This window comes from Nostoc sp. (assembly GCF_036917155.1).
In the GTDB taxonomy this organism is placed as follows: domain Bacteria; phylum Cyanobacteriota; class Cyanobacteriia; order Cyanobacteriales; family Nostocaceae; genus Nostoc.
Map to the genome: position 1 here is coordinate 57,672 of NZ_JBALDZ010000024.1, position 46,790 is coordinate 104,461.

40 protein-coding genes (1 of these 40 only partly in view) are annotated in these 46,790 nt (G+C 43.4%); 15 read left to right on the forward strand and 25 right to left on the reverse strand.

Features of this window, described 5'->3' with window-relative positions; genetic code table 11:
- From V7K67_RS03585 to V7K67_RS03600, 4 genes are all read left to right on the forward strand, one after another.
- A protein-coding gene (locus tag V7K67_RS03585; protein ID WP_335165275.1) for a pentapeptide repeat-containing protein crosses the window boundary here: on the forward strand, positions 1–1,423 show its 3' portion. The gene continues 347 nt to the left of window position 1, outside the view; the window shows 1,423 of its 1,770 coding nt (coding positions 348–1,770); its start codon lies off the left edge, out of view; the stop codon is at positions 1,421–1,423.
- Positions 1,424–1,732: 309 nt separating this feature from the next.
- Complete coding sequence (locus tag V7K67_RS03590) at positions 1,733–2,803, forward strand: LOG family protein (RefSeq protein WP_334730439.1); 1,071 nt, start codon at positions 1,733–1,735, stop codon at positions 2,801–2,803.
- A gap of 868 nt (positions 2,804–3,671) precedes the next feature.
- A complete protein-coding gene (locus V7K67_RS03595; protein WP_334709120.1) occupies positions 3,672–4,994 on the forward strand; it encodes a D-alanyl-D-alanine carboxypeptidase in 1,323 nt (440 codons plus the stop codon).
- Positions 4,995–5,071: 77 nt separating this feature from the next.
- A complete protein-coding gene (locus tag V7K67_RS03600) occupies positions 5,072–6,286 on the forward strand; it encodes an HhoA/HhoB/HtrA family serine endopeptidase (protein ID WP_335165278.1) in 1,215 nt (404 codons plus the stop codon).
- Positions 6,287–6,720: 434 nt separating this feature from the next.
- Here V7K67_RS03600 and V7K67_RS03605 read toward each other — a convergent pair whose 3' ends face one another.
- The 6 genes from V7K67_RS03605 to V7K67_RS03630 form a co-directional block, all read right to left on the reverse strand.
- Positions 6,721–7,623, reverse strand: coding sequence for an MBL fold metallo-hydrolase (locus V7K67_RS03605; RefSeq protein ID WP_335165280.1), 903 nt, complete (start codon positions 7,621–7,623; stop codon positions 6,721–6,723).
- A gap of 12 nt (positions 7,624–7,635) precedes the next feature.
- The gene (panD, locus tag V7K67_RS03610) at positions 7,636–8,019 is read right to left on the reverse strand and encodes an aspartate 1-decarboxylase (RefSeq protein WP_334730441.1); all 384 of its coding nucleotides are present in this window, start codon (positions 8,017–8,019) and stop codon (positions 7,636–7,638) included.
- Positions 8,020–8,251: 232 nt separating this feature from the next.
- A complete protein-coding gene (locus V7K67_RS03615; protein ID WP_334709124.1) occupies positions 8,252–8,764 on the reverse strand; it encodes an inorganic diphosphatase in 513 nt (170 codons plus the stop codon).
- 628 nt (positions 8,765–9,392) lie between these two features.
- Positions 9,393–9,581 carry a hypothetical protein gene (locus tag V7K67_RS03620; protein WP_334709125.1) on the reverse strand — a complete coding sequence of 63 codons (189 nt, stop codon included), beginning with the start codon at positions 9,579–9,581 and terminating at the stop codon, positions 9,393–9,395.
- A 1,018-nt stretch (positions 9,582–10,599) separates the two neighbouring features.
- Positions 10,600–11,571 carry a DUF362 domain-containing protein gene (locus tag V7K67_RS03625; protein WP_334730442.1) on the reverse strand — a complete coding sequence of 324 codons (972 nt, stop codon included), beginning with the start codon at positions 11,569–11,571 and terminating at the stop codon, positions 10,600–10,602.
- A gap of 88 nt (positions 11,572–11,659) precedes the next feature.
- Positions 11,660–13,081, reverse strand: a complete 1,422-nt coding sequence (locus V7K67_RS03630) for an aspartate ammonia-lyase (RefSeq protein WP_334730443.1) — start codon at positions 13,079–13,081, stop codon at positions 11,660–11,662.
- 62 nt (positions 13,082–13,143) lie between these two features.
- On the opposite strand from V7K67_RS03630, the gene V7K67_RS03635 reads away from it, so the two are divergent.
- Positions 13,144–13,332 carry a hypothetical protein gene (locus V7K67_RS03635; RefSeq protein ID WP_335165283.1) on the forward strand — a complete coding sequence of 63 codons (189 nt, stop codon included), beginning with the start codon at positions 13,144–13,146 and terminating at the stop codon, positions 13,330–13,332.
- Positions 13,333–13,587: 255 nt separating this feature from the next.
- On the forward strand, positions 13,588–14,109 hold the full coding sequence (pgsA, locus tag V7K67_RS03640) for a CDP-diacylglycerol--glycerol-3-phosphate 3-phosphatidyltransferase (RefSeq protein ID WP_334730445.1): 522 nt from the start codon (positions 13,588–13,590) through the stop codon (positions 14,107–14,109).
- Between the two features lie 357 nt (positions 14,110–14,466).
- Here pgsA and V7K67_RS03645 read toward each other — a convergent pair whose 3' ends face one another.
- From V7K67_RS03645 to V7K67_RS03680, 8 genes are all read right to left on the reverse strand, one after another.
- Complete coding sequence (locus tag V7K67_RS03645) at positions 14,467–17,601, reverse strand: efflux RND transporter permease subunit (protein ID WP_334730594.1); 3,135 nt, start codon at positions 17,599–17,601, stop codon at positions 14,467–14,469.
- 85 nt (positions 17,602–17,686) lie between these two features.
- A complete protein-coding gene (locus tag V7K67_RS03650; RefSeq protein ID WP_335165286.1) occupies positions 17,687–18,667 on the reverse strand; it encodes a HEAT repeat domain-containing protein in 981 nt (326 codons plus the stop codon).
- A gap of 238 nt (positions 18,668–18,905) precedes the next feature.
- Entirely contained in the window at positions 18,906–22,028 is a 3,123-nt protein-coding gene (locus V7K67_RS03655; protein ID WP_334730592.1) for an efflux RND transporter permease subunit, read from the reverse strand.
- Positions 22,025–23,614, reverse strand: a complete 1,590-nt coding sequence (locus V7K67_RS03660; protein ID WP_334730591.1) for an efflux RND transporter periplasmic adaptor subunit — start codon at positions 23,612–23,614, stop codon at positions 22,025–22,027. The genes V7K67_RS03655 and V7K67_RS03660 overlap by 4 nt, the downstream gene beginning before the upstream one ends.
- A gap of 617 nt (positions 23,615–24,231) precedes the next feature.
- Complete coding sequence (locus tag V7K67_RS03665; protein WP_334730590.1) at positions 24,232–25,212, reverse strand: RNA polymerase sigma factor, RpoD/SigA family; 981 nt, start codon at positions 25,210–25,212, stop codon at positions 24,232–24,234.
- A gap of 20 nt (positions 25,213–25,232) precedes the next feature.
- Positions 25,233–26,141 carry a hypothetical protein gene (locus V7K67_RS03670; protein ID WP_334730589.1) on the reverse strand — a complete coding sequence of 303 codons (909 nt, stop codon included), beginning with the start codon at positions 26,139–26,141 and terminating at the stop codon, positions 25,233–25,235.
- 321 nt (positions 26,142–26,462) lie between these two features.
- A complete protein-coding gene (locus V7K67_RS03675; protein WP_334730588.1) occupies positions 26,463–27,743 on the reverse strand; it encodes a S41 family peptidase in 1,281 nt (426 codons plus the stop codon).
- A 161-nt stretch (positions 27,744–27,904) separates the two neighbouring features.
- The gene (locus V7K67_RS03680) at positions 27,905–28,288 is read right to left on the reverse strand and encodes a hypothetical protein (RefSeq protein WP_334730587.1); all 384 of its coding nucleotides are present in this window, start codon (positions 28,286–28,288) and stop codon (positions 27,905–27,907) included.
- A 499-nt stretch (positions 28,289–28,787) separates the two neighbouring features.
- On the opposite strand from V7K67_RS03680, the gene V7K67_RS03685 reads away from it, so the two are divergent.
- Both V7K67_RS03685 and V7K67_RS03690 read left to right on the forward strand, forming a co-directional pair.
- Entirely contained in the window at positions 28,788–30,005 is a 1,218-nt protein-coding gene (locus tag V7K67_RS03685; RefSeq protein WP_334709142.1) for a sensor histidine kinase, read from the forward strand.
- A 55-nt stretch (positions 30,006–30,060) separates the two neighbouring features.
- Positions 30,061–30,714 carry a response regulator transcription factor gene (locus V7K67_RS03690; protein ID WP_334709143.1) on the forward strand — a complete coding sequence of 218 codons (654 nt, stop codon included), beginning with the start codon at positions 30,061–30,063 and terminating at the stop codon, positions 30,712–30,714.
- A 71-nt stretch (positions 30,715–30,785) separates the two neighbouring features.
- Here the strand turns inward: V7K67_RS03690 and V7K67_RS03695 are convergent, their stop codons facing one another.
- The gene (locus V7K67_RS03695) at positions 30,786–32,207 is read right to left on the reverse strand and encodes an amidohydrolase (protein ID WP_335165290.1); all 1,422 of its coding nucleotides are present in this window, start codon (positions 32,205–32,207) and stop codon (positions 30,786–30,788) included.
- An 80-nt stretch (positions 32,208–32,287) separates the two neighbouring features.
- On the opposite strand from V7K67_RS03695, the gene V7K67_RS03700 reads away from it, so the two are divergent.
- From V7K67_RS03700 to V7K67_RS03710, 3 genes are all read left to right on the forward strand, one after another.
- Entirely contained in the window at positions 32,288–33,067 is a 780-nt protein-coding gene (locus V7K67_RS03700) for a cysteine hydrolase family protein (protein WP_334730585.1), read from the forward strand.
- A 435-nt stretch (positions 33,068–33,502) separates the two neighbouring features.
- The gene (locus tag V7K67_RS03705; protein ID WP_334730584.1) at positions 33,503–33,958 is read left to right on the forward strand and encodes a cupin domain-containing protein; all 456 of its coding nucleotides are present in this window, start codon (positions 33,503–33,505) and stop codon (positions 33,956–33,958) included.
- A 117-nt stretch (positions 33,959–34,075) separates the two neighbouring features.
- Complete coding sequence (locus V7K67_RS03710; RefSeq protein WP_334730583.1) at positions 34,076–34,426, forward strand: DUF1877 family protein; 351 nt, start codon at positions 34,076–34,078, stop codon at positions 34,424–34,426.
- A gap of 297 nt (positions 34,427–34,723) precedes the next feature.
- Here V7K67_RS03710 and V7K67_RS03715 read toward each other — a convergent pair whose 3' ends face one another.
- The 5 genes from V7K67_RS03715 to V7K67_RS03735 form a co-directional block, all read right to left on the reverse strand.
- Complete coding sequence (locus tag V7K67_RS03715; RefSeq protein ID WP_335165292.1) at positions 34,724–35,827, reverse strand: 2-aminoethylphosphonate aminotransferase; 1,104 nt, start codon at positions 35,825–35,827, stop codon at positions 34,724–34,726.
- 8 nt (positions 35,828–35,835) lie between these two features.
- Positions 35,836–37,041: a phosphonopyruvate decarboxylase gene (gene aepY / locus V7K67_RS03720; RefSeq protein WP_334730581.1), complete on the reverse strand. Its 1,206-nt coding sequence runs from the start codon at positions 37,039–37,041 to the stop codon at positions 35,836–35,838.
- 342 nt (positions 37,042–37,383) lie between these two features.
- Positions 37,384–38,058, reverse strand: coding sequence for an FCD domain-containing protein (locus V7K67_RS03725; protein ID WP_334730580.1), 675 nt, complete (start codon positions 38,056–38,058; stop codon positions 37,384–37,386).
- Between the two features lie 215 nt (positions 38,059–38,273).
- Positions 38,274–39,929, reverse strand: a complete 1,656-nt coding sequence (aepX, locus tag V7K67_RS03730; protein ID WP_334730579.1) for a phosphoenolpyruvate mutase — start codon at positions 39,927–39,929, stop codon at positions 38,274–38,276.
- Positions 39,930–40,350: 421 nt separating this feature from the next.
- On the reverse strand, positions 40,351–41,106 hold the full coding sequence (locus V7K67_RS03735) for a phosphocholine cytidylyltransferase family protein (RefSeq protein WP_334730578.1): 756 nt from the start codon (positions 41,104–41,106) through the stop codon (positions 40,351–40,353).
- A gap of 107 nt (positions 41,107–41,213) precedes the next feature.
- On the opposite strand from V7K67_RS03735, the gene V7K67_RS03740 reads away from it, so the two are divergent.
- The gene (locus tag V7K67_RS03740; protein ID WP_334730577.1) at positions 41,214–41,558 is read left to right on the forward strand and encodes a hypothetical protein; all 345 of its coding nucleotides are present in this window, start codon (positions 41,214–41,216) and stop codon (positions 41,556–41,558) included.
- Positions 41,559–41,568: 10 nt separating this feature from the next.
- On the opposite strand, the gene V7K67_RS03745 is transcribed toward V7K67_RS03740, so the two are convergent.
- The 4 genes from V7K67_RS03745 to purE form a co-directional block, all read right to left on the reverse strand.
- On the reverse strand, positions 41,569–42,291 hold the full coding sequence (locus V7K67_RS03745) for a 2OG-Fe(II) oxygenase (RefSeq protein WP_335165296.1): 723 nt from the start codon (positions 42,289–42,291) through the stop codon (positions 41,569–41,571).
- A gap of 355 nt (positions 42,292–42,646) precedes the next feature.
- The gene (locus V7K67_RS03750) at positions 42,647–43,426 is read right to left on the reverse strand and encodes a class II glutamine amidotransferase (protein WP_334709152.1); all 780 of its coding nucleotides are present in this window, start codon (positions 43,424–43,426) and stop codon (positions 42,647–42,649) included.
- Between the two features lie 161 nt (positions 43,427–43,587).
- Complete coding sequence (locus V7K67_RS03755) at positions 43,588–43,887, reverse strand: putative quinol monooxygenase (protein ID WP_334709153.1); 300 nt, start codon at positions 43,885–43,887, stop codon at positions 43,588–43,590.
- Between the two features lie 89 nt (positions 43,888–43,976).
- Positions 43,977–44,495, reverse strand: coding sequence for a 5-(carboxyamino)imidazole ribonucleotide mutase (gene purE / locus V7K67_RS03760; protein ID WP_334730574.1), 519 nt, complete (start codon positions 44,493–44,495; stop codon positions 43,977–43,979).
- 152 nt (positions 44,496–44,647) lie between these two features.
- Here purE and nagA point away from each other — a divergent pair, with 152 nt between their 5' ends.
- Positions 44,648–45,811 carry an N-acetylglucosamine-6-phosphate deacetylase gene (gene nagA / locus V7K67_RS03765; RefSeq protein ID WP_334730595.1) on the forward strand — a complete coding sequence of 388 codons (1,164 nt, stop codon included), beginning with the start codon at positions 44,648–44,650 and terminating at the stop codon, positions 45,809–45,811.
- A 212-nt stretch (positions 45,812–46,023) separates the two neighbouring features.
- On the opposite strand, the gene V7K67_RS03770 is transcribed toward nagA, so the two are convergent.
- Positions 46,024–46,164 (reverse strand): hypothetical protein, encoded by a 141-nt coding sequence (locus tag V7K67_RS03770; RefSeq protein WP_334730573.1) that lies wholly within the window; start codon positions 46,162–46,164, stop codon positions 46,024–46,026.
- Between the two features lie 35 nt (positions 46,165–46,199).
- Between V7K67_RS03770 and vap15 the strand changes: the two genes are divergently transcribed.
- Both vap15 and V7K67_RS03780 read left to right on the forward strand, forming a co-directional pair.
- Positions 46,200–46,448 carry a type II toxin-antitoxin system VapB15 family antitoxin gene (gene vap15 / locus V7K67_RS03775; protein ID WP_334730572.1) on the forward strand — a complete coding sequence of 83 codons (249 nt, stop codon included), beginning with the start codon at positions 46,200–46,202 and terminating at the stop codon, positions 46,446–46,448.
- Positions 46,414–46,701: a putative toxin-antitoxin system toxin component, PIN family gene (locus tag V7K67_RS03780; RefSeq protein WP_335165299.1), complete on the forward strand. Its 288-nt coding sequence runs from the start codon at positions 46,414–46,416 to the stop codon at positions 46,699–46,701. Before vap15 ends, V7K67_RS03780 begins: the two co-directional genes overlap by 35 nt.
- Positions 46,702–46,790 lie beyond the last annotated feature (89 nt).

Below are 46,790 nucleotides of genomic sequence, written 5' to 3' on the forward strand. Positions count from 1 at the left end.
CTTGAAACCAGAAATAGTCAGCCAACTAATGGAATTGATTGTGACTGGTAAAAAAATTCACCTAGAACTACTTTTCTGGCGGCTAGAAGATTTTTATCGTCGCTGGTGTCAGGGAGAATTTATCGATGGGATAGCAGATGATAACCTGCCTCAGAAAACAAAGTTAAAGTTGGCAGCACAAAATATTGCGATCGGGTTGAGACAGGTAGACATATATACAGGGCTGAACGTACTGATTTTACTGTTAGAGTTACACCGCTACGCCCAAGGGCGAGATGAACTCAAACAAAAAATCACCTTCTATCCATCAGATCAACCAGACACAGACAATTTTTTCACATCCCAACTACTGCGGATTATCAACTATAGCGATGCGCTGGAAATTGGCAACTTTAGCAGTATAGTCGGGCAATTCCTCAAAGGCGGCAACTTTCGGAGTGCTTACCTGGGTGATGCTAACCTCACCGGGGCAGACTTTAGCGGTGCTGATCTTAGCCTTGCTTATCTCGGCGATGCCAACTTAACTGGCGTCAACCTTAGTGGTGCCAACCTTAGCGGTGCTAACCTTGGTGATGCCAACCTCAGCGGTGCCAACCTCAGCGGTGCTAACCTTAGTGGTGCCGACCTCAGCAGCACAAACCTTAGCGGTGCTAATCTTAGCTATGCCAATCTTAGCCGCGCCGACCTCAACCGCGCCGACCTCAGCAGTACCAACCTTAGCCGCGCCGACCTCAACCGCGCCGACCTCAGTCGCGCCGACATTAGCAGCAGCAACCTCAGCCATGCTGACTTAAGTAACGCCATCCTTTTTGGTGCGAATCTGAGTGAAGCTAACCTTAGCAGCGTCAACCTTAGCCATGCCGACCTTTGCCGCGCCGACCTCAGTGGTGCTGACTTGAGTCATGCCATCCTCAACGGTACTAACCTCAGCGACACAATTCTTTTCAGTACCAACCTGAGTGATGCCATCCTTATTGCCGCAGACCTCAGCTACGCCAAACTTAACGGTGCCAAACTTAACAATGCCAGACTTAACGGTGCCATGTTCTTAGGTGCCGACCTCAGCGGTGTAGACCTCAGTCGGGTAATTCTCAACGAAGCCGACCTCAGCGGCGTGATTCTCAACGACGCCGACCTCAGTGGTGCTGACCTCACCGACGCCATCCTGTTCGGTACAGACCTCAGCTATGCCAACCTTAAGAGTGCTAACCTCAGCGGCAGTAACCTCAGTGGTGCTATTCTCAATGGTGCGGATCTGAGCTATAGCAATCTCAGCTATGCCATTCTGGGTGGTGCAGACCTCAGCGACGCCAATCTAGAAGAAATGATCTGGGGTAAAAAACAGCAGTGGGAAGGTGTGCGGGGATTAGAGACAGCAGTTAATGTACCAGAGGCGTTAAAAGAAGAACTGGGGCTGAATTGAGACAAGGGGAAAGGTAAAAGACAAGCTTTATGCGATCGCCTTTTCTCTTCCTCCGTGTCCTCTGCGCCTCTGCGGTTCGTTATTCTTCCCACACCCAAATTTTACACTAGACTCTAAATAACCAGTAATTACAAGAGTTCCAGCGAATGAACAAGCGTTTATCGCAAACCAGGCAGAAGTTTGAGTAATCAGTAATACTATCTCAAAGCCAGTTCTGAGTTTGCTAACTCTATATCAGAGGGCGATCGCCTGCTTGCTAGAGTGTGAGTAGTTCACGTAAAATATAGTGCCATTGTTGCAGCAGTTCTCATGACCTCATCTGCGTCGTTTGACACATTAGAGTCTTTACAGGCGGATATCGCTGAATTGATCGCTCGTTTACCGACATTAAAAAATCGGCAATTTATTCAGCAAGCACTTGCTACTATTATTCGTCTTGCTGATACCGAAATTGAGCGTCTCGATTGGAAAATCTTGTCGGCTGCTTTAGCAGATATGGAGCGCGGTTTCCAGCTTTTTTATGATTATCGACACGTTCGCAAAGTCACCATCTTCGGTTCTGCTCGTCTAGCGCCAGATACACCAGAGTACCAAATGGCCCTTGAGTTTGCTCGTGCCATTTCGCAATTAGGATTTATGGTCATGACTGGCGGTGGTGGTGGAATCATGCAAGCGGGTCATGAAGGGGCTGGGCGAGAAAATTCCTTTGGATTAAACATTCAGCTACCCTTTGAACAGGAAGCAAACCCATTTATAGAGGGTGATCCCAAGCTAATTAACTTCAAATATTTCTTTACCCGCAAGCTGTTTCTTCTCAAAGAAAGTGATGCTGTGGCCTTGTTTCCGGGAGGCTTTGGCACTCAAGATGAAGCTTTTGAATGTATGACATTAAGCCAAAATGGTAAATTTGGCCCAGTACCTCTAGTTTTAATTGACCATCCTGGTGGTGATTACTGGCGCTCTTGGAGTGAATATATTGATCAGCAATTAGTACAAAATGGTCTGATCAGCCCTGAAGACCCCAGCCTTTACACGGTGACAGACAACCTGGATGTGGCTTGCAACGCTATCACCCATTTTTACCAGGTTTATCACTCCTCTCGATATGTAGGCGATAAGTTAGTCATCCGCTTGAAGACAGATATATCAGACGCACTTGTAGAGCGACTCAATGCTGATTTTAGCAACATTATTATTCAAGGACGGATTGAAAAAAGTCAGGCGTTACCTCAAGAAGCCCAAGATGAAACTGTTGGACTACCCCGCCTGATTTTGTATTTCAATCAACGCGACTTAGGGCGCTTGTATCAGATGATTGCCACAATTAATCAGATGGGTACTCCTTCACCAGAGGATGCAGCGCATCCAGAAAGGAAGTAAGTAGTGAACTACCCTGCCGTAAGACGGACATAGCTCTCCCAATTCATCGGGAATAGCCTCTCTTGTCTTCGTAGTACTAGAAAGTCTGACATTCCCTCCTCTTGTCAGGAGTCCTGATTCCCAAGACCCAAATCTTTCTCTTGCGACACTTACCTATCAGCTTGGTTTTCGCTTACGGCATTGGTGGTCAAGACATTTAATATCCTACCAGAAAAACAAGTAGGATTCGTCATCCATCTGATATTTGTTTTTGCTGTGCAAAAACAAATATCAGATGCAATCCTCACTTCGTGACGCTTTGCGAACATCCCCCGCTCCCTATCCCCACTTGTCCCGGATTTCTCACCAGATTTATCAAACTGAAGTGCAGAGGTCGTAGGGGCGGGTTAAGCGAGACATTCATGAATGATGGATCATATCTGTTAACCCGCCCCTACTGAAGAGTGAGAAATGCGGGTTGTGCGTGTACGTTGAGGGTGGGGACTTCCGCAATGCGTTAAAAAATGCAAGAGAGAGAATTTTGAATCACCGAAACAGTGCTGAGTGCTGAGTAACTCGGCTTAGAGTAAAAAAAGTAATAATCGCACTCAGCACAAAAGGTCTGTACCGCAAAGCGGAACCCGCAGGCTAGCCCCAGCATGACGGTATGGAAAAACAAATGCATATTTATTTCGAGTGGAGAGTGCAACAAGAAATAATGCGTCCTGACTTCAATCCCCTAGATTTATCTATGGGGTTACTCAGCACTCCTGAACCTACTTACAGATGAGAAAAACACCAGTTATTATGACTCAATACTGATTGTCTTAAAAAAACTTGTATATTAGCACAGTAAACAACGTTTCAAATCCTGAAAGAGGAATAAAAGATGCTGGAATTATTGGGTTCAGGTTTGGTGTCGCTTTGGCTGGAAATGGCTGGGGTACAAATCAAGCCTCTAGATGCCTTAGATGCTTTGACTTGGCAAAGTAGCCCTGGCTTAGTTCTTGCCCCTGATCCAAATCCAGCGGGAGCAACTACGGTGCAGGAATATCTGAAAAAGCTCATCACATCAAAAGTGGTAGCGCAAAATCTGGCTGAGAGTCAGGGAATTTGGATGCAGTCGGGGCCGATGCTGATGGCAAATCACCAAGGTACGACTCCTCTACCGGCTGCTTCTTTAACCAAAATTGCCACTTCTTTAGTTGCTTTGAAAACTTGGGGGCCAGATTACCAATTTGATACTTTGGTAAGCGTCACTGGCCCAGTGGTAAATGGGGTTGTCCAGGGCGATTTGGTCGTTGCTGGCCGTGGCGATCCTTTGTTTGTTTGGGAAGAAGCGATCGCTCTTGGTAATACTCTCAATCAAATGGGCATCAAGCAGGTTAAGGGAAATTTGATCATTAGTGGCAGTTTTGCTATGAATTTCCAACGTCAGCCGATGCTGGCGGGTATGATGCTCAAGCAAACGCTAAATCGTGCGACTTGGGGCCGCCCCGCCATGTACACATACTCAATCATGCCCAAGGGAACGCCCAAGCCTCAAGTTGTAATTGCGGGTACGGTGAAAGTTGAGGCGCAACCAAATCCTCAACAAACTCTATTACTGCGTCATCGCTCATTGCCCTTGAAACAACTGCTCAAGGAAATGAATGTTTACAGTAACAACGATATGGCAGAGATGCTGGCAGAGTCAGTGGGAGGAGCGGCTGTAGTACAATCAACTGCTGCTAGCCTTGCGAGAGTGCCACAAGCGGAAATTCAGTTAATCAATGGTTCTGGACTAGGCCCGCAAAATCGCATTTCCCCCAGGGCTGTTTGTGCCATGCTGATGGCTATTCAAATTGAAGCATCTGCCCATCAACTGAATCTGGCTGACTTGTTCGCCATGTCTGGATTTGATCATCGGGGGACAGTACACTCCAGACACCTTCCCCTTGCTACTGTGATCAAAACTGGTACTCTCCGGGATGTGAGCGCTTTGGCGGGAGTGATGCCCACACGCGATCGCGGTTTGGTTTGGTTTGCGATTATCAACCGTGGGACAAATGTCTGGGGTTTCCGTACTGGACAAGATCAACTACTGCAAAGTGTTGTCAAACAATTACAACTACCTCTAGGCGTTCCTGCTGCCATCACTCCCCACTCAGCTATCAACTCTTTACCCCAGCTAGGTGCAACCAGTCGCAATGAAATCTTGTTCAAAAGTTAGTTGATCTTGGTAAAAATAACTGTATATAGATTTGTCACGACTAAGCAACAATTAGGCTTATAGGTTAGGTTGTGATTATGCGATTTCCCCAAATATCTCGGTCTCTACGTCAACTCAGTACTTATCTGTTTGCGATCGCGCTAGGAGTTCTGCTAACCGTTAGCACTTTGCAGGTATTACCCTCCCAAGCCGAGCCAGCACCCACGGTAACTGCTCTTGATACTTCAAACCTCATTGCTCAACGGCAATCACCAGCTAGTGCTGCCATCGGTAGTACTAGCTTTGTGACAGCAGCAGTGAATCGTGTTGGTTCAGCAGTTGTCCGTATTGATACTGAACGGACAATTACTCGTCGCGCTGATCCATTTTTTGAAGACCCCTTTTTCCGTCGGTTTTTTGGTGACAGCTTGCCTCAACAGATGCCTTCTGAACAGTTACGCGGTTTAGGCTCAGGTTTCATTATTGACAAGAGCGGGTTAGTTCTGACTAATGCTCATGTAGTCGATAAAGCTGATAAAGTAACAGTCCGACTCAAAGATGGCCGCACCTTTGAAGGGAAAGTTCAAGGTATTGATGAAGTCACTGATTTGGCAGTAGTCAAGATTAACGCTGGTAACGATTTACCAGTCGCGCCCTTGGGTTCTTCTAATAATGTACAAGTAGGAGACTGGGCGATCGCAGTTGGTAATCCTTTGGGATTTGATAACACTGTTACCTTGGGAATTATCAGTACCCTCAAACGTTCTAGCGCCCAAGTCGGCATTAGTGACAAACGCTTAGACTTTATTCAGACAGACGCCGCTATCAACCCTGGTAACTCTGGTGGGCCCCTATTAAATGGTCAAGGTGAAGTAATTGGCATTAACACAGCCATTCGCCCTGATGCAATGGGTATTGGGTTTGCCATTCCTATTGATAAAGCCAAAGCGATCGCCGCGCAACTACAACGTGATGGCAAAGTTGCTCACCCCTATCTAGGTGTCCAAATGCTAACTTTGACACCCGATCTTGCCAAGCAAAATAACACTGATCCCAACTCTCCGATTCAGATACCAGAAATTAATGGTGTTTTTGTCATGCGAGTTGTCCCCAATTCTCCAGCGGCATCTGCGGGTATCCGGCGCGGGGATGTAATTCTGCAAGTTGATGGTAAAGCTATTACCAGTGCTGAACAATTGCAGAATGTTGTGGAAGACAGTCGCCTTGGTCAAATATTACAGGTGAAAGTGCAACGAGGTAATCAGACACAGCAGATATCAGTCCGCACAGCTGAGTTACAAAATGCTTCTTAGTTAAAAGGGCGGTTAGAAACCGCGTCTACACAAACAAAACCCACCTCCGTGGGTTTCAAACTCTTAATTTTTCTTAGTCTGCAGAGGCGGACAATGCCAGTGTAGCCGCGTACTCCTGCACAGAAGCAAGCTACACGCAGTGTGCCGCAGGCAATTCCATTCGCTTAAGGCTGGGGCAAATACGTCTGCTTCCATTTGTTGAAGAGTGTCTTCAATGCGTTGCTGGAGTTCAGCATTTCGCTTCACAAACCTACGAAATGCTCGTTTGAATTTTGGGGTCAAAACCAGCAGTCTCATTCCTCTAGTACCGCAAGGCGGAAGTCAAAAGTCAAAAGTCAAAAGTCAAAAGAATTGTATTCCAAGCTCTTGCGCCATTTGAAATGGTATGTTTATTTACACCGTGCTGTACTAGTTAGTTTAAGTGCCAATAGAAATCACTCACCAACAGGTAATACTAGACCTTCATGGGCTATTATGGCTTGAGGAAAAGCAGATTTAATATCGACTTGAACCTGGTCAAGAAAATCATCATGGTCATCTGGGTGATGATGAGAAATGGCTAGCTGTTTAACGCCACCATTCAGAGCTGCATTCACCGCAGCTTGCCAAAGTAAATCAGCAGAGTCATGGTTGTGAGATGTCGGCGGAGCGTAAGTAGCATTGGCAATCAGCAAATCAACGCCTTTAATAAACTCTAAAATCCGCTCTCGCTCCACTTGATCGGCATTCTGGTGCAAATCCGTGATGTAAGCAACATTATACTCTTGCCAAGTAACTCGGTAGCCAACTGACCGCTGAGTTTGATTAATTAATGCAGTTGTAATAGTGATATCATCTAACTTCACATCACTTTCTGGAGTCAAATTGTAAAACTGCAATTCCGACTGCATTACCTGTAAAGGGTAAGGAAAATGTGGCTGGAGCATCTGATCGTACAGACATTGTTTGATAGAGGCTCCATTTGAGGCAGCTGTGCCGTAAATGTGGAAGCAATTTTCTCCAATAAATGCAGGCGCAAAAAAGGGAAACCCTTGAATTCGGTTTGATTGGCAGTTGGTAAAAAATAAATGGGCTTCTAATGGCTGTTGTAGTTCTTGCCAAGTTTTACCCAGTATCCGTAAGCCAGTACCACCATCAAAAATCAAGCGTTTTCCAGCTACCTGCATTTCTACACAAGCAGTATTACCACCATAACGGTTGGTATCGCTAGTTGGGGTGGGAATTAAACCTCTTACACCCCAGAATTGCACGAGAAATTCACCTGCTGGACTACTTGACAGACTAGTAGACTTTTCAGGTATGTAGCTTTGGGAACCCGACAACTCAAAATTTGACATTTTTCTTGAAATTTAGACCTTACTGAGCAGGTCATCGTAGCGCCGCACTTCCAACAACCTGTTTTTTTCGTCCACAATGACTACCGTAGGAGAGTAACTTTTTGCCTCTTCTGGAGTGAACTGCCCGTAAGTCATTATAATCAAGCGATCGCCAATAATGCCTAGACGTGCCGCACCCCCATTTAACTCAATTACTCCTGAATGGGCTGGAGCCGGGATCGCATAGGTAATAAAGCGCTGACCGTTGGCACTATTAACTACTTGCACCTGTTCATAAGGTAAGATACCAGCTTTTTCTAAAAGGATTTCATCGATGCTGATGCTACCCACATAGTTGATATTCGCCCCTGTGAGGGTGCAGTTATGAATTTTTGCCAAAAGGAGAGTACGCTGCATTCTGGTTTGGGGTTGGTGGCAGATTTTCAAATCCGTAACAAGGGAAAGTTAGCAAAGTGAGGAGTGAACACTGAGAAGTTAGGAGTGAGGAGTGAACAGTGAGAAGTTAGGAGTAAGGAGTTAGGAATAAAAATTCATAACTCTTAACTCCTAACTCCTAACTCCTAACTCTTAACTCCTAACTCCTCACTCCTCACTCCTAACTCTTAACTCTTAACTCCTAACTCCTCTATTATCCTCTATAAGCTTTGATGGATTTTTCTACTAAAGCTGCAACCTTGTCCACATCTTGCCAACCGAGAATTTCAGTCACCTTTTTTTCCAAATTTTTATAACTACGGAAAAATTCGGCAATTTCATCTAAGCGGTGTGGTGCTATGTCTTTCAGGGATCTTACTTGAGCGTAGCGCGGATCTTTGTCAGGAACACAAAGGATTTTTTCATCGCGATCGCCACCGTCAATCATCTCCAAAAAGCCAATCGGTCGTGCGGCAATAACACAGCCTGGAAAGGTCGGCTCGTCAATTATGACTATACCATCGAGGGGATCGCCATCATCAGCCAAAGTATTGGGTACAAAGCCGTAGTCATAAGGATATTGTACCGAGGAAGAAAGTACTCGGTCTAGAGCAAAAGCTTCTAGTTCCTTATCATATTCGTATTTATTTTTACTTCCGCCAGCAATTTCAATCAGAACGTTGATTAGACCAGGTTTCGGTTGGGCAGGAATACGAGATAAATCCACAAAAAACTCCTCTGATAACAGTGAATCATGGGGGCACTCAGTCAGTTTCGCTCCCCGTGTAGAATTTTAGGGCAATATGGATCTCTTCCCAAGGTATTCATTTCAGAGGATAGGGAACTGGGGATTGGGGAAGAAACTTTGGGAGCATCTCGTTTTGGCGGATCGCCCGCTACGCGAACAGACTAGAAGTCTGGGGCTATACAAACTAAACCCGCCTTCGCGGGTTTCAGAGAGTCCGCGTTCGCGTAGCGTTCCGTTGGCGCAGCCTAAGAAGAGAAGGAAAGGCGGACGAAAGTTTGTGTAGCCGCGATTTCTAATCGCCCGGTGTTTCTTCTCCCGAAACTTTAAGCTGTAACCTATTCCCTTGAATTAGCCAAAAAATGGAAAAAGCGTTGTGAAGTTTCCTCGCAACGCTTTTTCCAAGAAGGTATTATGGGTATCCTCCGCCTTTGATTACTGTTAGAGGTATTTTGGCCTCTATTGTGTCAAGACTTCTGAAATCTGGAGTTACACAATACAGATTCAGCTTATTTCTGACGAACTACATTCACATCTACAGAGGTTGTCTCAAAATCAGTTTTCTCCTTTTTGTAGCTTTCCTACCGGTGAAATGCTACAGGGAGCTTTATCAATCTTTCCTTCCTTGTAGGTTTTGGATCAGGGGTTGCTGGTTATTTTGAACATTAGTTGAAGAATAGTGGGCGATGACAAATACGGGTAGGGTAAGAGTCAACAGAGCGATCGCAGTTCCCACAATGTCTGCCAAACGTTGGGAATATGTGTCGGCAGAATTGGCAGACTGGCTATTTGAATTCATACAAAATTGAAGTTATTCGTAACACTGTGTAGGTCTACTCTCTGAGTGAGAGTCTTGATGCTATTTTAGCTATTTTTAAACTGTAAAATGTGTAGCATTCTACAACCTAAACCAGTTTTAAAGCTGTCATAATAGCGTTTTTATACATGAAATTATTAATACCAAGTTACAAGTCAACAAATCATGTTTTATTTTGTGATGAATATTTTCAGATGTTTACCTGTATGGTGTAACGGTTCGCATACGCAAAACTAACTTTAACAGCATCATAAACTACATTTTTTCGCTGCTTAAAGATTAATTAGCAAAATGTATTTGTCCGATACTTCATGAGTATAACATCTCTGTAAAGGCTTTGATAAGGTCATTTTACTGGAATTACTAATTTGTGATACAGGACACAAAACCGCAAAAGCACTGATAAATATTCAGTATCCTCGATTGTTATATGGTAGTTATACATAACAATATTTAATACTAGAGAAGAAATAGGGAGGAAGATTTTTGTAACCAATCATGACTACCGAATAAATACAGATACATCAACTGTGTTGTGCAGCATGGATTAAGTGATAATACTAAACAAATATTTCAGAATTTAAATTTTCAAATCTATGTAATATCACAGCAATTTTGTCAATCTATACATAGGTAGAGTAAAAAAATATTTTAGAAAGTGGCATAGAGGGTTATCCCCAGACTTTGCTCATATTTGAACAAAATATCCAATTCTAATTTCCAGATCCTAAATCTGTATAACTTTTTGGATAAATCAAAATCTAATACGAGAAACTGTGTAACAAATTAATCAGCTAAAAAAACCGCCACTAACTATGATAAAGCGGTCTGGTTAAGCAATCGGAGGGTAATTACAGATTACTTTGCTAATAAATGAAATTGCTGTAACGAAGTTTGCATTAGATTGGGGATTGGGCATTGGGGATTGGGCATGGGGCATTGGGCATGGTTATTCTCCTTGTCTCCCCCATCTCCCCCATCTCCCTCATCTCCCCACTCCCTACTCCCTTCCATAAACACTCATTGGTTCCTTGATAAATCGGGTGTAAAGATGCTTAAACGTAGATTTAATGACGCGGGGCATACCAAAATCAATGGGCATTAAATTGTCTGGTAGTCGCCAATCTTCTATTTTTAATAAGTCAGGATTTAAATGCGGAAACTCTATGGCAGACAGTTCTGGACAAACTCCTAGCCTTTGGGAAGCTGCAACTGTGGGTACTTGTTCAGGAGGAACATTGAGGATTTCTACCATTGCCCGATCTAAGGCAAATATATCTGATGCGGCTGCTAAAATACCTAGTTGGCGAGGTTCACCGTTGCTGGGGCCATTACCTTCATGACCGATGATGCCATCTAATATGGTTAAGTTGGGGTTAATTGCCCTGGCAGTTTCTACTAACATTTCACCAAATCTATTCGCGTCTTTTCCAGCTTCCATGTGCCACCAAGCTTTCATTTTGCCAGGGACACAACCAAATAAGTTTTTTACACCCAGGGTTAATGTCAGCTGCGTATGTGATTTCACTTTCGGTAGGTTAATCACTACGTCTGCTTCCATTGCTTCTTTAGACAGCCGCAGATGGTTAAAATTGTCACTAATGGTTTGGTAACGCTGACCGTGAAAATCGATAATGGGAAGATTCAGTTCTTCTAAAATAGGCAGATAGCCGTTTGCTACTGCTACGCCCTTGGCACTGCCAAAAGCAGGACTATCGCCCAAAAATGGCTTACCGCCAACCTCAATTACCATCTGGGCAACTTCGTAAACTAGTTCGGCACGGGTGATACACTCTTTACCAGGACGCGACCCTGTAAGTAGATTTGGTTTGAGTAAAACGCGATCGCCTTTTTTCACAAACGCTGCCATTCCTCCCAAAGGTTCCAGCAGTGTAACTAAGGATTCTCGTAAAGCTTCTCGTTCGTAAGATGTAGCCCGAATGAGACTGACAGATGGTTTTTGAGTCTGCATAGTATAGATGGGGGAGATGAGGGAGATGAGGGAGATGGGGGAGATGGGGGAGACAAGGAGAATAACCATGCCCAATTCCCCATAAATATTATTCTGTTCTGAGTGGTAAGATACCACTCATTTGTTCTAGATTTAACACTGTGGCTAAGTCTGCTTCACTCATCAATCCTCGTTCTAGGACAATCTGCCGCAGGGATTTACCAGTTTCTAAAGATTCTTTGGCGACAGCTGCGGCATTTAAATAACCGATGTGGGTATTGAGTGCGGTTACTAAAGCTAAACTACCTTCGGCATAAGCTAAACAACGTTCCTGGTTGGCAGTAATTCCCTCAATGCCTCGTTCGGTGAGTGCGGCGATGGTATTACCCAAAATTTCGATACTGTGAATTAGGTTATAGGCAATCAGTGGCATCATCACATTTAATTCTAATTGTCCGGCTTGTGCAGCTAAAGCGATCGCACTGTCATAACCCATCACCTGAAAACATACCATTGATGTCATCTCTGCCATGACTGGGTTATATTTCCCTGGCATAATCGAGGAACCGGGTTGTACCGGAGGGAGTTGAATTTCTTTCAAACCAGTTTTTGGTCCCGAATCCATCAGCCGCAAGTCGTGAGATATTTTGACTAAATCCTGCGCTAAGTTGCGTAACCCACCGGAAACGTTCACAAATGGCGCCATACTTTGCATAGCTGCCATCAGATGGGGTGCAGGTTCTAAAGGAGTATCAATCAATTCTGAGAGAACTTCTACCACATGGGCGCGATACAGAGGATGAGTATTTAAACCCGTTCCGGCTGCACTACCTCCTAAACCCAGCACCATCAAATCTCCAGAGGCGGTGTAAATCCGGTTTTGATGTTCTGTAAGGATTTGCGCCCAAGCCCGAAAATTTTCACCCAAACGCACGGGTACTGCGTCTTGTAAGTGGGTTCTGCCAGATTTGACGATATTTTGAAATTCTACAGCTTTATTTTCTAAAGATGCGATCGCACCATCTATTGCTGGGTGTAATGTCTTAGATAATGCCAATAATCCACCAATGCGAATTGCCGTAGGGATCACATCATTGGTAGACTGTCCATAATTAACATGGTCATTAGGACTAACACGTTTATAATTGCCCTTTTCTTCACCAAGAATTTCTAAGGCGCGATTTGCCAAAACTTCGTTGACATTCATGTGGTGGGATGTTCCAGCACCAGCCTGATAAACATCTACGACAAATTGATCCCGAAACTTCCCAGCTAAGATTTCATCAGTTGCTTGGACAATCGCCTGACTAATATCTTGGGGAATGCAATTCAGTTCACCATTGACAATTGCTGTAGCTTTTTTAATTATCAATCCCGCATCTACGTAAGTAGGTAAAGGCTTGATGCCGCTAATGGGGAAGTTTTCGATAGCCCGCAGCGTTTGAATACCGTAATAAACGCTACTAGCAATTTTGCGATCGCCCATAGAATCGCGTTCGATGCGAAATTCGGAGTCTGTGTATTGAGTCATAGTATTCTTTTAAAAGAGCTTCAGAAAACAGATTTTCCCACGCTTAGGGAGAAAGTGGGGAGATGAGGGAGATGAGGGAGATGAGGGAGATGAGGGAGATGAGGGAGATGAAGGAGATGAGGGAGATGAGGGAGATGAGGGAGATGAGGGAGATGAAGGAGATGAGGGAGATGAGGGAGATGAGGGAGATGAAGGAGATGAAGGAGATGAGGGAGATGAGCAGGGCTGATTCATTCCACAAAAAGCTTTAAAAATCAACGGTTATAGCGATTAAAAATTGGTTATTTTGTTACCAGCGTGCCGACAGAATGAACTATTGTACTGATATTTAAGTGCTTAAATGTTCATCTCATAGTCACCCTTACTTACGATTTTCTCGCTAATCATCTTGACAAATACTGTTTGAAATGGAATGAATCAGCCCTGAGGGAGATTAGGGAGAAAAATTACTTGTTTTCCTTGTCTTCCTCATCCCCCTCATCCCCCTCATCCCCCTCATCCCCTCTATGACTCTACCCAACTGGATTACCTTCTCGCGTCTTCTGGGTGTACCATTTCTGCTTTATGGCTTGTATAACCCCACAACACAAGCTAGGTGGATATGTTTGGCGATTTTTATCATTGCGGCGTTAACTGATTGGTTAGACGGCTATTTAGCGCGCAAACTCAACCAAATTAGTGAGTTGGGTAAATTTCTTGATCCCTTAGTGGATAAATTTCTGGTACTTGCACCGTTGCTGGTTTTTATTGAATTAGAAAAAGTGCCAGCTTGGGGAGTGTTTTTGATTTTAGCGCGGGAATTAGCGATCGCTGGTTGGCGGGTGAATCAAACGACAATTACCGGGGCGAATATTTGGGGTAAACTCAAAACTGTTAGTCAAATAGTGGCGATCGCACTTTTGATCGCCCCCCTACCTGAAGTCTGGCAAACTCCCTCCCTAACTGCCTTTTGGATTTCTGTAGGCTTAACATTAATCTCTGGGGGTATTTATCTTTTGCCCCAAAAAGCCAGCACCGAACAAGAATGAAACCACAATATATTCTAATTAAGTGGTCGATGGTAGGTCAGAATTATTGAATACTCTTTCGTTCAAAATTCATAAAACCTCGCGGGATGCGGGAAACTCAGCGGCTTTAGCCCTGAGAGGTAAGCGGCACGAGCGACTTTAGTCGCCGTGGTATTTTTTTAGCTTGAGTAGCCATAACCATCTTTTTTGTGGATAGTTTTACAGGCTTTATAACTAATTCCTTGAACTAGGAACTAGCTACGCATTCCGGGGTGTCGTGACTCAAAAAACGTAGTCAAGTTTTGACTTAGACTGGTCAACACAGCTTGCTTGATTTCTCTTGCAAGCTCAGTGGCTTTAGCCCTGAGTTATTGACTCTTAATTCTGGTTTCTGACTCCTGAATTCTTTTTCGAGAAAAAGCGGTAAAACTTCGGTTGACCAAGCTTTTTCCGCAATGCCTCCATGTAAATGTAAAACACTGGAGTCAAATAGAGAGTCAATATCTGAGAGAACAGCAATCCACCAACGATCGCAATCCCTAAAGGACGACGCGCTTCGGAACCAACTCCCGTCCCCAAAGCAATGGGAAGTGTGCCAATCAAAGCTGCCATCGTCGTCATCATAATTGGGCGGAAGCGAGTCAAGCAAGCGGCATAGATGGCATCATAGGAATTTTTACCTTCCTTTCGCTGGGCTTCAATGGCAAAGTCCACCAGCATAATGCCGTTTTTCTTGACGATACCCACTAGCAGAATGATGCCGATGAAAGAGTAAAGATTTAAATCAACCTGGAAAATCAGCAGCGTCAGTAATGCGCCAAAACCCGCCGAAGGTAGACCAGAAAGAATGGTGATTGGGTGAATGAAATCCTCATAGAGGATACCGAGAATCAGATAGATGACTAAAATAGACACCAACAACAGCGTCCCTAAATCATTGAAGGACTGTTGGAAGGTCTGGGCTGAACCCTGAAAGCTGGGGGTAATTGTTGAGGGTAACACCTCACTAGCTGCTTCCTTGATGGCATCTGTAGCCTGACTGAGAGACGTTCCTGGGAGAGTGTCAAAAGAGATAGTCGAAGACGGGAGTTGACCAACGTGAGCGACGGTGAGGGGACCGACATTTTGGGTAATATTAGCGATCGCACTCAGGGGTACTTGTTTACCAGTACTCGATTGCACATAGAGCATCGATAGGGCACTGGGATCTCGCTGAAACTCCGGTTTCACTTCTAAGATTACATAAAATTGGTCATTTGGAGTATAGATAGTAGAAACCTGGCTGGAACCATAGGCAGCACTGAGGGTTTGTTCAACTTGTTGGGCGGTAATCCCAAGAGTTGCGGCTTTGTTGTGGTCAACTTCGACTTCGATTTGGGGAGTGCTGAGTTGTAAATCGCTGTCAACATCCCGGAGTCCTGGTAGGGTTTTGACTTTATCTAGAAGTTTAGGAACGTATTGGCGCAAGTCTTGTAAATTCAAGCTCTGCAAGGTGAACTGATAAGTAGAATTAGTCTGTTGACCACCGATGGGAATAGCTGGCGGAGAGCGGAGGAATGTCTTAATCCCAATTGTACGTCTCAATTTGGGGGTTAGCTCTTGAATGATTTCGTCAGCACTGAGTTGACGTTGATCGCGTGGCTTGAGCCGAATGGTAATTCGCCCACCGTTGACTGAACCGTTCGGGCCACTTGCACCCACAATGGAGTCAACTGCTTCAATATTGGGATCTTTACGAATAATCTCAACAACCGTTTGCTGGTGACGCAGCATATCATCAAAAGAAATATCTTGCGCGGCTTTCGTGTTCCCCATCAATTGTCCGGTGTCTTCCGTGGGGATAAATCCTTTGGGAACGATGACGAACAAATAGGCGGTCATTATTAGCAGAATCCCAGAACCAATGAGTGTCATCAAGCGGTATTTTAAGATGGGCTTGAGCGTCCAATCATATCCCCGCAGTAGTAAATCAAATCCCCCTTCTAAAAATTGATAGAGCCGATTTGGTCTTTGCTGATGGGGTGAACTTAAGAAACGACTGCACAACATGGGGGTGAGACTGAGGGAAACAAAACCCGAAACCAAAATTGCCACAGCGATGGTAACAGCAAATTCATGAAATAATTTACCGATGATTCCACTCATAAACATGATGGGGATGAACACCGCCACCAAGGAGAGGGTCATTGACAAAATTGTGAAACTGATTTCCTTTGATCCCTTCAATGCTGCCTCTAGGGGAGAATCGCCCATTTCCCGATAACGGACGACATTTTCCAACACCACGATCGCATCATCCACGACAAAGCCCACGGAGAGGGTCAAGGCCATGAGTGAGATGTTGTCTAGGGAGAAGCCCGACAGATACATCACCGCAAAAGTACCAATGATGGCTACAGGTAGCGCCAAACTGGGAATCAGCGTTGCCGTGATGTCACGCAAGAATAAGAAAATCACCAAGACAACTAGACAAATCGAGAGAACCAAGGTAAATTTTACATCGTTGACAGAGGCTCGAATGGTTTGGGAGCGATCGTACATAATCCCCATTTCAATAGATTTGGGAACTTGTTCGCGGAGTGTAGGTAAAAGTTTCTGGATAGCATCAACGATATTTACAGTGTTAGCACCTGGTTGCGGCTGCACAGCGAGAACAACAGAATGGCGGTTTGTCACCTTGTCATCGTTATACAAATTCGAGACTTTGTTGTTTTGTTCACTGTCAATCACGTCCCCCAAATCCTTGAGCCGCACAGGCGCACCATTGGCGTAAGTTACAATTAGCTGGCGATAGCCGGCAGCATCGGTAAGTTGACCGTTCGCCTGAATCGTATAATTTTTGAAAGTATCAGAGAGACTGCCGGTTGCTAAATCAACATTTCCCTGTTGAATGGCAGTTTTAACCTGACTTAGACCAATTCCCCTTGATGCCAACTCTCGCGGGTCAAGTTGGACGCGGACTGCATATTGCTGTTGACCATAGACCTGTACCTGAGCAACACCATCAATCATCGAGATGGGCTGACCAACTGTTACCTCTGCATATTCATCTACTGTCGAGATTGGCTGTGTCTCAGAATACATATAGAGGTAGAGAACCGGTGAGACAGATGGGTTGACTTTGCGGTAGGTGGGCGGGTGAGGCATTCCGGCGGGCAGTTGTCCGGCTGCGGCTGAGATGGCTGCCTGTACATCTTTGGCGGCATCTTCCACTCTCCGGCTAAAGTCAAATTGTAGGGAGATGCTGGTGCTGCCTGTGGAACTGGTGGAATTAAATGAATTGAGTCCGGCAATTTCGGTAAACTGTCTTTCTAGAGGTGCAGCGACCGAAGATGCCATTGTTTCCGGGGTGGCACCAGGGAGACTAGCGGAGACAGATATAAAAGGATATTCAACGTTAGGCAACGCACTAATGGGTAATAGTAGATAACTCATCAAACCGAAGATGAGGATACCCATCATTACCAAAGTGGTCATGACTGGACGACGGATGAAGAGTTCTGAAAGGTTCATGGGTTTTGTTCTCCCAGAAATGTGGTAGCGATCGCTAAATATAATTTCAATGTGAATTTGATCAATCTGTAATAGTGCAATAACTCTATCTTTGATTTTTAAACATATCTAACGCCTCCTTCACCGCTTCTTTAACAACTGGATCTGGATCTTCTAAAAGCTGCGATACAAACTCCACAGCCTCAAATGCTTTGATTTTTCCTAAAGCAAAGGCCGACCGACTCCGAACCCATTTGCTAGGGTGTTGAAGTCCTTGAATTAAGGCATCTACTGCTCGGAGTTCTTCGAGTACTAATACTACAGAAAAGCCGGAATCATATTTTTCGTCTTGCAGCAGATTCAGAAGAGTATTAACTACTTTATTTTTCAGATTATTTGGGGGAATTTCTATTCCATAGCTATTGCTCATATATAGGTCATTATGAAGTAGTTGTACGGTTTGCCAAGAGGAATCTTCAGGAAATATCTTCAGAAATCTTTCGAGAGCTAAGTCTGTAATTCCTGAGTTGTATTTTCGATATGCAGCAGCATACTTTTTCTCATCTTTCTCTATGTAACCTTTGCAATCGATGAACAATCCCCCAGCCTCATAAGATTCCGCTAGAGTCAACATCATGGCTGTTAAATTGGTGTATCGCAGTGAAATTTCTACAATTTCGGAGATATTAATTACAGGAGAAGTTGTTTGTTCATCATCCGTTGCGACAACTGCTAAAAACTCGACATCTGACATACAGACTGGCAAGACAGGTTTACCCGCATACTTATACATCAGGGCTATTTCTTCATGTTCCTCTTCCCAAGTTTGAGCTTCTGACACTGCTGAATCTAAACTTAGAAGAAACATAGGATAAAATATCCAATCATCTGCACAGCCATCCATTGGGTATCCATTTGACCATTCATAAATTTCCCGAACTTCTTTGGATACTTTAAAAGATAGGGTACTCAACACATTATCTATTTCTAATGGACTTAAACCTGATGCCAATGATGCAATCTTTGCTGGATGATTTTCTTTAAACCAGTAATGAATTCGGGTTAATGCATCTTTAATATCTGACATAAGTGTTTAATTCATAATTGAGAAAATCAGATTTAGTCTTGGTTTTCAGATGGAATGGCACTAAGAAAAGCTCGAAAGCTTGTGTAGCCTCGTTCCCAGCCTCCAGGCTGGGAATACATTCCCAGGGGCTGCTGCCTCTGATCAAGAAAGAGGAGGTGGCAGTCCCCCCAGGCTGGGAACCAGTTAGGGCAAGGGCTGTGTCTTAACTTAGTGCCATTCGTTTTCAGATGATTGAACATTACGATCGCCCGCCTGAAAATGAAAATACCCGCCGGAACTTAACTTGACTGAGCTTTTTCCGCCATGATTCCATATATATATAGAACACGGGTGTTAAATACAGGGTCAATATCTGAGAAAACACCAGCCCACCTACAACTGCAATCCCTAGAGGACGGCGGGATTCGGAGCCAGCCCCAAATCCGATCGCAATCGGCAAGGTTCCCATTAATGCTGCCATTGTCGTCATCATAATTGGGCGGAAACGCACCAAACAGGCTTGATAAATCGCCTCAGACGGTTTTTTCCCTTCTTCTCGCTGGGCAACAATAGCAAAGTCCACCATCATAATCCCGTTTTTCTTGACGATGCCCACCAAGAGAATTATGCCGATAAAGGAGTAAACATTGAGTTCCACATGGAATATTATCAGCGTTAACAATGCCCCAAAACCTGCTGACGGCAAACCAGAAAGAATCGTAATTGGGTGAATAAAATCCTCATAGAGAACACCCAAAATCAGATAAATTACGAGGATAGCGATCGCTAACAATAAACCCAAACTTGGCAGTGAACTTTGAAATACCTGACTTGCACCCTGAAAGCTGGTGCTAATGCTGGCAGGAATCACCTGATTAATCACTTTTTCAATCTCTTCGTTGGCATTTCCCAAGGCCACACCAGGAGCGAGGTTAAAGGAAATGGTAGCAGCGTTCATCCGACCGTTATGATTGACCATTAACGGGCTGACTCCCTGAGACAGTTTGGCGAATGTCTTGAGAGGAACTGCAACTCCTGTACTGGAGTTAATGTATAATGTCAACAAAGCATTGATATCCTGCTGAAACTGGGGTGCTAATTCCAAAATCACCTGATACTCATTGGTTGCTGCATAGATTGTTGATACTTGATAAGAACCGTAGGCACTTCTCAGGGTATTTTCGATTTGTTGGGCGGTGATACCATAAGTTGACGCTTTATCGCGGTCAATGTCAATTTTAATTTGGGAAGCAAACTGTAAATCGCTGTTAACATCCTGGAGTTCTGTCATCTCCTTCATCTTGGCAACAAGTTGGGGAACATATTCCTGCAAGGGTTTGACATCAGAACTCTGGAGTGCTACCTGATAAAGTCCTGTGCTTTGTTGAGCGCCAATGGGAATCGCTGGGGGATTTTGTAAGAATACTTGGATACCTGGAACAGTGGCGAGTTTGGTTCGCAAATTTTGCACGATTTCGTCAGCCCCAAGTTGGCGTTGCGATCGCGGTTTTAACCGAATAAACAAACTTCCAGAATTGGCTGCAACTGCTGCCCCACCGCCACTCGCACTCGCTCCCGCCCCAATATTGGAGTTGACTGCATCCACATTTGGGTCTTGACGGATCAGGTTAGCAACTGTCTGCTGATGCTGGACAAGATTATCAAAGGATGCATCCTGGGCTGCTTGGGTAATGCCTGTAATTTGCCCGGTATCTTCGCTAGGAATAAAGCCTTTGGGAACTATCATCAACAGCCCAACAGTCACCGCCAATAGAAAGACAGATAAAATCATCGTGGTGCGGTGATATTTTAAGACTTTTTTGAGACTCCAATCGTACACACCAAGGAAGCGATCAAAGACATATTCGGAAGCTTGATATAACCGACTTTGATTAGCATGATTTACAGGACGCAGAAAACGGCTGCACAACATGGGAGTCAGAGTCAAAGACACAAAACCAGAGACGAGAATTGCCACTGCGATCGTCACAGCAAATTCATGAAATAATCGTCCCAGTACTTCACTCATGAACAACATGGGAATGAAGACTGCAACTAAGGAAAGGGTCATCGATAGGATGGTAAAACCAATTTCTCTCGACCCATTCAACGCTGCTTCTACCGGACGTTCCCCCATTTCGATATGACGGACGATATTTTCTAGCATAACGATCGCATCATCCACGACGAAGCCCACCGAAAGGGTCAATGCCATCAACGATAGGTTATCTAGTGAGTAGTGCAGCAAATACATCACCGCAAAGGTGCCAATCAGCGAAACGGGTAACGCCAAACTGGGAATCACCGTGGCTGAGAGATTCCGCAAAAATATAAAAATTACTAAGATAACTAGAGCGATCGTCAGAATCAACGTAAATCTGACATCATCTACTGAATCTCGAATTGACTGAGATGCATCATAGAGAATCCCGATTTCCACGGATGCTGGAATCTGGTCTCGCAATTTCGGGAGTAATTTCTTAATTGTATCTACGACTTGTACTGTATTGGTTCCGGGTTGTCTTTGAATGGTGAGAATAATGGCGCGGGTATTGTTGTACCAACTTGCTACTTTGTTATTTTCTACACTGTCAATAATCCGACCGAGTTGATAAAGATAGATGGGCGCACCATCTTTATAAGACACAATCAGCTGACGATAAGCAGCCGCATCTTGGAGTTGCCCGTTAGTTTGGACTGTAAAATTCTTGTGATTTCCCGAAAGACTACCAGTAGGTAAATCGACGTTACCCTCTTGAATCGCTGTCGCCACCTGATCTAGCCCAATTTGCCGCGTTGCCAATTCCTGCGGATCAAGTTGAATTCGAGCCGCATACTTTTGGGAACCGTAGACAGCTACCTGTGCTACCCCATTGATTGTAGATAGTTTTTGCGCCAGATAAGTCTCGGCATAATTGTCTACTTGGGAAAGGGGCAGTGTGGGAGAGTCTAGGTAAAGGTAGAGAATCGGTTGATCTGCGGGGTTAACCTTACTGTAGGTAGGAGGATTGGGTAAATCCGTCGCAATTTGCCCCGATGCTCCTGATATCGCGGCTTGCACATCCTGCGCCGCATCATCAATGTTCCGACTCAGGTTAAATTGTAGGGTAATTTGAGTCTGTCCCAGAGTACTAGTTGAGTTGAGCGAATCGAGTCCCGCAATACTGGAAAATTGCTTCTCTAGGGGACGCGCAACCGATGCTGCCATCGTTTCGGGGCTAGCTCCCGGTCGGGAAGCACTGACCTGAATTGTGGGATAATCCACACTTGGTAAATCGCTGATTGGCAGTAAGCGATAACTCATGAAACCGAAGATCAAAATCGCTGCCATCACCAGAGTCGTCATGATCGGGCGACGGATAAATGGTTCTGAGAGGTTCATGAATCACCTCCGCCAGACTTCGGCGCATTATTTCTTCTTGATTTCGAGGAATTTCCATCGGCATTTGAGTTATTGCCGGCTGTTTTGATGCGGATTTTGTTACCCGAAACGAGATTCGCTTGACCATCGGTGACAATTTTATCGCCGGGTTGCGGCCCTTTCTGAATCACATCTAGTCCATCAATGGTGCTGCTAACTGTAACTGGCACATTTTCTACTGTCATGTCGGGCTTAACTACAAAAACAAACTGTCCATCGGGGCCATTCTGCACGGCTTGGGAGGGAACAACTGTTGCATTCGGTTCTTCGGTCAGCGTTAGCGTTGCGTTCACAAATTGACCAGGAAACAAGTTTCCTTGAGCGTTGTCAAATTGGCCAATCAGTTGAATTGTTCCCGTGGTGTTATCAACCGTATTATTGACAGATGTCAAAACACCTGGTGTAGAATGACTTTGATTGGGGAATGTCACATCTACCTTCAGCTTGCCATTCCGCATATACTTTTGCACTTGGGGTAGATTTGTTTCAGGAATGGAAAAAGCAACTTCAATCGGGCGAATTTGGGTGATGGTGACAAGTGGAGTCGTGCTGCTAGTCGTACCAGCTGTACTGTTGGTTTGCAGGGCATTACCCTGAGTCAGCGAAGCACTGCTGTTAGCTTGCACCACATTACCCTGAGTCACCGAAACATTCCCAGCACGACCATCAATTGGCGCATAGATTTTGGAGTAAGACAATTGCACTTTGGCATTGTCTAATGCTCCTTGGTCGGAACGAACAACAGCTTGAGCATTAGCGATCGCAGCTTGATCGCCCTTGACAACTGCACCAGCATTAGTCAACGCCACTTGATCGCTTTTCAAAACAGCCTGAACATTAGCGACCGCTTCTCGATCTGCTTGTAAGGTTGCTTGAGCTGTACGGATGTTTTCAACATATTGCTGTGCTGTATCCAAGCTGATCGCGCCCTTTTTGTACAATGCACCATAGCGATCGCTCTGTCCCTGAGCAAAATTTACTTGTGCTTCATCCTTAATCACAGTCGCCTGGGCTTGTCGCACGGAGGCTTGGTCTTTGATTAAGGTGGCCCTAGCTTGGTCTACCTGACCCAAATCTCTAGCTAATGCAGCTCTTGCTTGTTCTACCGAGGCTTGGTCTTTGGCGACAGTTCCTTCAGCTTGCTGGATTGCAGCAGTTTGCGATCGGTCATCTATGGTAAACAAAAGTTGTCCCTTTTTCACATCTTGACCTTTCTTGAAATAAACTCCAATAATCCGGCCAGTGGCTTCGGGCGTAATCGATACCGTAGACCCCGATTGCACATTACCGATCGCCTGCAATTGTATCGGAACCGTTTTTTGTGTCACCATTGCCACAGTTACAGGTGTCACTTGCTGCTTATTACGACCAGATTTTTCAGTTTTCTCTGTCTTGGCTGCACCCGCATGGATACCCAAAATAACTAGCCCACCCAGCAATATCACCCCTAAAATTACCCAAGTAATCTTTTTCTTTTTTGGCGATCGTGGTAGCTCCGGTTCTATACTGTTATCAGTCAAACTCTGGTTAGAAATTTCATGGTTCATCAGAACCTCCAATGCATTTTAGTTTATTAAAAACAGTGAACCCATTTACGAAAAAGATAAGGTTCAAAGCCGTACTTCGTCCCGCTACGCGCTTTCGCCCGCAAGTGGCGCGATAGCTCCCTTGCTCCCTAGCTTCCTTGGTTGAAGCCCCACCCGCAAGTGGCGTGGTTTTTCTCCTCTGCTCCTCTGCTCCTCTGCTTTTTCACACCTCAACTCCCGCTGTTCCCAGTTTTATTTGAGGCGGCACATCTGAAGAATTAGTCTTTTCCGGTTTGCTCGATGTGCCTTGTAAAAAGCTGATTTTGCCGAGTTGAAATTAAACCAATAGTATTGTTCAATACCTTTTAAAGAATCATAATCGAAATATTTAATCATTTTAAATCCTTTGATATTGAATTGTATGTATTTTGTGTTTATTTATCGAGGAAGGCAGGAGGAAAACTGCTATCTCTCAAATACCTCGACCGAATATGTCTTGGGTTTAAGACCCCACCAAATTTTCAATTTGGTAGCTCTCCCAATAGGAGAGATCTGTAGCTTGCTTCTCGTCGGGTATCTATCCCCAACAGAGGTAAAACCTCCCGCCTCTGTCCCCTGCCCCCTGCCCCCTGCCCTCTTCAACACTTGTTTAGCTGCCTATATAGAAGTTGTAGAGCTTGTTTTTCTATTTGTCTAACTCGTTCCCGACTAATACCCAGACGTTGACCAATTTCTTCTAAAGAAAGTTCGTTTCCATCTGTCAAGCCAAAGTGCAAGTTTAAGATGTCTTGTTGTTGTTTAGACAAATTTGACAATAAGTTTTCCACTTCCTGATTGAGAAATTGTTCAGTAGTATAGCCATTTTCAGAATATCTGTAGTCTTCTATCAAGTCTTCTAATTTTACATCTCTGTCTGACCCAACTCGAATATCTAGAGAGATAGTTTGACGAGCCAAAAGGAGAAATTCTCGAATCTGACTAGGCTTTAAAGAAAGTGCATTAGCAATTTCTGTACTGGTGGGAACGCGACCCAGTTTTTGAGATAACTCTCGCTGAACACGCTTAATTTTATTTAACTTTTCATTGATGTGAATAGGTAATCTAATCGCCCGTCCTTGCTGGGCGATCGCTCTGGTGATTCCTTGACGAATCCACCAGTAAACGTAGGTTGAAAATCTATATCCCAAAGCCGGATTGAATTTCTCAACCCCTCTCTCCAAACCCAAAGTACCTTCTTGAATTAAGTCCAATAGCTCTAAGTTCCGTCTTTGATATTGCTTGGCAATTGACACCACAAGCCGGAGATTAGACGCGATCATTTTCTCCTTAGCTTTTTTCCCTTTATTTAGCTGATGAAGTAGTTCCTGTTCACTTAACTGCATCTGGTTAGCCCATTCTGCCAGTGTCGGTGTACGCTTTAATTCAATAGTCAGTTTTTCTGATTCAGCAAGTATTTTCATCATCAGCTGAACTTGTTGAGCAAAAAGAATTTCTTGCTCCTGGGTCAACAAAGGTATCCGTCCAATTTCTTGAAGATAAGCACGTACTGTATCAGGTGGAGATTGAGATGCTTTGCTTGTGTTACTAGATTTGGTGTCTGATAATGTTAAGTTACTCATAGTGAGTGAGCCTCTGCCTATTAATTAGGGTATTTTTTATTCGGGAAAAAGCGCAGATAATGACTCGATGAGCCATAGAGGTTTTTATAAAAAAACCAGGTATCAAGTACTAGCTCCAAAAGAGCAATCAATACCCAAATTGCTAGAGAAACAATTACAGGTAGGCTGAGATCGGGAAACTCCCTTTGTAAATCGATAATGCCAAATAACAGCAAAAAAAGGAGTGAAACTCCTAGAAGAAATGACAACTTGACGATCGCGAGAATGAAACGGCTCATCTCCAGAATGCGATTGTAAAGTCTGGAAAATCTCTCCAGTATTTCTTCCATGTTATTGATGACAAGTGAAATTTGTTGTCGGTGCAGATGGGTAGCTAAGGAATATTTTTGCTGCACCTGCATCAATTCATGTTCATTCTTGAAATTATCTAAAAGCTTGTCCCAAGGTAGCACTTGGGAGCTAGTTGCCCAAATGGGGAAATCCTTTAAATGCAAGGGAACTAAATAGTTAATCAGTGCTATCAGAGTTTCATCAAAATTACTGAGTTCAGAAGGAAGAGACTGAGTTAGACGAATGAGTTGGTCAATCTGAATCTGAAGTGTATAGTAGTCTTCATATCTCCTTTGAGCGATCAACTGACTAGTAAAGGTGAGGAAAACAATTAACACCCCCAATAAAGCAGCTAGGGATTGAGATACGGCAGAAAAGAATTCAATCGCTACCTGTTTCGGTACTGTCAGCCAGGGGGCATTTTCCCGCATAGAAAAAACTAGAGTGGCAACAAATACAAGCCCGACGATCGCTAGCTGATGACCAGTAATAGTAGCTATGACCGTCCGTACTAAAGGAGTGTTACTGAGTTGAACCAGGATTTTCAGACCTGGTACTGGTTCACAAATTTGAAGTCGTTGGGCTTTGTGGGTTGACATGATCGAAAGATACAGTTCCTGACGAAATAATTCGTAATGACGCTCCGGCGTTACTAACGCTGCGCTAACGTAATTCGTAATTAATTGAGGGTACAGAGCAAATCAATTTATTGATGAAATAATATGCCTGGGTCAATAATTACGAATTACGGGTTACGAATTATCATGACTTATTGACGATATAGTAATCCGCTTTGATTGCTGAAATTATCTGCGTAGGAAGGGAACAGGGAACGGGGAAGAAGGAATAAAAGTGTACTAAGTTTTTTCAAAAATCAAATAGGAGTCCGATCGTAGATGTTGTCAAAAGTATCTGTATACTTATTTTCCACTCTGCAAACTCACATGATTGGCCCCCGACTGAATTAATTTGCTCAGGTCAGCAACGGCGCTAGCATACTGAGGATCGGCTAATGTCCCCAAGGTTTGGTTTTGTAGTAATGCTTTCTGTTGCGCCTCGGTTAACTCTACGGTAATATCTGGGGCAATGCCGATATGATTGATATCTCGACCTTTTGGTGTGTAGTATTTCGCGATCGTTAATTTCAGCCCCGAGCCATCTTCCAGTGGCTCTACGGCTTGAACTAAACCTTTCCCGAAGGTGCGAGTCCCGACTAACGTGGCGCGATGATCATCTTGCAACGCTCCCGATAGAATTTCACTGGCACTAGCAGATCCCTTATCGACCAGTATCACTAAGGGTTTGTTGGTGAGAGGATGTCCCGATGCATTGTAGCTCTCTTTAACTTGATCTCGATTTACCAAAGACACGATCGCCCCTTGCTTCAACCACATACTGGCAATTTGCAAACTTGCATCCAGCAGTCCACCCGGATCAGAACGCAGATCCAAAACGTAGCCCTGCACCTGTTGTTTTTCTAATGCTTCAATTGCTCGATGCATCTCTGCGGGGGCAGTTTCGGTAAACTCTGGTAAACGAATGTAACCAATCTTACCTGCTGGTGTTGTTTGGGTGTTGTAAGTTACAGGATAGATGGCAATATTGGCGCGGGTAAGGTTGAAAGTTTGCGATTGGCTACCCCGTTGAATTGTAAGTACTACCTTAGTTCCCACTGGGCCGAGAATTCGCTTTACGGCATCCTCAATTTTCATCCCCTGAGTTATTTGACCATTAATCTGGACAATTATATCGTCTGGCAAAATGCCCGCTTTAAAAGCAGGCGTTCCGGCGATCGGGGCGATAACGGTTAAAGCTTTCGTTTTTTCATTCTGTGCCAGTTCCAGCCCTACACCACTGAGGTTGCCAGAAATGTCGTTATTTAGGGCTTGAAATTCCTGGGGATCGAAAAACTCGGTGTAGCGATCGCCTAATTTCGCCACCATTTCTTGAATCGCCCCATAAGCCTGTTGATTAGAACTATAGGAACGGCTAAGATACTGCTGTCGAATTGCTTTCCAATCTTGATGGTTAAAGCTGACATCAACATAATTTTTATCTAGAATCTGCCACACCTCCTCTACAAGTTTTTGAGGGCTAGTTTGGGCTTTACCGAAAGCTTTAGAACCGTAGAAACTAGTTCCTACAAATATTGCTGCTATAACAGCTAGCTCTATCTTGACGAGCAATTTTTGTGTAAACATATTTTAACTCTTGAAAAAGAATACAGAATACAGAATCCAGAATTCAGAATGCAATCAATGAAGGGTTGAATATCTTCAGTCGCAGATAATGGCTTCTGTCAGCGTAGCGGGGTCTAGCCAATTCTGACGACTGAATCCTGAATTCTGTTTTGTTCAAACTATTAGGAATTATCTTCAGATTTACCTTTCCGGTGGGGATAGGCAGTCTTAAAAATATCCTGAATTTTAGTCTTTTGTTCAGCCGTTAGATTCAGGCTCAACACTGCTTTACGCATTTTTTCACCTTGTTGTAATTTCGTTGACAATTCCTTTACCTGATCTGGGGTCAGAACTGCCTCAATTTGCTTACGAATTTCTTCACGCTTTTGAGCGCGTTCTGGCGTATTCGATGCTGGAGAGTTTGTCGTAGAAGTATCAGATACTTTTGTGCCAGAGTCATTTCCTTGAGACACATCTGGAGATTTAGAATTGCTGCAACCTGTCATTCCTCCAATGAGGATAGTTGCAAGTAGCAGGGTTGGTAAAATTATCTGTTTTTTAATCATTTACTTCTCTTGTTTTTGTTGTATGTAATACGACTGTTCTGACTCAATTTCGATTTATGACTGTTTAGAAGATGTTTGAGAAGTTGCTACTTTACTCACACCAGCTAATCTTAAAAGCTGCGATGGGTTTGCACATGAGCTAGAATTCCTAACCTGACCAGTAAAAAAGTACTCAAGTGATTGTGACTTTTTTCCTAATTTAGAAATAATTAATCAGTCGGAACGGCTCTAGCAATGCCAGAGATAGATTCGTTATATAGAAAGAAGAGTCTCATTATCCACCTGGCAATTCAGATCGTGTGGAAAATTTCAGCTATTTCAGACTCGTGTGTACACCGTAGCCTAAAAGGAGAGAAATCTAGAGAGAGGTTTTTCAGATATCGTGAAAAGTCAGCATCATCCACAGCGCCGAGATATCAGACTTATTCAACTATTTACCTCTAAAATTGTGAAAATACCTATGGTTTTATCACAAAGACCATTAAGTTGGAATAGTTCTATGGTTAGCTTGACCTACCCATCGTTTCGTTTATTGCTTTACCTAGAGTGGCTGTTATTGGCTACGGCAGTGTTCATGGAAGTTCTGCTGCCGTTTGAGTTGTCTTGGTCGTTGCTGCTAAGAGTTATGGCGATCGCCATCTTCAGCTTGATGGGCTTGAGACTACCAATGGTGAAGCTGGAAACAAAATTACTTTATACAGCCCTGGAATTAGGTTTAATTTGGCTACCAGCGACTCAACATAGCTTATCTCCTCGCTGCGTTTTGCTGCTGTGTCTGGTACTGGTAATGCGGAGTTGTCTGATATTTAAGCGATCGGGACAGTTGGTTGTCTTGGGTTTATCTTTGCTCTCTCATGGAACACTGCTTTTATCAAGACCCGTTGTACCTGAGAATTTTATGCGAGATAAAATGATCGCCATGTCTTGGGATTGGCGATTAAGTAATATATTATTATTTAGCTTAACGTTAGTATTCGCTTTATTGTTAATCAATGCCCTACTTGCAGAGCGCCAAAGTCGAGAGCAATTAGAAATTGCCCATCAGCAATTAGAGATCATCAATCAACAACTGTGCCAGTATGCACTAAGAATTGAAGATCAGGCAACCTTGCAAGAACGCAACCGCATTGCCCGCGAAATTCATGATGGGTTAGGACATACTCTCGCCGCCCAAACCATTCAAATTAATAACACTCTGTTGTTTTGGCAATCAAATAATGATAAAGCATTGACATTTCTCAAACAGGCGAAAGAACTGGGGGCTGAGGCGCTGCTAGAAATTCGGCGATCGCTTTCTGTCTTACGTTCAAATCCTTTGCAAGGGCAATCTCTCAAATCAGCCATTGAAAAGCTGCTGACAGATTTTCAGCAAACCACAGGTATTGAACCTTCCTGTAAAATTGATCTACCACACATTTTACCAACAGAAGTAAATACCGCCCTATATCGGATTGTGCAAGAATCGCTGACAAATATTTGTAAACACGCTCAGGCGACAAGTGTCACTGTTAAACTACTGGCTCACGCGGGGATGATTCATCTGTCAATCGAAGATAATGGAAAAGGGTTTAACCCCACTCAAAATACAACCGGGTTTGGACTACAAGGGATGCGAGAACGGTCGGTTGCACTGGGCGGACAGTTAAATCTCTATAGTCAATTAGGAACAGGTTGCTGTATTTCTGTTTCTCTGCCACTATCAAAGCTTTTGTTATAGGGCTTTTCAAGTAATTGAATTACCTACTCCCCACTCCCTACTCCCAATCTCAGTTATGATTCAGATTTTATTAGTTGACGATCAGCATCTTATTCGCCAGGGACTTAAGAGTATGCTTGAGTCGAATGCAGAGATGCAGGTAATCGGTGAGGCGGAGAATGGGCAACGGGCACTGGAACAGATTGCCGTACTGCACCCCGATATTGTGCTAATGGATATCCGAATGCCCGTAATGGATGGAGTTGCCACAACAAAAGCGATCGCTCAACAATATCCTGACATTAAGGTTCTCGTCCTCACCACCTTCGATGATGATGAGTATGTTTTCCAGGCGATGCGGCTGGGTGCAAAGGGCTATTTGCTCAAGGACACCGAACCAGATGAATTAATGTTGGCAATTAGATCCGTCTACAAGGGACAAACCCTACTCGGCCCAGGATTGTTTGAGAAAGCACTCACGCCGATTGCTGCCCCTGTCTCGTCTGTGCAACCCCCTCCAGAATTGGCGCAACTCACACCCAGAGAATTAGATGTATTGCGGTTAATTGCTTGTGGAGCCAATAACCGCGAAATTGCTGAATCGTTGTTTCTTTCAGAAAACACTGTGAAGAATTATGTTACCAATATTCTGAGTCGGTTGAGTTTACGCGATCGCACTCAAGCCGCTTTGTTTGCCCATTCGTTGTTTGGTGGACTTAAGAATCTCTAAGAAAATCGGCGGGAATCTCACCCCTTCCAGAGGCCGGGCTGTTTCATTAATTTTGAATTTTAAATTGTGTTTCATAAACCCATAACTGTGCGATAATGTGCTTCAATTTGCGCGACGGTTTTAGACTTACGCTTCGTTTCCCATTGACTGCGATTAAATAATTCTTGTCGTAAGTTATCAACGTTAATTGTTGTCACTTTACCATCGGTAACAATTTGTTTACCATTCACCCAAGCACTATCAACAACATTACTAGGACGCCCTAAAACTAGCAACCCAATGGGATCTGTCCGCGGTAGTAATGATAAATTGGTGAGGTCATAAAGTACCAAATCGGCTTGTTTACCGACAGCTAAAGAACCGAGTTTATCTGCAAGATTCAATCCTTTCGCACCTCCCAAAGATGCCATTTCTACTGCTTGTCGGGGTGTAATCCAGTGTTGATAATCTGAGTCTGTAACATTGTGTAAGATAGAACCAATTTTGATCGCTTCTAGTAAATCTTGAGAGTCATTACTAGATGCCCCATCACAACCAAAAGTTACATTTACTCCAGCTTGGCGATATTTTAAAATTGGGGCGATGCCACTGCCTAAACGCAGGTTACTTAAGGGATTATGAACAACTGTAGATTGAGTTTCGGCGAGGATGGCGATATCAGTATCATTTAACCAGATGCAATGGGCTAGAGTTGTGCGTTGGCGTAGCCCGCCGCAGGCATCGCTCAAATATCCGATTCTTTTCAAATGTTCTACAGCAGTACAACCGTACTTTTCTTGGGCGAGTTTTTCCTGTGCTTTAGTTTCGAGTAAATGGGAGTGACGACAAAGATTGTAGCGCTCGCTTAACTCGATACATCCTGCAAACAAAGCATCACTACACAATTGTATCCCTGTTGGTGCAACTAAAATACTCACACCCTCATCTGGGCGATGAAACTGTCTCACTGCCTCTTCGATGATTTCCAAGGTTGCCGCAGTTGAGCGAAAATACGGTTCATGGGTTTGGGTTGATTCCCCAGATGGGATACCTACGGTAAGGGATTCATCTTGAATTAAGGGGGCGATAAAGGCGCGTATTCCCACTTCTCTGTAAGCGCGAGTTGCAATGGCGATGGTTTCTAACTCAAGTCCGGGAATTAACACCAGATGATCTACCACACTCGTCCCGCCAGAAAGTAAGGTTTCCACCGCAGTACCCAGGGCACTGAGATAAACCTGTTCGGGATCGAGGGGGGCAAAATCGTACAGTTCCGCCAACCATAATTCTAAAGGGAACGTTGACATGATTCCCCGCTGCCACATCTCTGATGAGTGGGTGTGGGCGTTGAAAAAGCCAGGTAGCAGTAGCTTATTTTTGCCATCTATGACAGTCCCAATTACTTGTAGATTGGGGGAAATGGCTGCAATTTTACCATCTACAACCTGTACATCTACCGTTGCATAATCATCACTGATAGCAATCAAAACATTCTGGATGGTGAAAGTTAACATATTTAACCTTGATTAAGCAATTGCATTCTTGACTGAATTTCAAGTTAAAAATAGAAAATGGTGTAGGATATTGCAATTTTATGAATCTGCCTTTTCGGACATTGGGAGTATCACCAAATGCGTGGACAGTGAATCATGCGATCGCAGATATCACTCGTCCTCAAAAGACCCCACAACCCGTTATTTTATCAACAGAAACAAAAACCCTGCATCTAGACTTGGCAAAAGCTGCTATCCTCGTCATTGATATGCAAAACGACTTCTGTCACCCTGATGGCTGGTTAGCGCATATCGGCGTGGATGTAACTCCGGCGCGTCAGCCCATTGAACCTTTGAATAACTTACTTCCCGAACTGCGTGAGATTGGTGTTCCAGTCATTTGGGTAAATTGGGGGAATCGTCCCGACTTGCTCAATATTAGTGCTAGTTCGCGTCACGTCTATAATCCCACAGGGGAGGGTGTGGGATTGGGCGATCCACTGCCGAGCAATGGTGCTAGAGTACTCATGGCAGGTAGTTGGGCTGCGGCAGTAGTAGACGAACTAGAACAGCTTCCCGAAGATATTCGTGTGGATAAATACCGCATGAGTGGGTTTTGGGATACGCCATTAGATAGTATCTTGCGGAATCTGGGAAGGACAACATTATTTTTTGCTGGTGTTAATGCCGATCAATGTGTGTTAACCACATTATGTGATGCCAACTTCTTAGGATATGATTGCGTTTTAGTTAAAGACTGTACCGCTACTACTTCTCCTGAATATTGTTGGCAGGCGACATTGTATAACGTCAAACAATGCTTCGGTTTTGTTGCTGAATCGCAAGCAATTTTAACAGCGCTGCAAAAGAGTGAGGAGTGAATCGATTTTGGATTTGGCATTTGGGATTTTAGATTGATCCCATATATGAATACTCTTTCTTAGATCAAGAATTTGAGATTTGTTCTGGTGTTTAAATTCGCTTGTCATCAGACATTTTTAAATTTTGGATTCTGGATTGATTGAAGAAGAATTCAGAAGTCAGAATTCAGGAGTCAGAATCAATCAATCGGGGATTCAAACCCGCGACTTTCTTGTTGACCACCAAATCGCAGATTTGGTGGGGGTCTTAAACCCGGTTATTCATCCGCCTTTTCGGTCAAAATTCATTCTGTACATGGATAGCGGGGCGTTTAGCCCATTCTGACTCCTGACTACTGAATTCTGTTCGATAATTTAAAATCCAAAATTCTGTGATTCAGAATTTGGATTTTAGGAATTTTCATACCCATCGATAACTTCAGAGGGGATAAATAAATGTACGCTACTCGTTGTGTAATTCCGGTGATTAAATCTCCCAAAGATTATCAAGTATATCGCATCAGTCCTAACGACACTAATCGATTAGCAATCATTTTTGATTCGATAAATGCTAATACTTCCTTGACTTGCTGCATAGAAATTTTTGATGTTGGTGGACAAACACCCCCAAATCGCCATCAGTGGGCGGTGGAAATGTTTTTTGTTCTCAAAGGGGAAGCGATCGCTATGTGTGACGGCAAGAGTGCCATGATCAAAGCTGGGGATAGTTTGTTAGTGCCTCCCACCGGAACTCATTTGATTAAAAACACTGGTTCTACTCGCCTGTACACTTTGACTGTTATGGTTCCCAATGAAGACTTTTCAGAATTGATTCGCAGTGGCATTCCGTCAGAGTTAGATGCAGAAGATATGGCAGTGCTGGGGAGATTAAATGCTTTGATGCCCTGTTAAAATAATTCCTAATACAGCAGTTTTCTTTTGCATGAAGTATAAAGCTACGGGTTTTGAGGCAGGAGCGCAGCGAAAGCATTTATTTTGGCGATCGCTTAGAAACGGATGAAGAAATTGATGCCTATTATAAATAGCGATCGCTATCTAAATCTTGATAAGCATTGGCAGTCCCTTCACTTCCAATACTGCGTAGGTTTTGGAATTTCTTGGTTGAGGCAAGCAGGGGGAGAAATGGAGGCTGGCGTTGAGTTTTGCTTCCCCTGCTTATCCGAGCAGTATTGCCTTCACTTCCTATTTACAGGCGATTTTCCATACGATAGTGACAACAAGGGTGATACGTTGCTGCATAGAGTATTTATCGGCGGTTCAGCTACGCCTTGGGAAGCTATCTATGGTATGGTACGTTATCTGACTAGAAGTGAGGTTAATGAGATAAATGAGGCGTTAAATTACATAGTCAGAGGATGACTTCAAGTCGCGTCTTGACAATCTGCTTGGATCTCACCAGAGTAGAGTATACATGGAGCCGCATTTTCTAGAACTACAAGTTCAGTTAATTCAGTTTTTTAATGTAGCAGCACAAGAGGGCGATATAGTACTTTTGTCATTCGATTAGATTAGGGTTGTCGAACACAAGCGGCATATAAAATTTCCCGACAAGCGTGAAGTACACCCGTAGGGGCACAGCACTGCTGTGCCCCTACAACTCGCGATATAATTTTGTACCGCATCTGAATGGGAACCGCTATAACAATCCCTTACTTTTTAATGTCTTTTTGAAATAATTTGTTGAACAACACTAATAAATCGTTCCATATCAGCGTGAGTAATAGCTCCCATTGTCGATACTCTAAAAATAGATTGAGCTAAATTTCCTTGTCCAGAATAAATTACATAATCCTCTGCTTTGAGTTGGTCGTGAAATTCTTCATAACTGAATTTATCTGGTAAATAGTAGGCATTCAAAACCACAGATGAAATTCCTTGAGGAAGTAAAGATTTAATTCCCATTGAGGCTAACCCATCTCTGACTAGGTTTACAAGTTGGCTGTAATAGCTGTGTCTAGCACGCCATCCTCCGGCTTCTGCCATTTCTTGCAAAGCTTCTGCTAAAGCATAAAATGTCTGTACTGATTGCGTAAAAGGTGTGCCACCTCGGTCTTGCTGCTGGCAATAAGTTCCTAAATCTAAATATAAGGTGCGGGGAATTGTGTCTACTGACGGCAGTGCATCCCGTTGCAGGATCACAAAGGACGTTCCAGGAACGCCATGCAGACATTTATTAGCTGTCGCAGCGCAAGCGGTGATTCCCCAATCTGTAAAATTTAGTTCTTCAGCACCAAAGCTGCTAACTCCATCCACTAGTAGCTTGATGCGGCGTTCTTGACAAATTGGGGCAAGTTCCGCCAAATTATTTAAGCGACCGGTAGTAGTTTCATGATGGACGACAGCGAGGTGGGTGATATCAGTATTTTCATCCAGGAGTTTGATTAAACCGTTGATATCTATTTCAGCATCCCAAGGATGGGAAAGTGTGATGTAATTAATGCCGTGGATTTTGGCGATTTTGGATAGTCGTTCGCCATATACACCGTTTTCAATTACTAGTAATTTCCCGTCTGTGGGTACTAAACTGCTGATCATCGCTTCCATCGCGGCGGTACCAGAACCAGTGAGGAGAACTGCTGCCCAGCGATGCCTAGGTTGGGCTACGCCTACGCTCTCAAGACCATAAACTTGAAGTAATTGTTCGCGGATTCTGCTTTGAAGTTGGGAAAATTCCACCTCACGATGACATAAATCGGGACGCAACAGGGCATTTCTGACGCGATCGCTCAAATTAACGGGGCCGGGGTTTAGTAAAATCATTACCAAAGTTAGGAGTTAGGAGTTAGGAGTTGCCAGTTAGAACCAATATGGTTCATGAAGCGTTGCAAAACTGCTTCTGGGGTGAGGTTGGGACGGGGTAGCTTTTCTAAAGTTCCAGGGCGGATTTTCAGATGAGCGAATTTAGGTCTGGTGTTGGTATCTATGGTAAATAAAGCATCTAAAAGGGCGGGATCGTCTCCAGCTAATGTAAGGCCGTAACCGCAGGCTTCGGCAATCTTGGCAAAGGAAATACCCGCAGAGACGGTAGCTTGTGCGCCTGTGGAATCGTGGACTTCGTTATCTAAAAGAATATGGATTAGGTTAGCACCGCCATAAGTGCCGATAGTAGCAAAATTACCCATTCGCATTAATGCTGCCCCATCGCCATCAATTACTACTACCTTGAGGTCTGGACGTGCTAAAGATAGTCCCAATGCCATTGAGGAAGCGCAACCCATCGACCCAACCATATAAAGATGATTGGCGCTGTCTTTACTAGCAAATAGTTCCCGTCCCGTATATCCCGTGGTGGCAATTACTACAGTGTTTTCTGGATCGGTAAGTTCCACAATCCTAGCTAATGCTTGGCTGCGAGAAATGCGTTGTTCTTTGCGATCGCCAAAAAAACTTTGCTGAATATGAGTGCTATTACTATTTTCTCGTTCTGGGATAGAAGAACGGGTGAGTGTATGGGGAGCAATTGTTCCCTTACGCATAATTAGAGCATAAGGTCGGCGTTCTTGCTGCATGTAGGCTGTGGCTCTTTGCAGAACGGGTTCTATTTCTGCTGCGTCTGTGGGAAAAAATTCCCAAGGTACAGACATTGTTTCCAGCAATTTATCTGTGATTTGCCCCATTAATTCATGTTGCGGTTCATCTTGTAAATTGGGTAGGCGTAGCCCGTCGTAGACATCGCCCCGCAAAGTACAAATCAGCAGCAGCGGAATCCGAAAGATATAAGTGAGGGAGGTTAGCGGGTTAACTGCATTCCCCAAACCAGAGTTTTGCATCATCACCACAGCTGGTTTTCCAGCAATTGCGGCTCCGGTTGCGATCGCTACAGCATCCCCCTCATTGGCTGCGGAAATATATCTAAGTTGAACGTCATTGATGACGTAGTTAATAAAAGGCGTGAGAAAAGAACAGGGTACGCCAGTGTACCACTCAAAGCCAAGATTACGCGCAGCTTCTACAAATTCCTCTGCCTGGATCATAATTAAAAATTTACAGCAATTTTCAGGTATTTAGACGATTAAGATGGGATGAGAGATATTACTTCGGCTTCAGAACTCAAAACCTCAATCTCAGGGCTTCGTCGATGAATCTCAGGATAATCATAGGTTCGGTTGAGGAACGAAACCTAACCTACGCAGGCAGTTTAAGGTTTTTGGCTCTAACTGAACCGTATTGCATTATATTTTATTATTCCGCTGTTCCGATATTTTTTTAGTTTGATTATTCATGATAACTCCGACTGAATTCATCTTTTTACGATAATAAACAACTTGAGTTTAAAAAAGTTCAAATGAGAATTAAATCTGCTCAAAGCTAAGAAATTACTCTTTTTTAAGTAATTTGATGATTTGTTCAACATCATTAAGAGAATAGCTTAAGTGTAAATCAATAGCGTTACTTAATTTTTCTTGATTTAGCTCAAGTATGGCTTGAAAAATTTCCACGTGGATCGCGTTTTGTCCAATTGTCATATTAAATTTTAGTTGGGGAATCCAACTTTTGAAAAAATCCATATAATCTTGTCTATATCGTTCTACCAACCTTCTTAAATATTCATCAGGATGAGCATTCATAATACGGGTGTGAAGATACTCATCCAAAACAATCATTAATTGATTATCTTTATCCTTAGATGCTAGTTTATATAAGAAATAAACCTCTTTAAGGCTATTTAAATCTTCTGCTTTTAAAGGTTTTAAAAAGTATTCTATAGCTTCTTTTTCATACTTAAATCTTACTTTTAATCGCTGACAAAATTGTCCAATACAATACTGTGGAAAGTATTCAAGCAGAGGATTAGATAAAGTTTTGGCAAATGCCTCTCGAAGAGCTTGATTAGGAGGAGTTTCTCCTGTTTCGATTGCTACTATAGTCCTTCGACAGGTATAACACTCTTGAGCTAACCTATCTTGTGACCAAATTATATTATTTCGTGAGTTTTTCAATATGCGCCCATAGGCTAGCTTTGTTAGCTTATCTTGTATTAAACCATCCATAATTATTCTGGTTTGGTTAGAAGCTTAATTATTTTTTAGTCTATCAAAATCAAATAGTAAATTTACTGAAGCGCATGTTTTCTGCTCACTGATGGGCGAGCATTGGACATGGGGATTAGAGAAGAAAGATTATTATTTCAGCTTTAAAACTCAAAACTTGAGATTCAGAGATCGAAAGTTCAACCTTACAATTCCTCATGCCCCAGTCCCCATCCCTATTGCTTCAATTGAAAAGCAAGGTCAAGATCATCCAAAGAATTAACATCTAACCAGTTACCGCGAATATAAAGCACCTTGATCGGTTTTCCTTGCTCGATTAAATAATTGCATAATTCTGGCAAACCCAAACTGTTGAATTCCGGTCGTTTTTGCAACTCATTGAGTGCTTCACTCACCCACTGTCTACCTTGACTCCGCAAACGCAGCATCCCAATCCAGCGGCCGCTAGATTTTCCTAATTTCGTTTGTGTTGTTTTAGAAATGTGCAACAGGTTGACATCCTGTCCAAAGAGAGAAAGATCATCTGGGATGGAACAATAAGCGTAGTCAGGTGAACCGCTAACAGACTTACTGTTCGCCACAGAATCAACTACAGCTACAATCTCTCCGGGACATTCTAATAAATCCCGCAGAATGTAGCTTCTAAATAGTAAATCGCCGTAAAGCACCAACATTTCTTCGCCAAAGCTGGTTTGAGCTACGGCTAAGGATGCTAATTCTCCCGTTGTTTCATAATCTGGGTTACGGATGACTTTAGTCCCTGGAACGTTAATAGTTTCTGCTTTGTAACCCGCAACAACGGTAATATCATTGATGGCAAGTTTCTTGAATTTGTCCACCAATAATCTGAGCAGGGGTTTACCTCCAAGGGGTAACATGACTTTTGGTTTATCTTGCGTCAAACCTGCTAACTCTTGGCCTCTGCTAGCAGCCAAAACGATCGCTTGAGTATGTTGTCGTCCGTTGTTAAAGTAGCGTTTTTCAGCTTCTATGAGTTCATCCGCCCCCTGTAGCCGGAAAATTTCTTTTACAGGCGCAATATCATCTTCAATGTTGATTAAAGTTTCGCTGGCTTTCACTTCACGCGCGATCGCCTGCATACTAGCAACAGCAGCTCGAATCAAATGGTTTGCCCAGATGACCAAATTAACTTCCGCTTTGCGAAAAACGTCAGTAGCGGTGCTGTAATATTTGGTCGGTATAATCACTAACGGGGAACGACCCGCCCATTCTTTGGCAAAGGCTAGCACTTGGTCAGGACGCGATGATTTACTGTGAATCAGGATGGCGTTTGCTCCAGCAGCGTGGTAAGCTTCAGCTCGGCGCAATGCCTCCGAAAGATCCCACCCAGCAATCAAAGCTTCGAGTCGGGCGACGATGCAAAAATCTGGATCTGTCTGACTATCCTTACCCGCCTTAATTTTGCCGCAGAATTCATCAATATCAGCCAAAGCTTGGCGACTCCCGTTGATGAAACTATTGGTTTTGGGAAAAAGCTTATCTTCAATACAGACTCCAGCAATACTTCGCTGTTCTAGCTTTTTGACCAGGCGACGCATATTATTAAAGTTGCCATAACCCGTATCCCCGTCTAACAAAATCGGGATGCTGGTGACATCAGACATAAACTCTAGCATTTCTACAACTTGAGTCCAACTAGCTTCATTATTATCTCGAACCCCATATTGAGCCGAAAGGGCTAGTCCACTCGCCCAAATTCCTTTAAATCCAGCCTCTTCCACAATGCGGGCACTAATCCCGTTGTGAGCTTCCATAATGAAGTCGAGTTGAGGCGATTCTAGTAGTAACCGCAGTTGGGCACATTTATTTAAGTTTGCAGCGGTGTCAGTGGGTGCAAATATTTGATGCATCTATTCTGCTTTTCTCAACCTATAAATTAAAGAAGAACTCAGAATTCAGAAACAATTAGTGGGGGATTCAAATTCTCCACTATTTTCCTGACTACTAAATCGGATATTTAATCGGGGTTTAAAACCCCTTGATTCACCAGCCAGTCGCACATAATTCATACTGAATTCTGACTCTTGAATTCTTTATTACAGCTATTTTCAGGTAAATAGATCACGCGGTAGGGGCACAGTCAACTTAGCCTTGGCGAATGGAATTCGCAGCTATACTGGCATTGTCCGCCTGCGCGGACTAAGGTCAAATCAAGGTTTTGAAACCCAGGATCGGTAGCTTTTGTTTGTGTAGACGCGGTTTCTAACCGCCCGTTTCGCTGTGCCCCTGACGTGGTTGAAATACATAAAAACTGCTGTATTAAATATACTTTCAGACATTTTCTACGACTTCTATCTGAGGTAAAATATCATTTTGGGCACGTTGAATATCCTGGGGAAAATCGATTTCTAGCCAAGGTAATCCAGTTATGTCTTCATAGCCAAATTCTTCTGGAGTTTCTAATAATAGATCCCGAATTACTTCTTCATAAGGTTCATCATCTCGTCCGTCTGCAACATACTTTTCTGTGCGAGTTGCAAGACGGTGAGTAGCAGCACTTCCAAACCGAAAGAATCCCACTGACTCGCCAATTAAATCATAAACCAAACCAAGAGCTACTTGTTTGCGAAACTCCACTAGATAATTATCTTTAACACAAAGCTTTACCGGTTCATCTCCCGGTTCAAAATCCCGATCCAGTAAGAAGCTATTGGGGATATTTGTCTTTACCAGTTGTTCGATGATGCGGCGATCGCACAATACATCTGCATCCATCAATAATATATCATCGCCAGCAGCTAAATGCTGACGTACAGTCCAAAGGCTGATTACACTGCCTTTAGTATAATCAGGATTGTAAACTGTACTGACCCAATTTTCGGCTCCTAATGCTTTGATTTCATCCTGAATTCTTTGTGCTTGATAACCCACAGTAATTACCACTTGGTTAATCTGGTAATGACGGAGATAGTTCAAATGGCGCTCTAATAGAGATTTGCCGTTAAATTTCAGTAAGCATTTGGGTTGGATTTGCCCGTCTTTACCTAAGCGTCGTCCAACGCCAGCAGCTAATATAATTGCCTTCATCGTTAAGTCACCAACAAAGCTATGACACCAGGAAATCTAAAAATTTTCCCAGTATTTCATAATGACTGTTTTTTGCTCAAGACAATATTTGTTAATTAATTCTTAACATGGAAGCAACAATAACTCTGTATCGCCCCACAGGCCCAAAAGAGCTAGAACTAGTTAAACAAAGCAACTACACCAAATGGCCGCCGAGACTACTTGAACAGCCAATTTTTTACCCAGTGACAAACGAGCAGTATGCCCAGGAAATTGCTACTAAATGGAATATTCGAGACAGTGGCGTGGGTTATGTGACACGGTTTGAGGTTAGAAAAATTTTCATGGATAAGTATGAAGTTCATCAAGTCGGGGCTTCATATCACACAGAATGGTGGATTCCAGCCGAGGAGCTAGAAGAGTTAAACAGCAACATTGTGGGTAAAATCGAGGTGATTGGAGAATACAGGTAGAAGCCAGGTACTAGTTACTTGAAGTGCGAAACACTTGGCGAAACCCGAAATAAGCGATCGCATCTTTCATATTTGAGACAAAACGTTTTAGCATACCCATACGGGTGTCGGTGACGTACTCCAAAGTCAAGACAATACGCTGTTCATTGTCACCCAAAGGAGTAACTCTGTGGTAAAGTTTGTCACCATTGAATAAGACTAGAGTACCAGGAGTTAAGGAGAGCGATCGCTTTTGCGTTTCCCGTTCAGGAATATCTTTGTAGAGTTGATATTCCAGCGTACTGGATGAATTATCAACTAAACCAAGCAACACTGTATAGCGTTTCCCGCGATAGTAAGAGGTATCGTAATGATACTGAATATGATCTCCCGGCTCAGTGTAATAGTACAGCGCATAAGTATGGGGATCGGCATCAGGACAAGGAAGGAGTTTTTCTGTCGTAATTTGGTTGAGGAAGTCAAAAAAGGCACTGAGTTGATAAAACTCTCCGAAAATCGGAGCTAGGCTATCTAAACTATAGCGGCTGATGCTACCGCCCTTTTTATGATTGGGAATATAGTTACGGTTGATAGCAGGTTGCAAAGACGGTAATAGCGCCAAGAACTGCTCAATGATGGAGTTTGGGATAAAGTTCTCAATCACCAACAATTCATTCTGTGCTTGAAACTCAACTTGAAGTTTCTGGTAATCAACAGCTGCTATTGCTTTATCAATTTCAGTTTGAAGCTCCATTGATCATTTGATATTAATACAAGCTTGCAAAAATAAACATACCATTCTCTCTTAGGACTTACACACGGACTAGGATTTTACCTACTTAGTACTGAGTGCCTCGGCTTATAGTGCTGAGTAAATTAAGAAGTACTCAGTACTTTTGCACTTGGGTTTTTGCCCCGCCCGAAGTCAAGCGGAATCTTTTCTTTTCAGGAGGAGGTTGATACCCCACCTCTTGTGGCGTGGTCTTTTTACTCAGCACTGGCTCAACGCCCCGCTATCCATGTACAGCACTTTTTACTCAGCACTCTTTCCATAGGATTCCTATTTGATTTATGAACGAAATTAGGTACTATCGACTAACTACTTATGATTAAGTGAACGCATATTTCATGGGCAAACCGTTCTGAAAAACTAGTAATTCTCCCGGTTGGATTTTTGTCCAAACTTCGTTGTCAGTGAGGGGTGTGGTCGCAATAACAGCAACGCGATCGCGTTCAGTAGTCACCTCCCGAAAATCTACGGTCATGTCTTGGTCAATTAAATGGGCAGCGGCAAAGGGCGCTTGGCGAACAATGTAGCTGAGATTGGTTGAGCAATAAGCAAACAAGTGTTCTCCATCTGATAATAAGTAATTAAATATACCTAATTTTGCGATTGTGCCAGTAATCTCTTGCAGGACAGGGCACAGTTCTTTTATGTCAGGCTTACCCTCAGGAAAGCGCGATCGCAATGTTTCTAGCATCATACAGAATGCTTTTTCACTATCGGTATCACCTACAGCTTGATAAAAGCCCAAATTTTCTGGATCAAAATTTGGCAAATTACCGTTGTGGGCAAACACCCAATACTGACCCCACAATTCTCTGCGGAAAGGATGGCAGTTGTGTAGGGCAATTTCACCCTGAGTAGCTTTGCGGATATGGGCTATGACATGGGTTGAATGGATAGGATAACTCCGAACAAACTCTGCTACTGGAGAAGCAACAGAAGGTTGAGCATCTAAAAACATGCGACATCCCTTTCCTTCAAAGAAAGCAATGCCCCAACCATCGCTATGGTTATCCGTTTTTCCTCCCCGTGCAGAAAACCCTTCAAAAGAAAAGCAAATATCCGTTGGAACATTGCAATTCATTCCGAGCAATTGGCACATGGATGTTGCAGCTCTCAATTTTTGACTAAGGCCTCAGGATCAAGATACTTCAGAATGCTGCCTTGATTCTGGAGCGATCGCTTCAATCTTAGAATTTTAGGCTGAGATATGCCACATACTCCCCAAGAATCAAGAGTCTGTTTCAAGTTAGCAAGATGACACTATGCCATAAGATGGTAGCGGCGGATATCTGGTGTAGCAGTCACTAAACCTTCGAGTTTAGCTGCTACCGCTTGGAAATGGGGTGAATCTAGATGAGTATTCAGGGCTGCCTGAGAAGTCCACTCCTCTACAAAAGTAAAGTCTGTTGGGTCGTACTGGTTTTGCAAAAGTTCATACTTGATCGCACCTGCTTCCTGTCGGGTTGGCTCAATGAGTTCCAACAGTACAGCTTTTAGTTCTTCTACTTTGTTAGGCAAAGCAATAATACGGGCAACAATGCGAATAGTTTGGTTTGTCATTTGTTATGGGGCATTGGGGATTGGGGATTGGGAAAAGACTTTCTCTTTCTCTTTCTTTGTTCCCCCGTGGTTGCTGGTGTTAATTTTTATTAAAACATCTGCTGTAAATATTGTTCATAGCCTAGTTGTTCTAGTTTGGCTTGCTTTGCAATTACTGATTCAGATAGGGTTTGACGATATTGTTGCACTTTTTCTAACAATTCTGGGTGATGAGTTGCGAGGATTTGTACTGCTAAAAGACCAGCATTTTTGGCATTACCGATCGCTACTGTTGCCACGGGAATACCAGCAGGCATCTGTAAAATAGAATACAGAGAATCTACACCTTGTAAATTACGAGTGGGTACAGGAACACCGATAACAGGCAGTGGAGTTAAAGACGCTACCATTCCCGGTAGATGGGCAGCACCACCGGCACCAGCAATAATTACCTTAATACCGCGTTGGTGGGCAAGTTGAGCATATTGCACCATACGTTCTGGGGTACGGTGAGCCGAAACGATCGCTACTTCACTTTCAACGCCAAATTCTTCACAAACTGCGATCGCATCTTTCATAGTGGGCAAATCGGAATCGCTGCCCATGATAATACCAACTAGGGGAGTCATAATAATTCAAAATTCAAAATTCAAAATTATTTGAGCTAGCTTATGGAAGCTAGGTGATGCCGATTATCATCTCATCTATTGGCGTTGTTTTAATTGATTCATTGATGTTGGTTGCATCTAAAATCAGATTTAGCTCTCTTCTCGCCAATGTGATGACCCAAGCAACACAAAATCCTGTAGATATTATCAATGCTAGAGTGCCTGGTTACAAAGATTTGCAGATGCTCTTGGTTAATCAAGAGGGCATAATTGAGCAAATCTTGCCAATGGGTACGGTAGGGATGCCTAGATGTGTGTCCCTACTAAATGTTTGTGGTGACTGGATTTCATTGGGTGGCGTTGATTTGCAAATTAACGGGGCGTTGGGATTGGCATTTCCTGATTTAACGGTTGAAAATGCTCATCTACTCCAGAAAATAAGGCAATTTTTGTGGGATGCCGGGGTAGATGGATTTTTGCCGACACTTGTGACAACTTCAGTAGAAAAGATTCAGCGATCGCTTGCAGTCATTGCTGATATTATCCCCAGTCAACAAGCAGGTGCCAAGATTCTCGGAGTGCATTTAGAAGGCCCATTTTTGAATTACCAAAAGCGTGGCGCACACCCAGCAGAGTACTTGTTACCCCTCACAATTGAAGAGGTAAGGCGGGTTTTGGGGGATTATGCCCATATTGTGAAAGTCATCACCTTAGCACCGGAGTTAGATCCCACTGGCGAAGTAATTCCATATTTGCGTTCTTTGGGGATTACCGTTAGTTTAGGACATTCTCAGGCAACATCTGCTCAGGCACAACTTGCTTTTGAACTCGGTGCAACGATAGTAACTCATGCCTTCAATGCCATGCCACCATTACATCACCGAGAACCAGGATTATTAGGGGCAGCAATTACCCATCCTAATGTCATGTGTGGTTTTATTGCTGATGGTGAACACGTTTCGCCCACAATGCTGCAAATTCTACTTCGCGCTAGTGATTACGAAAAAGGGCTTTTTCTTGTCAGCGATGCCCTTTCACCACTAGGGCTACCCGATGGTGTCTATCCTTGGGACAGTCGGCAAATTGAAGTTAAAAACGGTACAGCACGACTGGCTGATGGCACTTTATCGGGGACGACTTTACCCTTATTAGTGGGAGTACAGAATTTGGTGAAGTGGGGGATTTGTGATGTGGAGACTGCTATTTTACTAGCTACAGATGCACCTAGACAAGGGATTGGTTTACCAGGAATTGGCAAGAGTCAAGCCGCTAATTTATTGCGCTGGCATTGGGATAAAGTGACAAAAGAACTAACTTGGCAGCGATTATTGGGCTAAATTTCGCGTCAAGGTAAAAAATAAAAAGATAATCCCCATAAATAAATTGAGGGGATTTAATAAGGATGCCTTATTTCTCGCGCTGCGCCACGACGCTCGTTCGCTCTTAGCGTCTCCCCGAATCACACTGGGAGAGGCTAACGCCAAGGGAGAAGACAAAGGCTTAGCTGCGCTATCGTTATAAATGTTTTTATTTCATTCCATAAATAAATTTAGTGCAATTGAACGTCTTTCTCAACCAAAAACGCCTGTAGTCTCCCGTCGTAGGTTTTGGGGGTGGTTGCGTCGGCTGTGGCGCTGGCTAGGTGCTTGGTTTCGGCGGTAAAATAAGGTGTAGGAATAGTGATGAACATAAATTTAAGAGAAAATAATAATAATATTTGAAACTATGTTACAAAATACCTATCAACTCCTATTGACATTTGAGCAAATCCTTACCCTTGTTAAACAACTTTCTGATTCCGAAAAATTGTTACTTAGTAAAGAACTAGAAAAAGAAACCTTGAATAAAAAGTTAACGCAGTTACTAGAAGTATTTCAAACTAATGAATTATCTCTAGAGGAAATTACAGAGGAAGTAGAAATCGTCCGTTCTCAGATTTATGCCAGAAAACAAAACAATCAAGATAATCATTGATACTAATCTTTGGATTAGCTTTCTGATTGGTAGAGAACTAAAACACTTACAAAATCTTTTCCTTGAAGAAACAATTCAAGTGGTACTTTCTGAAGAGATAGTAGAAGAACTTCTATTGGTTACTCAACGTCCTAAATTACAAAAATATTTTCCGCCTAACAAACTTAATGAATTAATTCAAGTTTTGCGGACTATTGGTTTATTTATAAATATTAAATCCGAAGTTTCTCTTTGTCGGGATGCGAAAGAGTAACCGTTCACAGGGGTAATTAGTTGCTGAAATCAGGCAAAATAGAATGGGTGAAGGGGTTACAGCAATTAAAGGCAGAAGTTAATCCATGA

Excerpts from the sequence above, each read along its gene's own strand:
- V7K67_RS03590 (WP_334730439.1), top strand. The coding sequence starts at position 1,733 with ATGACCTCATCTGCGTCGTTTGACACATTAGAGTCTTTACAGGCGGAT.
- V7K67_RS03595 (WP_334709120.1), top strand. The coding sequence starts at position 3,672 with ATGCTGGAATTATTGGGTTCAGGTTTGGTGTCGCTTTGGCTGGAAATG.
- V7K67_RS03600 (WP_335165278.1), top strand. The coding sequence starts at position 5,072 with ATGCGATTTCCCCAAATATCTCGGTCTCTACGTCAACTCAGTACTTAT.
- V7K67_RS03605 (WP_335165280.1), bottom strand. The coding sequence starts at position 7,623 with ATGTCAAATTTTGAGTTGTCGGGTTCCCAAAGCTACATACCTGAAAAG.
- panD (WP_334730441.1), bottom strand. The coding sequence starts at position 8,019 with ATGCAGCGTACTCTCCTTTTGGCAAAAATTCATAACTGCACCCTCACA.
- V7K67_RS03620 (WP_334709125.1), bottom strand. The coding sequence starts at position 9,581 with ATGAATTCAAATAGCCAGTCTGCCAATTCTGCCGACACATATTCCCAA.
- V7K67_RS03625 (WP_334730442.1), bottom strand. The coding sequence starts at position 11,571 with ATGCAGACTCAAAAACCATCTGTCAGTCTCATTCGGGCTACATCTTAC.
- V7K67_RS03630 (WP_334730443.1), bottom strand. The coding sequence starts at position 13,081 with ATGACTCAATACACAGACTCCGAATTTCGCATCGAACGCGATTCTATG.
- V7K67_RS03635 (WP_335165283.1), top strand. The coding sequence starts at position 13,144 with ATGAGGGAGATGAGGGAGATGAGGGAGATGAGGGAGATGAGGGAGATG.
- pgsA (WP_334730445.1), top strand. The coding sequence starts at position 13,588 with ATGACTCTACCCAACTGGATTACCTTCTCGCGTCTTCTGGGTGTACCA.
- V7K67_RS03645 (WP_334730594.1), bottom strand. The coding sequence starts at position 17,601 with ATGAACCTTTCAGAACTCTTCATCCGTCGTCCAGTCATGACCACTTTG.
- V7K67_RS03650 (WP_335165286.1), bottom strand. The coding sequence starts at position 18,667 with ATGTCAGATATTAAAGATGCATTAACCCGAATTCATTACTGGTTTAAA.
- V7K67_RS03655 (WP_334730592.1), bottom strand. The coding sequence starts at position 22,028 with ATGAACCTCTCAGAACCATTTATCCGTCGCCCGATCATGACGACTCTG.
- V7K67_RS03660 (WP_334730591.1), bottom strand. The coding sequence starts at position 23,614 with ATGAACCATGAAATTTCTAACCAGAGTTTGACTGATAACAGTATAGAA.
- V7K67_RS03665 (WP_334730590.1), bottom strand. The coding sequence starts at position 25,212 with ATGAGTAACTTAACATTATCAGACACCAAATCTAGTAACACAAGCAAA.
- V7K67_RS03670 (WP_334730589.1), bottom strand. The coding sequence starts at position 26,141 with ATGTCAACCCACAAAGCCCAACGACTTCAAATTTGTGAACCAGTACCA.
- V7K67_RS03675 (WP_334730588.1), bottom strand. The coding sequence starts at position 27,743 with ATGTTTACACAAAAATTGCTCGTCAAGATAGAGCTAGCTGTTATAGCA.
- V7K67_RS03680 (WP_334730587.1), bottom strand. The coding sequence starts at position 28,288 with ATGATTAAAAAACAGATAATTTTACCAACCCTGCTACTTGCAACTATC.
- V7K67_RS03685 (WP_334709142.1), top strand. The coding sequence starts at position 28,788 with ATGGTTAGCTTGACCTACCCATCGTTTCGTTTATTGCTTTACCTAGAG.
- V7K67_RS03690 (WP_334709143.1), top strand. The coding sequence starts at position 30,061 with ATGATTCAGATTTTATTAGTTGACGATCAGCATCTTATTCGCCAGGGA.
- V7K67_RS03695 (WP_335165290.1), bottom strand. The coding sequence starts at position 32,207 with ATGTTAACTTTCACCATCCAGAATGTTTTGATTGCTATCAGTGATGAT.
- V7K67_RS03700 (WP_334730585.1), top strand. The coding sequence starts at position 32,288 with ATGAATCTGCCTTTTCGGACATTGGGAGTATCACCAAATGCGTGGACA.
- V7K67_RS03705 (WP_334730584.1), top strand. The coding sequence starts at position 33,503 with ATGTACGCTACTCGTTGTGTAATTCCGGTGATTAAATCTCCCAAAGAT.
- V7K67_RS03710 (WP_334730583.1), top strand. The coding sequence starts at position 34,076 with ATGCCTATTATAAATAGCGATCGCTATCTAAATCTTGATAAGCATTGG.
- V7K67_RS03715 (WP_335165292.1), bottom strand. The coding sequence starts at position 35,827 with ATGATTTTACTAAACCCCGGCCCCGTTAATTTGAGCGATCGCGTCAGA.
- aepY (WP_334730581.1), bottom strand. The coding sequence starts at position 37,041 with ATGATCCAGGCAGAGGAATTTGTAGAAGCTGCGCGTAATCTTGGCTTT.
- V7K67_RS03725 (WP_334730580.1), bottom strand. The coding sequence starts at position 38,058 with ATGGATGGTTTAATACAAGATAAGCTAACAAAGCTAGCCTATGGGCGC.
- aepX (WP_334730579.1), bottom strand. The coding sequence starts at position 39,929 with ATGCATCAAATATTTGCACCCACTGACACCGCTGCAAACTTAAATAAA.
- V7K67_RS03735 (WP_334730578.1), bottom strand. The coding sequence starts at position 41,106 with ATGAAGGCAATTATATTAGCTGCTGGCGTTGGACGACGCTTAGGTAAA.
- V7K67_RS03740 (WP_334730577.1), top strand. The coding sequence starts at position 41,214 with ATGGAAGCAACAATAACTCTGTATCGCCCCACAGGCCCAAAAGAGCTA.
- V7K67_RS03745 (WP_335165296.1), bottom strand. The coding sequence starts at position 42,291 with ATGGAGCTTCAAACTGAAATTGATAAAGCAATAGCAGCTGTTGATTAC.
- V7K67_RS03750 (WP_334709152.1), bottom strand. The coding sequence starts at position 43,426 with ATGTGCCAATTGCTCGGAATGAATTGCAATGTTCCAACGGATATTTGC.
- V7K67_RS03755 (WP_334709153.1), bottom strand. The coding sequence starts at position 43,887 with ATGACAAACCAAACTATTCGCATTGTTGCCCGTATTATTGCTTTGCCT.
- purE (WP_334730574.1), bottom strand. The coding sequence starts at position 44,495 with ATGACTCCCCTAGTTGGTATTATCATGGGCAGCGATTCCGATTTGCCC.
- nagA (WP_334730595.1), top strand. The coding sequence starts at position 44,648 with ATGACCCAAGCAACACAAAATCCTGTAGATATTATCAATGCTAGAGTG.
- V7K67_RS03770 (WP_334730573.1), bottom strand. The coding sequence starts at position 46,164 with ATGTTCATCACTATTCCTACACCTTATTTTACCGCCGAAACCAAGCAC.
- vap15 (WP_334730572.1), top strand. The coding sequence starts at position 46,200 with ATGTTACAAAATACCTATCAACTCCTATTGACATTTGAGCAAATCCTT.
- V7K67_RS03780 (WP_335165299.1), top strand. The coding sequence starts at position 46,414 with ATGCCAGAAAACAAAACAATCAAGATAATCATTGATACTAATCTTTGG.